The 54,120-nt window shown below is 70.8% G+C and carries 56 protein-coding genes and 2 tRNA genes (2 of these 58 only partly in view); 29 read left to right on the top strand and 29 right to left on the bottom strand.

Translation table 11 applies throughout. From position 1 onward, the window contains the following. The 7 genes from ELI80_RS11035 to ELI80_RS11005 form a co-directional block, all read right to left on the bottom strand. A protein-coding gene (locus tag ELI80_RS11035; RefSeq protein ID WP_136651967.1) for an MBL fold metallo-hydrolase crosses the window boundary here: on the bottom strand, positions 1-565 show its 5' portion. Its footprint begins 236 nt before the window's first position; only the first 565 of its 801 coding nucleotides appear in the window; its start codon is at positions 563-565; its stop codon lies beyond the left edge, outside the window. Continuing rightward, positions 562-1,443 (bottom strand): TatD family hydrolase, encoded by an 882-nt coding sequence (locus ELI80_RS11030; RefSeq protein ID WP_136651966.1) that lies wholly within the window; start codon positions 1,441-1,443, stop codon positions 562-564. The genes ELI80_RS11035 and ELI80_RS11030 overlap by 4 nt, the downstream gene beginning before the upstream one ends. 34 nt (positions 1,444-1,477) lie before the next feature. After that, positions 1,478-2,569, bottom strand: coding sequence for a DNA polymerase III subunit delta' (locus tag ELI80_RS11025; RefSeq protein WP_136651965.1), 1,092 nt, complete (start codon positions 2,567-2,569; stop codon positions 1,478-1,480). Next, the gene (gene tmk / locus ELI80_RS11020) at positions 2,566-3,186 is read right to left on the bottom strand and encodes a dTMP kinase (RefSeq protein WP_136651964.1); all 621 of its coding nucleotides are present in this window, start codon (positions 3,184-3,186) and stop codon (positions 2,566-2,568) included. Before tmk ends, ELI80_RS11025 begins: the two co-directional genes overlap by 4 nt. A 14-nt stretch (positions 3,187-3,200) precedes the next feature. After that, the gene (locus tag ELI80_RS11015; RefSeq protein WP_136651963.1) at positions 3,201-4,367 is read right to left on the bottom strand and encodes a D-alanyl-D-alanine carboxypeptidase family protein; all 1,167 of its coding nucleotides are present in this window, start codon (positions 4,365-4,367) and stop codon (positions 3,201-3,203) included. A gap of 108 nt (positions 4,368-4,475) precedes the next feature. Continuing rightward, a complete protein-coding gene (locus ELI80_RS11010; RefSeq protein WP_136651962.1) occupies positions 4,476-5,048 on the bottom strand; it encodes a thymidine kinase in 573 nt (190 codons plus the stop codon). Positions 5,049-5,140: 92 nt separating this feature from the next. After that, positions 5,141-6,382: a DEAD/DEAH box helicase gene (locus tag ELI80_RS11005; RefSeq protein ID WP_500048774.1), complete on the bottom strand. Its 1,242-nt coding sequence runs from the start codon at positions 6,380-6,382 to the stop codon at positions 5,141-5,143. A gap of 680 nt (positions 6,383-7,062) precedes the next feature. Between ELI80_RS11005 and ELI80_RS16535 the strand changes: the two genes are divergently transcribed. From ELI80_RS16535 to ELI80_RS10970, 6 genes are all read left to right on the top strand, one after another. Further along, positions 7,063-8,355, top strand: coding sequence for a BON domain-containing protein (locus tag ELI80_RS16535; protein ID WP_268939874.1), 1,293 nt, complete (start codon positions 7,063-7,065; stop codon positions 8,353-8,355). Between the two features lie 189 nt (positions 8,356-8,544). After that, positions 8,545-9,435, top strand: a complete 891-nt coding sequence (osmF, locus tag ELI80_RS10990) for a glycine betaine ABC transporter substrate-binding protein OsmF (RefSeq protein ID WP_236641455.1) — start codon at positions 8,545-8,547, stop codon at positions 9,433-9,435. 7 nt (positions 9,436-9,442) lie between these two features. Continuing rightward, positions 9,443-10,588 (top strand): ABC transporter permease, encoded by a 1,146-nt coding sequence (locus ELI80_RS10985; protein WP_136651960.1) that lies wholly within the window; start codon positions 9,443-9,445, stop codon positions 10,586-10,588. Next, positions 10,585-11,532, top strand: coding sequence for an ABC transporter ATP-binding protein (locus ELI80_RS10980; protein WP_136651959.1), 948 nt, complete (start codon positions 10,585-10,587; stop codon positions 11,530-11,532). The genes ELI80_RS10985 and ELI80_RS10980 overlap by 4 nt, the downstream gene beginning before the upstream one ends. After that, a complete protein-coding gene (locus ELI80_RS10975; protein ID WP_136651958.1) occupies positions 11,529-12,275 on the top strand; it encodes an ABC transporter permease in 747 nt (248 codons plus the stop codon). The genes ELI80_RS10980 and ELI80_RS10975 overlap by 4 nt, the downstream gene beginning before the upstream one ends. A gap of 93 nt (positions 12,276-12,368) precedes the next feature. Then, complete coding sequence (locus tag ELI80_RS10970; RefSeq protein WP_136651957.1) at positions 12,369-12,941, top strand: lipocalin family protein; 573 nt, start codon at positions 12,369-12,371, stop codon at positions 12,939-12,941. 17 nt (positions 12,942-12,958) lie between these two features. On the opposite strand, the gene dtd is transcribed toward ELI80_RS10970, so the two are convergent. After that, a complete protein-coding gene (dtd, locus tag ELI80_RS10965) occupies positions 12,959-13,408 on the bottom strand; it encodes a D-aminoacyl-tRNA deacylase (protein WP_136651956.1) in 450 nt (149 codons plus the stop codon). 1 nt (position 13,409) lies between these two features. Next, on the bottom strand, positions 13,410-13,649 hold the full coding sequence (locus ELI80_RS10960; RefSeq protein ID WP_136651955.1) for a hypothetical protein: 240 nt from the start codon (positions 13,647-13,649) through the stop codon (positions 13,410-13,412). A gap of 140 nt (positions 13,650-13,789) precedes the next feature. On the opposite strand from ELI80_RS10960, the gene ELI80_RS10955 reads away from it, so the two are divergent. Continuing rightward, on the top strand, positions 13,790-14,041 hold the full coding sequence (locus ELI80_RS10955; protein ID WP_131673586.1) for a DUF2312 domain-containing protein: 252 nt from the start codon (positions 13,790-13,792) through the stop codon (positions 14,039-14,041). Between the two features lie 101 nt (positions 14,042-14,142). Here the strand turns inward: ELI80_RS10955 and ELI80_RS10950 are convergent, their stop codons facing one another. After that, complete coding sequence (locus ELI80_RS10950; RefSeq protein WP_136651954.1) at positions 14,143-15,018, bottom strand: hypothetical protein; 876 nt, start codon at positions 15,016-15,018, stop codon at positions 14,143-14,145. A gap of 111 nt (positions 15,019-15,129) precedes the next feature. On the opposite strand from ELI80_RS10950, the gene ELI80_RS10945 reads away from it, so the two are divergent. Further along, positions 15,130-15,204 (top strand) — tRNA-Thr (locus tag ELI80_RS10945). Positions 15,205-15,453: 249 nt separating this feature from the next. On the opposite strand, the gene kce is transcribed toward ELI80_RS10945, so the two are convergent. The 4 genes from kce to ELI80_RS10925 are packed head-to-tail and all read right to left on the bottom strand — an operon-like array spanning position 15,454 to position 18,830. Beyond that, positions 15,454-16,401 (bottom strand): 3,5-dioxohexanoate:acetyl-CoA acetone transferase, encoded by a 948-nt coding sequence (gene kce / locus ELI80_RS10940; RefSeq protein WP_136651953.1) that lies wholly within the window; start codon positions 16,399-16,401, stop codon positions 15,454-15,456. 26 nt (positions 16,402-16,427) lie between these two features. Then, positions 16,428-17,375 (bottom strand): 5-oxoprolinase subunit C family protein, encoded by a 948-nt coding sequence (locus tag ELI80_RS10935; protein WP_136651952.1) that lies wholly within the window; start codon positions 17,373-17,375, stop codon positions 16,428-16,430. Continuing rightward, a complete protein-coding gene (locus tag ELI80_RS10930) occupies positions 17,372-18,061 on the bottom strand; it encodes a 5-oxoprolinase subunit B family protein (protein WP_201740618.1) in 690 nt (229 codons plus the stop codon). Before ELI80_RS10930 ends, ELI80_RS10935 begins: the two co-directional genes overlap by 4 nt. 4 nt (positions 18,062-18,065) lie before the next feature. Then, positions 18,066-18,830 carry a LamB/YcsF family protein gene (locus ELI80_RS10925; RefSeq protein WP_136651951.1) on the bottom strand — a complete coding sequence of 255 codons (765 nt, stop codon included), beginning with the start codon at positions 18,828-18,830 and terminating at the stop codon, positions 18,066-18,068. Positions 18,831-18,947: 117 nt separating this feature from the next. Here ELI80_RS10925 and ELI80_RS10920 point away from each other — a divergent pair, with 117 nt between their 5' ends. Beyond that, entirely contained in the window at positions 18,948-19,175 is a 228-nt protein-coding gene (locus ELI80_RS10920) for a hypothetical protein (RefSeq protein ID WP_136651950.1), read from the top strand. 165 nt (positions 19,176-19,340) lie between these two features. Here ELI80_RS10920 and ELI80_RS10915 read toward each other — a convergent pair whose 3' ends face one another. After that, complete coding sequence (locus ELI80_RS10915; protein ID WP_136651949.1) at positions 19,341-20,147, bottom strand: 2-keto-4-pentenoate hydratase; 807 nt, start codon at positions 20,145-20,147, stop codon at positions 19,341-19,343. Between the two features lie 190 nt (positions 20,148-20,337). Beyond that, positions 20,338-20,413, bottom strand: a tRNA-Ile gene (locus ELI80_RS10910). A gap of 111 nt (positions 20,414-20,524) precedes the next feature. Here ELI80_RS10910 and purM point away from each other — a divergent pair. Both purM and purN read left to right on the top strand, forming a co-directional pair. Then, positions 20,525-21,556 carry a phosphoribosylformylglycinamidine cyclo-ligase gene (gene purM, locus ELI80_RS10905; RefSeq protein ID WP_136651948.1) on the top strand — a complete coding sequence of 344 codons (1,032 nt, stop codon included), beginning with the start codon at positions 20,525-20,527 and terminating at the stop codon, positions 21,554-21,556. After that, positions 21,553-22,140, top strand: coding sequence for a phosphoribosylglycinamide formyltransferase (gene purN / locus ELI80_RS10900; RefSeq protein WP_136651947.1), 588 nt, complete (start codon positions 21,553-21,555; stop codon positions 22,138-22,140). The genes purM and purN overlap by 4 nt, the downstream gene beginning before the upstream one ends. A 15-nt stretch (positions 22,141-22,155) precedes the next feature. On the opposite strand, the gene ELI80_RS10895 is transcribed toward purN, so the two are convergent. The 5 genes from ELI80_RS10895 to ELI80_RS10875 form a co-directional block, all read right to left on the bottom strand. Continuing rightward, positions 22,156-23,496, bottom strand: a complete 1,341-nt coding sequence (locus ELI80_RS10895; protein WP_136651946.1) for a branched-chain amino acid ABC transporter permease — start codon at positions 23,494-23,496, stop codon at positions 22,156-22,158. A gap of 11 nt (positions 23,497-23,507) precedes the next feature. Next, the gene (locus tag ELI80_RS10890) at positions 23,508-24,515 is read right to left on the bottom strand and encodes a branched-chain amino acid ABC transporter permease (RefSeq protein ID WP_136651945.1); all 1,008 of its coding nucleotides are present in this window, start codon (positions 24,513-24,515) and stop codon (positions 23,508-23,510) included. A 93-nt stretch (positions 24,516-24,608) separates the two neighbouring features. Further along, positions 24,609-25,442: an ABC transporter ATP-binding protein gene (locus ELI80_RS10885; RefSeq protein WP_201740617.1), complete on the bottom strand. Its 834-nt coding sequence runs from the start codon at positions 25,440-25,442 to the stop codon at positions 24,609-24,611. Beyond that, positions 25,439-26,221 carry an ABC transporter ATP-binding protein gene (locus tag ELI80_RS10880; RefSeq protein ID WP_136651944.1) on the bottom strand — a complete coding sequence of 261 codons (783 nt, stop codon included), beginning with the start codon at positions 26,219-26,221 and terminating at the stop codon, positions 25,439-25,441. The genes ELI80_RS10885 and ELI80_RS10880 overlap by 4 nt, the downstream gene beginning before the upstream one ends. A gap of 146 nt (positions 26,222-26,367) precedes the next feature. Continuing rightward, the gene (locus ELI80_RS10875) at positions 26,368-27,555 is read right to left on the bottom strand and encodes an ABC transporter substrate-binding protein (RefSeq protein WP_136651943.1); all 1,188 of its coding nucleotides are present in this window, start codon (positions 27,553-27,555) and stop codon (positions 26,368-26,370) included. A 189-nt stretch (positions 27,556-27,744) separates the two neighbouring features. Between ELI80_RS10875 and ELI80_RS10870 the strand changes: the two genes are divergently transcribed. After that, a complete protein-coding gene (locus tag ELI80_RS10870; protein ID WP_136651942.1) occupies positions 27,745-29,178 on the top strand; it encodes a class II 3-deoxy-7-phosphoheptulonate synthase in 1,434 nt (477 codons plus the stop codon). 68 nt (positions 29,179-29,246) lie between these two features. On the opposite strand, the gene ELI80_RS10865 is transcribed toward ELI80_RS10870, so the two are convergent. Next, the gene (locus tag ELI80_RS10865) at positions 29,247-30,020 is read right to left on the bottom strand and encodes a PAS domain-containing protein (protein ID WP_136651941.1); all 774 of its coding nucleotides are present in this window, start codon (positions 30,018-30,020) and stop codon (positions 29,247-29,249) included. 190 nt (positions 30,021-30,210) lie between these two features. On the opposite strand from ELI80_RS10865, the gene gmk reads away from it, so the two are divergent. The 3 genes from gmk to ELI80_RS10850 all read left to right on the top strand — a co-directional run bounded on the left by gmk (position 30,211) and on the right by ELI80_RS10850 (position 32,475). Next, positions 30,211-30,840, top strand: coding sequence for a guanylate kinase (gene gmk / locus ELI80_RS10860; protein ID WP_136651940.1), 630 nt, complete (start codon positions 30,211-30,213; stop codon positions 30,838-30,840). After that, the gene (locus ELI80_RS10855) at positions 30,837-31,358 is read left to right on the top strand and encodes a gamma carbonic anhydrase family protein (protein ID WP_136651939.1); all 522 of its coding nucleotides are present in this window, start codon (positions 30,837-30,839) and stop codon (positions 31,356-31,358) included. The genes gmk and ELI80_RS10855 overlap by 4 nt, the downstream gene beginning before the upstream one ends. A 67-nt stretch (positions 31,359-31,425) precedes the next feature. Further along, positions 31,426-32,475: a sensor histidine kinase gene (locus tag ELI80_RS10850; RefSeq protein WP_136651988.1), complete on the top strand. Its 1,050-nt coding sequence runs from the start codon at positions 31,426-31,428 to the stop codon at positions 32,473-32,475. Positions 32,476-32,506: 31 nt separating this feature from the next. On the opposite strand, the gene purL is transcribed toward ELI80_RS10850, so the two are convergent. From purL to ELI80_RS10835, 3 genes are all read right to left on the bottom strand, one after another. Further along, positions 32,507-34,684 carry a phosphoribosylformylglycinamidine synthase subunit PurL gene (gene purL / locus ELI80_RS10845; protein WP_136651938.1) on the bottom strand — a complete coding sequence of 726 codons (2,178 nt, stop codon included), beginning with the start codon at positions 34,682-34,684 and terminating at the stop codon, positions 32,507-32,509. A gap of 89 nt (positions 34,685-34,773) precedes the next feature. After that, positions 34,774-35,499, bottom strand: coding sequence for a hypothetical protein (locus tag ELI80_RS10840; protein ID WP_136651937.1), 726 nt, complete (start codon positions 35,497-35,499; stop codon positions 34,774-34,776). Between the two features lie 312 nt (positions 35,500-35,811). Then, on the bottom strand, positions 35,812-36,708 hold the full coding sequence (locus ELI80_RS10835) for a LysR family transcriptional regulator (protein ID WP_136651936.1): 897 nt from the start codon (positions 36,706-36,708) through the stop codon (positions 35,812-35,814). Positions 36,709-36,846: 138 nt separating this feature from the next. On the opposite strand from ELI80_RS10835, the gene ELI80_RS10830 reads away from it, so the two are divergent. The 7 genes from ELI80_RS10830 (at position 36,847) to ELI80_RS10800 (ending at position 45,319) form a co-directional block, all read left to right on the top strand. Then, positions 36,847-40,248 carry an indolepyruvate ferredoxin oxidoreductase family protein gene (locus ELI80_RS10830; protein ID WP_136651935.1) on the top strand — a complete coding sequence of 1,134 codons (3,402 nt, stop codon included), beginning with the start codon at positions 36,847-36,849 and terminating at the stop codon, positions 40,246-40,248. Positions 40,249-40,335: 87 nt separating this feature from the next. Further along, positions 40,336-41,148: a glutamate racemase gene (locus ELI80_RS10825; RefSeq protein ID WP_136651934.1), complete on the top strand. Its 813-nt coding sequence runs from the start codon at positions 40,336-40,338 to the stop codon at positions 41,146-41,148. Between the two features lie 18 nt (positions 41,149-41,166). Beyond that, positions 41,167-41,616 (top strand): cytochrome c maturation protein CcmE, encoded by a 450-nt coding sequence (ccmE, locus tag ELI80_RS10820; RefSeq protein WP_136651933.1) that lies wholly within the window; start codon positions 41,167-41,169, stop codon positions 41,614-41,616. Positions 41,617-41,701: 85 nt separating this feature from the next. Further along, positions 41,702-42,313: a holin-associated N-acetylmuramidase gene (locus ELI80_RS10815; RefSeq protein ID WP_136651932.1), complete on the top strand. Its 612-nt coding sequence runs from the start codon at positions 41,702-41,704 to the stop codon at positions 42,311-42,313. Continuing rightward, positions 42,304-42,798 (top strand): holin family protein, encoded by a 495-nt coding sequence (locus ELI80_RS10810; RefSeq protein ID WP_236641449.1) that lies wholly within the window; start codon positions 42,304-42,306, stop codon positions 42,796-42,798. The genes ELI80_RS10815 and ELI80_RS10810 overlap by 10 nt, the downstream gene beginning before the upstream one ends. A gap of 104 nt (positions 42,799-42,902) precedes the next feature. Beyond that, positions 42,903-44,861 carry a heme lyase CcmF/NrfE family subunit gene (locus ELI80_RS10805; RefSeq protein WP_136651931.1) on the top strand — a complete coding sequence of 653 codons (1,959 nt, stop codon included), beginning with the start codon at positions 42,903-42,905 and terminating at the stop codon, positions 44,859-44,861. Continuing rightward, a complete protein-coding gene (locus ELI80_RS10800; RefSeq protein WP_136651930.1) occupies positions 44,858-45,319 on the top strand; it encodes a cytochrome c-type biogenesis protein in 462 nt (153 codons plus the stop codon). Before ELI80_RS10805 ends, ELI80_RS10800 begins: the two co-directional genes overlap by 4 nt. Positions 45,320-45,337: 18 nt before the next feature. On the opposite strand, the gene ELI80_RS10795 is transcribed toward ELI80_RS10800, so the two are convergent. The 3 genes from ELI80_RS10795 to ELI80_RS10785 all read right to left on the bottom strand — a co-directional run bounded on the left by ELI80_RS10795 (position 45,338) and on the right by ELI80_RS10785 (position 48,169). After that, on the bottom strand, positions 45,338-46,048 hold the full coding sequence (locus ELI80_RS10795; RefSeq protein WP_136651929.1) for an NUDIX hydrolase: 711 nt from the start codon (positions 46,046-46,048) through the stop codon (positions 45,338-45,340). After that, positions 46,045-46,539 carry a DUF983 domain-containing protein gene (locus ELI80_RS10790; protein WP_136651928.1) on the bottom strand — a complete coding sequence of 165 codons (495 nt, stop codon included), beginning with the start codon at positions 46,537-46,539 and terminating at the stop codon, positions 46,045-46,047. Before ELI80_RS10790 ends, ELI80_RS10795 begins: the two co-directional genes overlap by 4 nt. 196 nt (positions 46,540-46,735) lie before the next feature. Further along, the gene (locus ELI80_RS10785) at positions 46,736-48,169 is read right to left on the bottom strand and encodes a diguanylate cyclase (RefSeq protein WP_161596459.1); all 1,434 of its coding nucleotides are present in this window, start codon (positions 48,167-48,169) and stop codon (positions 46,736-46,738) included. Here ELI80_RS10785 and ELI80_RS10780 point away from each other — a divergent pair. The 7 genes from ELI80_RS10780 to ELI80_RS10750 all read left to right on the top strand — a co-directional run bounded on the left by ELI80_RS10780 (position 48,168) and on the right by ELI80_RS10750 (position 54,057). Then, positions 48,168-48,542, top strand: coding sequence for a DUF3572 family protein (locus ELI80_RS10780; protein ID WP_236641448.1), 375 nt, complete (start codon positions 48,168-48,170; stop codon positions 48,540-48,542). The two genes, ELI80_RS10785 and ELI80_RS10780, sit on opposite strands and share 2 nt — an antisense overlap. Positions 48,543-48,618: 76 nt before the next feature. Continuing rightward, positions 48,619-49,200 (top strand): heme NO-binding domain-containing protein, encoded by a 582-nt coding sequence (locus tag ELI80_RS10775; protein ID WP_161596458.1) that lies wholly within the window; start codon positions 48,619-48,621, stop codon positions 49,198-49,200. After that, positions 49,197-50,255 (top strand): GGDEF domain-containing protein, encoded by a 1,059-nt coding sequence (locus ELI80_RS10770; RefSeq protein ID WP_136651924.1) that lies wholly within the window; start codon positions 49,197-49,199, stop codon positions 50,253-50,255. Before ELI80_RS10775 ends, ELI80_RS10770 begins: the two co-directional genes overlap by 4 nt. 348 nt (positions 50,256-50,603) lie before the next feature. After that, on the top strand, positions 50,604-52,427 hold the full coding sequence (locus ELI80_RS10765) for an ABC-F family ATP-binding cassette domain-containing protein (RefSeq protein ID WP_136651923.1): 1,824 nt from the start codon (positions 50,604-50,606) through the stop codon (positions 52,425-52,427). Positions 52,428-52,651: 224 nt separating this feature from the next. Continuing rightward, positions 52,652-53,065, top strand: coding sequence for a 50S ribosomal protein L21 (gene rplU, locus ELI80_RS10760; protein WP_136651922.1), 414 nt, complete (start codon positions 52,652-52,654; stop codon positions 53,063-53,065). Between the two features lie 12 nt (positions 53,066-53,077). Next, positions 53,078-53,347, top strand: coding sequence for a 50S ribosomal protein L27 (rpmA, locus tag ELI80_RS10755; RefSeq protein ID WP_136651921.1), 270 nt, complete (start codon positions 53,078-53,080; stop codon positions 53,345-53,347). A gap of 122 nt (positions 53,348-53,469) precedes the next feature. After that, the gene (locus ELI80_RS10750; RefSeq protein ID WP_438943066.1) at positions 53,470-54,057 is read left to right on the top strand and encodes a GNAT family N-acetyltransferase; all 588 of its coding nucleotides are present in this window, start codon (positions 53,470-53,472) and stop codon (positions 54,055-54,057) included. A gap of 42 nt (positions 54,058-54,099) precedes the next feature. On the opposite strand, the gene ELI80_RS10745 is transcribed toward ELI80_RS10750, so the two are convergent. Continuing rightward, positions 54,100-54,120, bottom strand: partial view of a hypothetical protein gene (locus tag ELI80_RS10745; RefSeq protein WP_136651919.1) — the final stretch only. 537 nt of this gene lie beyond the right edge of the window; only the last 21 of its 558 coding nucleotides appear in the window; the start codon falls outside the window, past its right edge — the gene reads right to left on this strand; the stop codon is at positions 54,100-54,102.

Here is a 54,120-nt window from a genome sequence, read left to right as displayed (position 1 = left end):
GGATGTCGTTCACGTCGGGCAGGTAGACGAGCGCGCGGCCGTCCTCGCCCGTGATCCGCAGCCCCAGGGCGGTGATGCTGCCGTGCTGCACCTCGATCGGCAGCACCTTGATCGGGCCGCCGGCGCCGGCCACGGCGAATGCGCCCTCGATCAGGTTCAGCGCGACGATCGGCGGATAGGGCGAGCCCGGCGGCGTGCGGAAGATGTAGCCAAAGCGGGTCTGAAGCGCGCGGGTCGTCGCGGCATCCGCCCAGCCCGGCAGCACGCCGCCGGTGTTGTGGGTGATCTGGCGCAGGTCGTCGATGCCGTGGATGTGGTCGGCGTGGGGGTGGGTCCAGACGACCGCATCCAGCACGCCCACGCCCGCGTCGGTCAGCTGCGGGACGAGGTCGGGACCAGTGTCCACCAGCAGCCGCGTGGTCCCGCCGGGGCCCTCGCGCTCGACCAGCAGCGAGCAGCGGCGGCGGCGGTTCCGCGGGTTCGCGGGATCGCAGGCGCCCCAGCGGCCGCCGAGCCGCGGCACGCCGCCCGACGATCCGCAGCCGAGGATCGTCGCGCGGATCATCCTTGCGCGCCCGGCACGGGATGCGCGGCCGCCTTCGCGAACAGGCGGTCGAAGTTGGCGCTGGTCCGGGCAGCGAACTCGGCCTCGGTCATGCCGAACAGGGCCGCGCCCGCGCGGGCGGTGTGGACGACGTGGGCGGGCTCGTTGCGCTTGCCGCGAAAGGGCGGCGGGGCGAGGAACGGCGCGTCGGTTTCCACGAGGATGCGGTCGATCGGGGCGGCGGCGAAGATGTCGCGCAGTTCGGTCGAGCGCGGGAAGGCCGCGATCCCCGACATCGACAGGTAGAAGCCGAGGCCGAGCGCGGTCTCGGCGAGCGCGGGCCCCGAGCTGTAGCAGTGCATGACGCAGGAAAACGCGCCCGCGGCGTGTTCGGACGACAGCATCCGCGCCATGTCGTCGTCCGCGTCGCGCGAATGGATGATGAGCGGCAGCCCGGTGCGGCGGGCGGCTTCAATGTGGATCGACAGGCTCTCGGCCTGCACCGCGGCGCTTTCGGCGGTGTAGTGGTAGTCGAGGCCCGTCTCGCCGATCGCCACGAACTTGGGGTGCGCGGACAGCGCGACCAGCTCCTCCACTGTCGCCATCGGCTCCTCGGCGGCCTGCATCGGGTGGGTGCCGGCGGCGTAGAAGACGCCGTCATGCGCCTCGGCGATGACGCGGACCGAAGCTTCCAGCCTCAGCCGGGTGCAGATCGTAACCATGCGCGTCACCCCCGAGGCGCGGGCGCGCGCGACAAGCTGGTCCTGCTCGCCCGCGAAGTCGGGGAAATCGAGGTGGCAGTGGCTGTCGACGAGCGCAGGCGGGCGCCCGGGTGGCGGCGCGGATGGGGGCGCAGGCGGGGCGTCCGTCGCAGCGGGGGCGGTCTGCGGATCGGTCATGTGGGCCTTCGATGGAAATCCGGTCGGGCGGGCGTCAGGCGTCGGCGTTGCCGGGCACCTGCGCCAGCGTCAGGAGCATATCCATGACCAGCGCGGAAGGGTCAAGGTTGACCGCCCGGCCGCGCCGCGCCCGCGCCGACAGGTCGGCCTGCGCCGCGGCCCAGCCCCGCGCGGCGCGCTCGTCGGGAGAGATGCGGGCCATGACCTCGGCCTCGCCTTCCGCGGCCTGCACCAGCGGCGCGCCCATCAGCCCCGCCCGCGCGGTCCGTGTCAGGAAGCGGTCGAGCAGCGTGACCACCAGGTCGAACGGATCGCCGTCGGCGCCGGCCCGCGCGCCCGCGACCTCGGCCAGCGCGGCGGCGCGGGCGCGGTCGAAGCGGGGCAGGGTGGCGAACAGGTCCACGATCGACTGATACACCGCCAGCCCGTCCTGCCCGGCGAGCCGCAGCGCCTCGCCCACCGATCCATCCGCCAGCGCCCCGAGCCGGACCGGATCGCCCCCGACCTCCAGCGGCGCCATGGCCTGCGCCATCGCGTCGGGATCGAGAGGAGGAAGCCGCAGGGTGCGGCAGCGCGACCGGATCGTCGGCAGCAGACGTGCCGGCTGGTGCGCGACCAGCAGGATCAGCGCGTCGGCCGGCGGCTCTTCCAGCATCTTCAGAAGCGCGTTCGCGGCGGCGGTGTTCAGCTCGTCCGCGGCATCGACAATGGCGACGCGTCGCCCGCCCTCGGCCGCGCTCATATGGAAGAACGACAGGAGCTTGCGGATCTCGTCCACCGTGATTTCGGACCGCAGGCGGTTGGTCTTGTCGTCTACCGGGCGGCGGACGAGGTGCAGGCGCGGCTCGGACAGGGCGGCGATGCGGCGTGCGACGGGGTGGTCGGGCGGCACCGAGAGGTCGTCGCTTCCGGCGCCGGACAGAAGCCACCGGGCGATCGCCCAGGCGAGGGTCGCCTTGCCGGTTCCGCGCGGGCCGGTCAGGAGCCAGGCGTGGTGCAGCCGGTTGGACCGGGCGGCGGCGACGAACTCGGCCACGGCGGCGTCGTGCCCGATCACGCGCGGGGTGTCGCGCGGGTGGGGCGCGCCGGGGACGCGGTCGGCCTCGGGGGCTGGGGCGTCGGTCATGTCGCCGCTGCCAGCGCGGCCCCCACGGCCGCGCGGACGCGGGCGGCCACGTCTTCGGCGCTGCCGCTGCCATCGACCACGCGGACGCGGTCCGGGGCCTCGGCCGCGAGCGCGAGGAACCCGGCCCGAAGCCGCGCCTGGAACGGCAGGCCCATGTTCTCGAACCGGTCCTCGCCCGCGCCGCGCGCCTTGCCGCGGCCGAGCGCGACCGCCGGGTCCGCGTCGATCACCAGCGTGAGATCGGGCTCGACGCCGATCATCAGGTCGTGCAGGCGGTCCACGGTGGCGCGCAGGTCGGCGCGCGCGGCGCCCTGGTAGACGCGGGTGGAATCGGCGAAGCGGTCGCTGACGACGACCGCCCCGCGCGCGAGGGCGGGGCGGATCGTCCGTTCCAGATGATCGCGCCGGGCGGCGGTGAACAGCAGAAGCTCGGTCCCGGGGGACCAGCGTTCGCCCGCGCCCTCGACCAGCAGGCGGCGGATTTCCTCGGCCCCCGGCGATCCGCCGGGCTCGCGGGTCAGGACGACCTCGCGCCCGCTTGCGCGCAGGTGGTCGGCAAGCAGGCGGGCCTGCGTGGACTTGCCCGATCCGTCGATGCCTTCCAGGCTGATGAACATGCGCGCCGGCAGGGTCAGCCGCCGGCCGCGTCGATCGCGCGGCGGCCAAGACGCATTGCTGCGCCCTGCATCCGTCCCAGCACGCCCGCGCGCGGCACGTCGGTCGCCGCGAGAAGCGGCAGGCGCGCGCCTGCGGTGCCGGGGATGGTCACGACCAGCTCGCCCAGCTTCTGGCCCGCGCGGACCGGCGCCTCGATCGGGCCCTGGAACACCGCCTCGGCCGTCACCCCGCGCTCGGCGCCGGCCGGGATCAGCACGTTGACCCCTTCGGGCGTGGTCAGGTTCACCCGGGACGTCTCGCCCAGCCAGACCGGCGCGGTCGCCACCGTCTCGCCCCCGGGCACCAGCGTCTTCATGGTGAACTGCCGGAAGGCCCAGTTGACGATCCGCTCGGATTCCTCGGCCCGCGCCGTCTCGGACGGCAGGCCCCCGATGGCGAAGACGATCCGGCGCCCGTCCTGCACGGCCGACCCGACCAGCCCGTAGCCCGCCTCGGCGGTGTGCCCGGTCTTCAGCCCGTCGGCCCCGATGCCGAGACCCAGGAGCGGGTTGCGGTTGAAGCGGTTCGCCGGCGCGCGGTTGTCATAGGGGTATTCGGTCACCGCGAAGTTCTTGTACAGTTCGGGGAAGTCCTGCACGAGGTGCAGCCCCAGCATCCCGAGGTCGTGCGCCGACATCTCGTGACCCGGCGCCGGCCACCCCGAGGCGTTCACGAAATGCGAGTTCGTCAGCCCCAGCGCGCGCGCGCGGTCGTTCATCAGCCGCGCGAAGGCCTGTTCCGTCCCCGCCAGCCCTTCGGCCACGACGACGCAGGCGTCGTTGCCCGACAGCACGATGATGCCCTTGATCAGTTCCTCGACCGTCGGCCGGTCGCGTTCGTTGAGGAACATCGTCGATCCCTGCATCTCGCGGGCCCTGGTCGACACGGGAAAGCGCGTGTCCATCGACACGCGGCCTTCGTGAACCGCCTCGAACAGCATGTAGACGGTCATCAGCTTGGACATCGAGGCGGGCGGGCGGGCCACGTCCGCGTCCTTTTCCATCAGCACGGTGCCGGTGGCGACGTCATAGACCCACGCCTCGCGCGCGCTGGTATCAAACGCATGCGCGGCAGGGGCCATAGCCAGCAGCAACGCCAGGACGGGGGCGGCGGCGAGGAGGCGTGACGGGAACGCGCGCATGGTGATGTCCTTTGCCAGTTTGTGGTCAGGGTTAACGCAGCCCGGCCCTGGTCGCAATCGACGGGCGAGTTGTCGCATGCCGGTCGTGAAGATTTCCTGAACCGATCCTCACATCCCCATCGCTTCGCGCCAGTGCCGGCGGCAAAGGGAATCGTAGGTCTCGTTCCCGCCGATCTGGATCTGCGCGCCTTCGCGGATGACGCGCCCGCATTCGCCGCGGCGGACGACCATGGTGGCCTTGCGCCCGCAATGGCAGATGGTGCGCACCTCGCGCAGATCGTCGGCGAGCGCCAGTAGCTCGGCCGAGCCGGGGAAGAGCTGCCCCCTGAAGTCCACCCTCAGCCCGTAGGCCATGACCGGGATCCGCAGGTCGTCGGCCACGCGGGCCAGCTGCCAGACCTGCGCGGGGGTGAGGAACTGCGCCTCGTCCACGAAGATGCAGGCGCAGCCGCGGCCCTCGGCCTCGATCAGCGCGAACAGGTCGGTGTCGGGCCAGAACGAGGTCGCGTCGGCGGCGATGCCGATGCGGCTGCCGATCCGGCCCGGACCCGCGCGGGTGTCGACCGCCGCCGTCAGCAGCAGCGTCGCCATGCCCCGTTCGCGGTAGTTGTGCGAGGCCTGCAGCAAGAGCGTGCTCTTGCCCGCGTTCATGGTGGAGTAGTGGAAATACAGCTTGGCCATGGCGCGGGTTAGCGCGGGCGGGCCGCGGCTGGCAAGCCTGCTGCCGGGACGGGAAGGGGCCGCGCGAACGCGGCCCCTGATGGGTCTTCCGATCAGCCGCGGCTCGCGGACCGCGGCGCGCGCGAGGGGCGGCGGGCGGGGCGCTTGCGGGCGTCGCCCTCGGGCTTGGCGCCGAACTTGCGCGCGGCGGGGACGGGCCCGGTCGGCGCCTCGCCCCCGATCACGGGGATCGGGGACTTCATCGCCTTCTCGATCGCGCGCAGCTCGCCCACCTCGGCCGGGGCGCAGAACGCGACCGCGCGGCCATCGCGGCCGGCGCGCGCGGTGCGGCCGATGCGGTGGACATAGTTTTCCGGCACGTTCGGCAGGTCGAAGTTGTAGACATGCGCGACTTCCGGGATGTCGAGCCCGCGTGCCGCGACATCCGTCGCGACCAGCACATGCGTGTCGCCGGCGCGGAACGAGGCGAGCGCCCGCTCACGCTGGCCCTGGCTCTTGTTGCCGTGGATCGCGGCGACCTTGTGGCCCCACTTGTCCAGCAGCACCGCCAGCTTTTCCGACCCGTGCTTGGTGCGCCCGAAGACGATGGCCAGTTCTCCCGGGTGCCTGGCGAGATAGTCCGCCAGCAGCGTCGCCTTGTCGCCCTGGTTCACGAAGTGGACGCCCTGCGCGATCTTCTCGGCAGCCTTGCCGGGCGGGTTCACCGCCACGCGGACCGGATCGGTCAGGTAGCTCTCGGCAAGCTCCTCCATCAGCTTCGGCATGGTGGCCGAGAACAGCATCGTCGTGCGTTCCGCCGGTAGCAGCCGCGCGATGCGGCGCAGCGCGTGGATGAAGCCGATGTCGAGCATCTGGTCGGCCTCGTCCAGCACCAGGTAGCGGGTCTGGTCGAAGCGGATCGCCCGCCGCTCGATCAGGTCGATCAGGCGGCCCGGCGTCGCGATCAGCACGTCGACCCCGCGGGCGAGCCGGTCGATCTGCACGTTGATCGAGGCGCCGCCCACCACGCGGAAGGCCCGGATGCCGGTGCCCTGGGCGAAGCCCTCGACGTTCTGGGCGATCTGGGTCGCGAGTTCGCGCGTCGGCGCAAGGATCAGCGCCCGGCAGGTGCCGGGTTCGGGGCGCCGGCCCTCGGCCAGAAGGCGGGTCAGCATCGGCAGGCTGAAGGCCGCCGTCTTGCCGGTGCCGGTCTGGGCAAGGCCCATGACGTCGCGCCCGTCGATCAGGGCGGGGATGGCCTGCGCCTGGATCGGGGTCGGCTCGGTCAGGCCGAGGTCGGGCAGGTTGACGGCCACGCGCGGGTCGATGCCCATGCGGGTGAAGGGCGTATCCATGTCGGGAATGGCGCGGCGGATGAAGGGCTCGGCCTCGGCCCGTTCCTTCTTGGCGCGGCCGGGGCCGCGTCGGGCGCTGAAGCCTTCGGACCGGGTCTTGGGCGCGCCGTCGGGGCGAGGTCCGCGATCGGGCCGGGGACCGGCGTTGCCGCTGGACTCGCCGCGGCGGGGGCCGCCCGAACGGTTGCCAGCGTTGGTGACGCGGGGCGGACGCGCCCCGTTGATATTGTCAGTCATGTCTTTTCCTGGCGCGGACCCCCGTATCGGGCGGCGCGGGACCGCGCGCCCGGACAACGGGGCGCGGCGAACGTAAGGGTGCGGGTCAGATACGAAACCCGCCGGCAGCCCTTGCGTGACATGGGAACCTGAGATGGTGCCGGGCCCTTCGCAACGGACTGCGGCTGCTCACGCGGCAGCAGGCTTCGACCCGACCCATGTGGAGGGGCGGCAAGGGAAAGTCAAGGTCGCAGACATCCGTGCTGCAGCCGCCCGGTGGGATCGTTCCCGCAGCGACCATCATCATATGTTAAGCATCCAGCGGGCGAGTTCTGCGTTCTGGAACCATCGGCGCGGCTGAAGGCTGAACGCCCTCACGGCACCGACCGCATCGGCGACGGCCCTCTTATCCGCGCCGGTATCGCAGAACGTTCGCAGAAGCGATCAATCGGGAGCGACAACAGATGCAAGACGATTGGAATTCGAACAACCGGCGTGGTGGCGGGTCCGACTGGGACCGGCGCGGCAACCGGCCGGGCTTCGTCGACCGCGACGACTGGCGCGAGGATCGCTATGCCTCGCGCGGGCAGAACGACTATTCCGGTGGATCGGGCAGCGACCGTGACTACGGCGGTGGCCGCGGCAGTTATGGCGGCGGTTCCGGCGACTACGGCCGCGGCGGCGGCTATGGCGGCAGCAGCTACGGCGGCGACGACTATGGCCGCAATTATTCGGGCAGCGGCAGCTACGGCGGCGGCGCGCGCGGCAACTACGGCACGGGCTACGGCGGCGCCAATTACGGCGGCGGCACCTACGGCTCTGGCGGCTATGGTGGCAGCTACGGCGGCGACTATGGCGGCGGCGCCGGTGGCCGGTCGATGCGCGGCTCGCAGGGGCGCGGTTGGGACGACGACTACGGCTCGGGCCGGTCTTCCGCTTCGGATTTCGGCCGGTCGTGGGATGATTACGGCCAGTCCGGGGGAATGTCCGGCGGCGGCTATGGCGGCGGGCAGTCCGGTGGCGGCCAGTACGGCCGCCAGTATGGGGGCATGTCCCGTGGTGGCTACGGCTCCTACGGATCCGGCGGCATGGGCTCGGGCGGTCGCGGCATGGGCGGCGGAATGAGTGGCGGCATGGGCGGCGGCTCGTCCGCATGGTCGTCCTGGGACGACGGGATGATGTCCGGCGGCTCGCAGGACTACGGCCAGGGCTACAGCCAGGGCGTGGGATCGCGTTCCATGGGCGGGATGAGCGGCTACGCCGGCGGCATGTCCCAGGGCGAACGCTCCAGCGACGGCTGGACCAAGACGCACCACAGCGGCAAGGGCCCGAAGGGCTATTCCCGTTCGGACGACCGCGTCCGCGAGGACGTGTCGGACCGGCTGAGCGACGATCCGTCCGTTGACGCCTCGAACATCGAGGTGAGCGTGTCAGGCGGCGAGGTGACGCTGAGCGGCACGGTCGAGCGCCGCGAGGACAAGCGCCGCGCGGAAGACTGCGCAGAAAGCGTCAGCGGCGTGACACATGTGCAGAACAATCTGCGCGTCTCGTCGTCGGGATCGTCGGGAATGTCGTCCGGGTCTTCGGGCATGTCCTCGGGTTCGGGCAGCAGCTCGGCCACGGGCAGCAGCTTGGGAGCCACGGGCAGCGGCTCGGGTGCCAGCGGCAGCAGCGCCGGCGCCGATTCGACCGGGTCCAGCGGGTCGAGCAGCACCACCGACACCTCGTCGGGCTCGTCCGGCAAGGGCAGCCGCTGACGCGCATGCCGTAGCAATCAAGCAGAAGGCCCCGGCATCGCCGGGGCCTTCGTGCGTTCCGGCGGGGTCCGGTTGGAACCCGCGCGCGAAATCGTGAACCTTCGGCCGCGCCGCGCGTTCACGTAGTCCGGCACGCAAGCCGCCACCCTGATGCACCCTGAAGGAGATCGCCCCGTGTTCCGAACCCTCATGCTCTCGGCGGCCGTCACGGCATCTTTCGCAGGCGCAGCCTCGGCCCAGGTGGTCGTTTCGTCCAAGATCGACACCGAGGGGGGCGTGCTGGGCAACCTGATCCTCGCCGTGCTCGATCATGCCGGGATCGAGACCGAGAACCGCGTGCAGCTGGGCGCCACCCCGGTGGTGCGGCAGGCGCTGGTCGCGGGCGAGATCGACATCTATCCCGAATACACCGGCAACGCCGCTTATTTCTTCAACCGCGCCGAGGAGCCGATATGGAGAAACGCCGCCGATGCCTACGCCGAGGCGAAGAAGCTCGACGCAGAGCAAAACGACCTCGTCTGGCTGACGCCCGCCCCCGCCAACAACACCTGGGGCGTGGCCGTGCGCCGCGACGTGGCAGAGCCTGCGGGCGTCACGACCTTCTCGCAGTTCGGGCAATGGGTCGCGGGCGGCGGCAACGTCAAGCTGGCGGCCTCGTCCGAGTTCGTGAACTCCGCCCCCGCGCTGCCGGCGTTCCAGGCGGCCTACGGCTTCACGCTGTCCCCCGAACAGCTGATCGTCCTGTCGGGCGGCGATACCGCCGCCACGATCCAGGCCGCGAGCAACCAGACCAGCGGCGCGAACGCCGCCATGGTCTACGGCACCGACGGGCAGATCGCGGTGTCGAACCTCGTCGTGCTGGAAGACGACAAGAACGTGCAGCCGGTCTACCAGCCCGCGCCCGTGATCCGCGCCGAGACGCTGGCCGAGCACCCCCAGATCGAGGAGCTGCTGAAGCCCGTTTTCGAAAGCCTCACACTGGAAACGCTGCAGGAGCTCAACGGCAAGGTGCAGGTCGACGGTCTGCCCGCGGCCGACGTCGCGCAGGAATACCTGACCGCGAACGGGCTGCTCAAGTGACCTGCTGATGAGCCCCATGCGCGGCGGGATCCGCCTGCTGTTTCTGCCGCTGGCGCTGTCGCCGCTGCTGCCGTTCGCCGTCTTCCGCGCCAACCGGATCGCGCAGGGCGAACCGCGCAGCCTGGTCGAGACGCTGGGCGCCGGACCGGCCGCGCTGGCCGTCGCCGCGCTGGCGGGGGGCATCGCCGCGCTTGCGTTCGCGCGCAGGCCCGCGTGGGGCGCTGCGATCGCGGCGGCGCTGATCCTCGGCATCGTTCTTGCGGCGGGGTGGGGCGCATCCAGTCTCATGGCCGGGGTTCCGACGCAGGCGCGGGTCTCGCCCGGCGCGGGGTTCTGGGTCGCGCTGGTCGCGGCGGCGCTGCTGCTGATCGACGCGCTCGCCCGCATGCGCCCCCGGCCCGCGCTGCGGCTGGCGCTGGTCGGGTTCGCGGTCGCGGCAGGGGCGCTGCTTCTGTCCTCGGGTGCGCTGTCGCAGCTGTCGGTCATGCAGGAATACCGCAACCGCAGCGCGGCGTTCTGGCGCGAGGGGGCCAGCCACCTGTGGCTCGCCTTCGGGTCGTTCGCCGCGGCGATGCTGGCGGGGGTGCCGCTCGGCATCGCGCTGACCCGCCGGGCGGGCGCGCGGGGCTCCGTCCTGGGGCTGCTGACGATGCTGCAGACGATCCCGTCGATGGCGCTTTTCGGAATGCTGATCGTGCCCTTGGGGTGGCTGGCCGCGAACCTGCCCGCAGCCCACGCGCTGGGGATCCGGGGGATCGGCGCGGCGCCCGCCTTCGTCGCGCTGTTCCTGTATTCGCTGCTGCCGATCGTCGCCAACACCGTCGCGGGGATCACCGGCGTCCCCCGCAGCGTGACGGAGGCCGCCGACGGCATGGGCCTGACCCGGCGCCAGCGCCTGTTCCATGTGGACGTGCCGCTGGCGCTGCCGGTCATCATCACGGCGGCCCGGATCGTGCTGGTGCAGAACATCGGCATGGCGACGGTTGGCGCGCTGATCGGGGCGGGGGGCTTCGGCACCTTCGTCTTCCAGGGGATCGGCCAGACCGCGACCGACCTCATCCTGCTGGGTGCGCTGCCGACCGTGGCGCTGGCCTCCGCCACGTCGGCCGTGATGGACGCGCTGATCGGCATGCTGCCGGGGGGCGCGCGATGATCGAGCTTCGGTCCGTGTCCAAGGTCTATGACGGCGTCGCGGTCGTGGACGACGTGACGCTGACGCTGGAACGCGGAACGCTGACGGCGGTGGTGGGCACCTCCGGTTCGGGCAAGTCCACGCTTCTGCGGATGGTGAACCGCCTGGTGGAGCCGACCTCGGGCCAAGTCCTGATCGACGGGGCGTACACCGCCGTCATCGCGGCGCCCGAGCTTCGGCGCAAGATCGGCTACGTGATCCAGGATCACGGCCTGTTCCCCCACTGGACCGCCGCGCGCAACATCGGGACCGTGCCGGTCCTGCTGGGGTGGCGCCGCGCGGACGTGCGAAGCCGCGTGCGCGAGCTGATGGAGATGCTGCAGCTCGACCCCGACGTGATCGGCCCGCGCTTCCCGCACGAGCTGTCGGGCGGGCAGGCGCAGCGGGTGGGCGTCGCGCGCGCCCTGGCCGCCCGGCCCGAGCTTCTGCTGATGGACGAGCCCTTCGGCGCCCTGGACCCGGTCATCCGCGCGCAGGCGCAGGCCGACCTGCACCGCGTGCAGCGGCGGCTGGGGACGACCGTGATCCTCGTCACCCACGACATGGCCGAGGCGATCCGCCTGGCCGACCGCATCGCCGTCATGCGCGCAGGTCGGATCGAGCAGTTCGCGCCCCCCGCCGACATCATCGCGAAGCCCGCGACCCCGTTCGTGGCCGAGCTTCTGGGCGAGGGCGACCGCGCCTTCCGCTATCTGTCGCTGAAACCCGCGGCGGATGTCGCGCGGCCGGACGGGGCTGCGGAGGGGGCTGCGGACGGGCCGGTGCTGCCGGGCCACGCGACGATGGCCGAGGCATTGTCCGAGATGATCTGGACCGGCCGCGACCGCGTCCGCATCGCGAACCCGGACGGCGACCCCGGCATCGTCACGCGCGAGGCGCTGATCCGCGCGGGCCGCCCGGAATGAAGGCCGCGCCATTCGTCCGGCTGGCGCTCTGGACGCTGGTTGCGGCCTTCGTGCTGTGGCCGGACCTGTTCGCGCCCCTTCTGCGTCCGCTTGCGCCGGACGGGATGCCGGTGATCTACGACCGCGCGCGCCTTGCCGACCTGACGCTGTGGCACCTGGGGCTGGTGGTCGCGGCGATCATCCCGTCGGCGCTGCTGGCGACCGCGCTCGCGATCCTCGTCACGCGCCCGAGCGGGGCGGAGTTCCTGCCGCTCGCCCGCGCGCTCGGCGGCTTCGGGCAGACCTTCCCGCCGGTCGCGGTGCTGGCGCTGGCGGTGCCGGTGGTGGGCTTCGGCGCCTGGCCCACGCTGATCGCGCTGTTCCTCTATGGCCTTCTGCCCGTTCTGGAAAACGCGCTCGCGGGGCTGTCGGGCGTGCCGCGGGCGGTGATGCTGGCCGCGGACGGCATGGGCATGACCCCGCGCCAGCGCCTGTGGCGGGTGGAGCTGCCGCTCGCCGCGCCGCTGATGGTCGAGGGGGTGCGGATCTCGACCGTGATCGCGATCTCGACGGCCGCGATCGGATCGACCGTCGCCGCGCCGGGTCTGGGAGAGGTGATCATCGCCGGGCTGAACGCCAACAACCTCGCGTTCGTGGTGCAGGGAGGGTTGCTGACGGCGGCGCTGGCGCTGATCGTGCACGACGCGCTGGGGCTCGCCGCGCATGCGCTCAAGGCGCACCGCAGGGTGACGGTGGCCGGGTGACGGTGGCGGCGGCCGGATGGCGGTGGCGGCGGCCCGAGGAACCCTTGCGGCGCCTGCCCGTTGACCCCTGCAAATCAACGAAGGGCGATACCCATGAAACTGCGTCTCAGCCTCCCCGCGCTCCTGCTGCTCGCCGCGCCGCTGGCCGCGCAGGAAGCGGGCACCGTCACGCAGAACGAGATCGAGCCGCAGGCCTATGCCGGCGTCTGGTACGAGATCGCGAGCGTTCCCGCACCTTTTCAGGCCATGTGCGAGGGCGGCACGACCGCGCGCTACGACCTCGTCGATGCCGGGACGCTGCGCGTCCTGAACCGCTGCGACATGCACGACGGCAAGACGGCCGCGGTCGAGGGCACGGCCGAGGTCGTCGGCGGCAACCTCAACACCTTCGACGTGTCGTTCCCGCAGGCGCCGGACGAGGCGGGCGTGAACTACGTCGTGGTCGCGGTGGGCGAGATGGAAGACGACAGCTACCCCTGGGCCGCCGTGCGCTCGCCCGAGCCGGGCTTCGCCTGGATCCTGTCGCGCACGCCCGAGCTTGGCGCCGATGACCGGCAGGCCGCCGAGGCGGCGCTGACCGAGGCGGGCACCGACGTCTCGACGCTCGTCGACACGGCGCAGCCGCCGAAGACCTACGATCCCGCGCAGGACCAGCATGCGGACTGACGCCGCCCGCGGGGCGATCAGGCCCGGTCGGCGCTGTCCATCCAGATCGTGACCGGGCCGTCGTTCAGCAGCGACACCTTCATGTCGCCCCCGAACTCTCCGGTCTGGACCGGCACGCCCTGCGCGCTCAGGTCACGGGCGAAACACTCGTAGAGCCGCCGCCCATCTTCGGGCGGGGCGGCCGCGGAAAACCCGGGGCGGTTGCCGGTGCGGGTGTCGGCGGCGAGCGTGAACTGGCTCACGACCAGCGCCTCGCCCGCGATGTCGAGGACCGAGCGGTTCATCTTGTCCGCGTCGTCCTTGAAGATCCTGAGCTTCGCGACCCGTGCCGCCAGCTTCGCCGCCGCGGCTTCGTCGTCGCCCTGCATCGCGCAGACGAGGACCAGCAGCCCCGGCCCGATCCCGCCGATCTCGCGGCCGTCCACCTCGACCGCGGCGTGGGTCACGCGCTGGATCAGGGCGCGCATCTCAGCGCCCCAGCAGGACGCCGACGACCACGGCCATCAGCCCCAGCATCGACGACGCCAGCGCCGCCATGTTGATGGCGACGGTCCGCTGCATCTCGGCCCGAAGCCCCGCCTCGTCCAGCTTGCCCGACGCGCGGTCGCGGCGCGCCCGGACGACGCGCAGGATGCACCACAGGATCGCGCAAAGCCCCAGCGCGGTCAGCAGCGCGCCGCCCCAGATCAGCAGGTCGAAAGCGGTCATGGATCGTTCCCTCCAAGCGGCGTGGCAGGCGTTTTCCCGGGCCTAGCGGCGATTGCGCCAGCGGGCAAGACGGCCTAAGGGTGCCGCCCTGACAAGATCGCCGCCGCGGCAACGGCCGGCTTCAACGAACGGGGACACCGATGCAGGACGATACCAGCTACGGCGTCGCGGCTGGAGAGCTGCGGCAGTTCATCGAACAGTACGAGCAGCTCGACGCCGAAAAGAAGGACGTGGCCGAGCGCCAGAAGGAGCTGATGGCCGAGGCGAAGGCGCGCGGCTACGACACCAAGGTGATGCGCAAGGTCATCGCGCTGCGAAAGCGCGACAAGGACGACATCGCCGAGGAAGAGGCGATCCTGGAGATGTACAAGGCCGCGCTGGGCATGGCGTGACGGGCATGACGTGGCGGGCGTGGCGTGACGGGGCATGGCGTGCCGGGGGCATCGCGCGCCCGGCATCGCGTGACGGTGGACACCGGGTCGTCCGCCCCGGCTCAGGGGGCGATGAACTCCACCCCCGGCAGCGCCGCGATCTGGGCCACGTCGTCGTCGTAGGCGGCGGTCATCCGGTCCACGCGGTCCTGCGTCCAGCCGGGCGTGGTGATCGTCGCGTCGATCGCTTCAGGTCGGGCGTGGCGGTGCAGCATGTCGGAAAAGATGTCGCGGCGTGAATCGATCGTCAGCTTGGGCGCGTTCTTCAGCGCCGCGCGCAGTTCCACCATGCCCTCTTCGGTCAGCACGTCCGCCAGCGCCGACAGCCCCGCCCGCAGCGGCACGTCGGCGGGGATGCCGGCCAGGCGGCGCAGCACCTCGGGCCAGATCAGCGGGGTATCCTCGTGGCACCACAAGACCAGCCGCCGGCGGCCGATGGACTGCAGGATCTGCCGGATCGCGGGGGCCCAGCGCATCTCCTCGGGGTTGCGGCCCGACATCAGCTGGTCGGCCCGCTTCGGATCCATCCTGTCCAGCAGGAACGGGATCAGCGTGGCAGGGTTGCGCAGCGCCATGAAGAACTCGGCCTCGGCGCTGGGGAACAGGTTCGCGGCCGCGACCATCTTGGGACCGGCCGCCGCGAAGAAGCCCGGCTCGGCAAGGCAGCGCGCGGGCACCCCGATCAACGCGGGCTGGGAGATGATGATGCGCCGCGGCTCGTCGCCGTCGAGAATGGAATCGAGCAGCACATCTTCCATCTCGGGGGTGGCGGGGCCGCCCGACAGGGCCGCCAGCGCCTCTTCCAGCAGGCCGCGGTGGCGCGAGGGGGGGATCGGTTCGATGCCGTTGTCCAGCATCCAGGCGCGGTTATCCATCAGGGCGCGGACGGTGCGCTCGGGCTCGGTCCCGTGTGTCCCCAGATAGAATGCTGCCTTCATCGTCCGTCCTTCATGCGCAAGGTCGCCGCGCACACTAGCGTCGGCGGCGCGACAGTCAAACCGAACGGAAATCTTGCGCGCGGGCGTGGCCGCGGCTAGGGATCGCAGAGGGCCGGTTTAGCTCAGCGGTAGAGCAGCGGTTTTGTAAACCGAAGGTCGGGGGTTCAATCCCCTCAACCGGCACCATGCCCCGCCATCACTGCGCGGACGCCCGGTTTTTCCGGTATCTTGCGCCCCCGCCGCACCGCCCGCGCACCAAATCCGCAGACCTGTCCCAATGGACAACTAAACAGTGAGTGCGACTTCCGGTAATCCCGTCGCAGTTGACGAGTTGGCCGGTTGTTTTGGTGAGTAAGCGCTGTATGTCGGGGGTGGCGAACGCCTCCCCCGACTGCCCCGGGCCCGGGATTTTACTCCGCCAGGCATCTACCTGCGTCAGAACCCGACTTCGTCGCCGCCCTTCAGGGCGAGGATTTCGCGCGCCTCGGCGGGCGTGGCGATCCCGAGGCCCAGTTCCTCGAGGATCCGGCGGATCTTGCTCACCTGCTCCGCGTTCGACTTCGCAAGCTGGCCGGGGCCGATGTACAGGCTGTCTTCCAGCCCCACGCGGACGTTGCCGCCCATCATCGCGGCCTGCGTGATCAGGGGCATCTGGTGGCGCCCGGCGCCCAGCACCGACCAGCGGTAGTCGTCGCCGAACAGCTTGTCGGCGGTTTCCTTCATGAAGATCAGGTTCTCGGGCGCGGCGCCGATGCCGCCCAGGATGCCGAAGATCATCTGGATGAAGAACGGCGGCTTCAACAGGCCCCGGTCCACGAAATGGGCGACGTTGTAGAGATGGCCCACGTCGTAGCATTCATGCTCGAACCGGGTGCCGTGGGCCTCGCCCAGGTTCCTCAGGATGTATTCGATGTCCTTGAACGTGTTGCGGAAGATGAAGTCGTCGGTGCCCAGCAGATAGGGCTTTTCCCAGTCGTGCTTCCACGCGCGGTCCTTGGCGGCCATCGGGAAGATGCCGAAGTTCATCGACCCCATGTTGAGCGATGCCATCTCGGGCCTGGCCGCCATCGCCCCTTCGAGCCGCTGTTCCATCGTCATCGTCAGCCCGCCGCCGGTGGTGATGTTCACGACCGCGTCGGTGGCCTGCTTGATCCGGGGCAGGAACTGCCCGAACACCTCGGCCGCGGGCGAGGGACGGCCGTCCTTCGGGTCGCGGGCGTGCAGGTGCAGGATCGCGGCACCGGCCTCGGCCGCCTCGATCGCGGACTGCGCGATCTCGTCGGGCGTGACCGGCAGCGCGTCCGACATGCTGGGCGTGTGGATGCTGCCGGTGATCGCGCAGCTGATGATGACCTTCGGGGTGCGATGGGGTGCTTTCGTCATGGGGTCGTCCTCCTTCTTGCGGAATGTCAGGGATGGCGTGCGAGCCTGTCCAGCCACATCGACCGGGCCCCCGCGGCCTGGCGCGCGATCTCGACCGCGCGGGCGGGCGTCACCGCCTTGAACGCGATCCGGGCGCGCGGGCGCAGCTGGACGATCCGGTCGAGGTCGGCGGCCAGCACCGTCGCGATCTTGGGATAGCCGCCGGTCGTCTGGTGGTCGCGCAGCAAGATCGTGGCGACCCCGTCGCCCGCGACCTGGATCGACCCCGCGACGATCGGCTCGGACGGGATCGACAGCGCCTCGCGGATCGCGAGTGCGGGCCCGCGCAGGCGGACACCCATCCGGTCATACGAATCCGACAGCGCATGGACCCCGTCCAGAAGGGCCGACAGCGCGTCGGGTTCCAGCCGGTGTTCCTGCGGCCCGATCACGACGCGGGCGTGCGAGGTCGGCCGGGCGAAGACGGGGCAGGGAAAGCTGCGCTCGCGGGCGGGATCGACGCGGCGTTCCTCGACCACGATCTCTTGGCCCGTGGCCAGCAGGCCGCCGCCGAAGCCCGAGGTCGCGAGCGTCGCGGTATGGCCCAGCCATTCTTTCGCCCGCACCCGCCCCGCAAGCGCGAGATAGGTCCAGCTGCCCCAGTGTCCGGGCATGATCCGCAGCGTCTCGCCCGCGCAAAGCGTCCGCGCTTCCCAGACGGCGCTGCGGCTGCCGGCGTGATCCATCAGGAACCCGCCCCCCGCCACCGCGAAGGTGACCGCTTCCCCGACGCATTCGACGGCAAGGCCTGCGGGCGACACCTCGATCGCCGTGGCATCGGCGGCGTTCCCGACCGAGAGGTTCGCGGCCGCGTGCGCCGTGCGGTCCATCGGACCGGATGCCGGGACGCCGAACCGCATCAGCCCGGGACGCCCGCCGTCCTGATAGGACACGTGGGGACCGGCATGGGTGATCCGAAGCCGCGCCGTGGTCATGCGGCGACCGCGCGCCTGGCCTTGCGTTCGAACTCGTCACGGCCGATCCGGCGCATGCCGACGGGGTCGCCCACGTCGAACAGGAACGGCCGGTCCTCGTCGCCGGTCAGGATGCGCGTGGGCGACCGGCCGAGCACCCACCAGCCCGTGGGCATCAGGAGCGTCGTCACGATGCATTGCGGCCCGGCGATGATGACGCTGCCGGCCGGAACGCCGCGAACCGCCGCGGGCTTGCGGGGCAGCCGGATCGCCGCCGGGGTGCCCGACATGTAGGCGTAGCCGGGCGTGAAGCCGTACATCCGCACCCGGTAGTCGCCGCCCAGATGCGCGGCGATGACCTCGTCCACGCTGAGGCCCGTCTGCCCGGCCACGGCGGAGAGGTCGGTCCCGAGATCGGGGTCGTAGCACACCTCGACCTCGCGTCGCGTGCCGGCGGCGGAAGCCGGGGCAGGGCGGCCGAGACAGTCGCGCACCGCCGCCTCGATCGCGGCGTGGTCGGTCACCAGCGGGTCGAAGTCCACGAGCAGGTTCACCATGCCGGGCACGACCTCGCGCAGACCCGCGGGCGGGGCGGCGGCGAGCGCGCGGTCAAGCGCCGCGATGCGCTCGCTGGTGGCGTCGTGGATGGTGTCGCCGAACTCCACCAGCAGGGCGTGCTCCGCCACGGGCGCAAGGCGCAGGGTCACCACGTCAGCCCTGCAGGAACGGCGCGACGGTGACGCCCGCCTCGTCCAGCCGGGCGCGCAGCAGCCGCGCCATCAGGGCCGCGCCGGGGGTGTCGCCGTGGACGCAGACGGAATCGGCCGCCAGTTCGATCGGCCTGCCGCCCTCGACCGGCATCCTGCGGTCCTGAAGGAAGCCGATCAGCCGCTGCGCGACCGCCTCGGCGTCGTGCAGGACCGCGCCGGGCCGGCCGCGGGGGACGAGCTGTCCGTCCGGCTGATAGGCGCGGTCGGCGAAGATTTCGGAAAAGACCTGCACGTCGGCCTGCCGGGCCGCCTGTTCCAGCGCGGTGCCGGAAATCGCGAGGATCGCGAGGTCGCGGTCGATGCCCCTGACCGCCGCCGTAATGGCGCGCGCCACGTCGGCGTCGGCCGCGGCGAGGTTCGCCAGCGCGCCATGCGGCTTGACGTAGCGGACGCGGGTCCCGGCGAGCGCCGCAAGCGCCGACAGCGCCCCGGTCTGCGCCGCGACCATGCGCCCGATCTCGTCTGGCCGCATCGGGATCACGCGGCGGCCGAAGCCCTCGCGGTCGGCGTAGCCCGGGTGCGCCCCCACCACCACGCCGCGCGCGGCGGCGAGCGACAGGGTCGCGAACATCGTGTCCGGGTCGCTCGCATGGCCGCCGGCGGCGACGTTCGCGCTGGTGACCAGCGACAGCATCGCGTCGTCGTCGCCCATCACCCAGGGGCCGAAACCCTCGCCCAGGTCCGAGTTCAGGTCGATCCGTGCCATGCCGCCCCCTCCCTTGCCGCCGGCATCTGACACCGCCGCGGCGGCGGCGTCCAGCCGGGGGGGGCGCTTGCACCCCGGCGAATGCCCGCTAGCCTGCATCGCAGGAGGCGGAAGGTCATGGAGCCCTATGGCGACGGCGATCACGGGTCCGGCGTGGTGGCGTTCCAGATCGGGCGCGCCCATATCGACGTCCGGTTCAGGAACGGGTCCGTCTACCGCTACACCGCGGCGTCGGTGGGGCAGGACAACCTCGACCGGATGGCGGCGCTGGCCTGCGCGGGCAGCGGCCTGTCCGGGTTCATCAGCCGAACGGTCAGCAACCGCTACGCGGCGCGGCTTGAATGACGGATCGGCGCGGGGCAGGGGGAAGCCGGAGTAACTGCGATCCTGGCGTCAAGCATCTGTTACGGCGCTTGTCTGTCCCAATGCGCCCTTGCGGCGACTTCCCCGGCAAGAGCGGCGTGGCCTTGTCGCACCAGCGCCGCGCTCGCCAGGGCCGACAGCCGATCCTTAGCGGAAGCTCACGCGCAATCCGCTCAGGTCGATGCCTTCGAACTCCGTGCTCCACGCTGCTCCGGGCGCGACAGGGTAGGCATCGGTCAGGGTTCCGGTGGAGACCACCTCGCCCGCACCCAGTGCCGCGCCCGGGGTATCGGACGCGATCGTCTCGACCAGGTTCCGAAGCGCTGTGAGCGGACCGCCAAGCACGTTCTGCGCATGGCCGACTTCGACTTCGGCGCCATCCTTGCGAAGGATAACGGTGAAGTCCTGCAGCCGGGCAAGCCAGTCGGCGCGGCCCCCGTCGACATCCCGCCATGGCCCGAGGATCAGAGCCCCGTGCAGGCCGAATGCGGCGGCAGCGTCAGGAGCCGTGAACCTCCAGCCCGGATAGACCGATTGCACGACTTCGAACCCGTGTGCCACGCGGTCGATGCAGCCCAGAAGCGCAGCCTCGTCCATGCCCGGCTCTGGTGCCCTGGCGAGATGGAACACGATCTCCGGCTCGATCCGCGGTTCGGCGAACGTGGCCAGGTCGATCGGCTCGTCCGCATCCGACCATGTGTGCAGCGTCGTGTCCCAGACATAGTTCCACAGCGGCCGGTCAACGCCGTAATTCGCCCAGATCGCTCGATTGGAGAAGCCGATCTTGCGCCCCACCGGACGCTCGCCCCGCGCTTCGCGGGCGGCGCGGATCAGGTCGGCAATCCGGCCAGCGGCGGCCATGTCGGGAATTGAAAGACTGCCGCACTGCCGCCCCGTTCCGAAAAGCTGAAGCAGATCACGCGCGGTCGCGTCCTCAAGTATGTCGTCCCTCAACTCTCGCTCCTCCGTCCTCGCCGTCCGGGAGATTGTCTTTCCTCCGCGCCGCAGGCAAGCAGCAAGCGCGGTACTCACGTCGTGGGATAAGGGAGATGCAGCGTCCTGACATAAATCCCGGGCCGCTGGCGAGGGTGTCCCACGATCCCGAAACGCGTCTGTGAACAACAATGGCCGGCGTTGCGGCGGGTGGTAGGCCCGGAGGGACTTGAACCCCCAACCAAGGCGTTATGAGCGCCCTGCTCTGACCATTGAGCTACAGGCCCGGCCGCCGGTGGCCGCATGGGCTCCCCGGTGGCCCCGCTGTCGCAAATGCGGGTTTGCGGGTCAAGTCAATCTGTCCTAAGGCAGCGAAAACCGGGGCAGTGGGGACGATCATGAGCATCAGCTATCGCGACGCGGGCGTCGACATCGACGCGGGCAATGCGCTCGTGGACCGGATCAAGCCGGCCGCCGCGGCGACCCGGCGCAGCGGCGTGATGGAGGGCCTGGGCGGCTTCGGGGCGCTGTTCGATCCCCGCGCGGCAGGCTACGACGACCCGGTGCTGGTCGCGGCGACCGACGGCGTGGGCACCAAGCTCAGGATCGCGATCGACACTGGCGCGCTGGACGGGGTGGGGATCGACCTAGTCGCGATGTGCGTGAACGACCTCGTCTGCCAGGGGGCCGAGCCCCTGTTCTTCCTCGACTATTTCGCCACCGGCAAGCTGAGCGTGGACGAAGCGGCCCGCGTCATCGACAGCATCGCCGAAGGGTGCCGGCGGTCGGGCTGCGCGCTGATCGGCGGCGAGACGGCCGAGATGCCGGGGATGTATGCGGCGGGCGACTTCGACCTTGCCGGCTTCGCGGTCGGCGCGATGCAGCGCGGGACGGCGCTGCCGCGGGACGTGGCGGCGGGCGACGTGCTTCTGGGGCTGCGGTCGGACGGGGTTCATTCCAACGGCTTTTCGCTGGTGCGCAAGGTGGCCGAGAGGGCGGAGCTTTCCTGGACCGACGCGAGCCCCTTCGGCGCCGGGTCGCTGGGCGAGGCGCTGCTGACGCCGACCCGTCTCTACGTCCGCCCGGTGCTGGCGGCGATCCGGCAGGGGGGCGTCCACGCCGCCGCCCACATCACCGGCGGCGGCCTGACCGAGAACCTGCCGCGCGTCCTTTCCGAAGGTCTCGGGGCCGAGATCGACCTTGACAGCTGGACCCTGCCGCCGGTCTTCAAGTGGCTGTCCGAGGCGGGCGGGATCGCCGAAAGCGAGATGCTCAAGACCTTCAACAGCGGCATCGGCATGGTGCTGGTCGTGGCCGAAGATGCCGCCCCGGCGATCGAGGACCTGCTGGTGGGACAGGGGGAATCCGTCGTGCGACTGGGGCACGTGCGGCCCGGCGCGGGGGTCGGGTATCGCGGCCAGCTGAAGTGAAGCGGGTCGCCATCCTGATTTCCGGGGGCGGGTCGAACATGGTCCGCCTCGTCGAAAGCATGACCGGCGATCACCCGGCGCGGCCGGTGCTGGTCGCGTCGAACGACCCCGCCGCCGGAGGGCTGGCCCGCGCCGCGGCTTTGAGCGTGCCGACCGCCGCCGTCGATCACAAGCCCTTCGGCCCCGACCGTGCCGCGTTCGAGACCGCGCTGCTTCAGCCCTTGCTTGCGGCCGAGCCGGACATCCTATGCCTCGCCGGTTTCATGCGGATCCTGACGCCCGCCTTCGTCGAGCGGTTCGAGGGGCGAATGCTGAACATCCACCCCTCGCTGCTGCCGGCCTATCCGGGGCTGCATACCCATGCCCGCGCGATCGCAGCTGGCGACGCTTTCGCGGGATGTTCGGTCCACCTCGTCACGCCGAAACTGGACGACGGTCCGATCCTGGGACAGGCGCGGGTGCCGGTGGAACCCGGCGACACTGCAGACAGCCTGGCCGCGCGGGTCCTGGCCTTGGAACACCGGCTCTACCCGGCCGTGCTGCGGCGCTTTGCAGTAGGTAAGACGGCGCGGATCGACCTCTGACCCGCGCCGCGCTTTTTACTTCTCGGGTACCAGCCCGCGGGGGGCGAAGCGCAGCACCAGCAGCAGGACCAGCCCCATCGCCACGAAGCGCATGTGCGGCGCGCTTTCCAGCAGGTGCGCCTTCAGCGGCCCCGGCTCCATCGCGGCGGTGACGACGCTCATGAAAGCGGGCCCCCAGACCTCGGCCTTGATCCAGAGGTACCAGATCAGGATCGCGCCCAGCACCGCGCCCCAGTTGTTCCCCGACCCGCCGACGATCACCATCACCCAGACGAGGAACGTGTAGCGCAGCGGCGCGTAGCCGCCGGGGTTGAGCAGCCCGTCCAGCGTCACCATCATCGCGCCCGCAAGGCCGATGACGGCGGCGCCGATGATGAACACCTGCAGGTGGCGGCGGGTGACGTGCTTGCCCATCGCCTCGGCCGCGGTCTCGTTGTCGCGGATGGCGCGCATCATGCGGCCCCAAGGCGAGCGCAGCGCCAGTTCCGACAGCAGCACCAGCGCCAGCAGGACCGCCACGAACAGGCCGGCATAGCACAGCTTCACCCAGATGCCCGACGCGGTCGCCACGTCCATGCCCCAGCCCGCGGCGCGCGCCTGGAAGCCGGGATCGGCCTGCAGGTTCAGCTCGTACGGGACCGGGCGGGGGATGCCGCTCATGTTGAGCACGCCGCGGGCAAGCCAGCCTTCGTTCCGCATGACGGCCACGATGATCTCTCCGATCCCCAGCGTGGCGATTGCGAGGTAGTCGGACCGCAGCCCCAGCGCGACCTTGCCCACGCCCCAGGCGGCGGCCGCCGCAAGAAGCCCGCCGACCGGCCAGCTAAGCAGCACCGGCAGGCCGAGCCCGCCGATGTTGCCGGCCTGCGCGGGGTTGTTCGCCTCGATCGCGGCGACGGCCGGGTCGAAGAGCTCGCGATAGATCACGAAGCCCGCCACGATCACGGCAAGCGCGGCCCAGAACCGCAGCGCGCCGGACAGCCAGCGCGCGACGACAGCGGCCAGCCCCAGCGTAGCCAGCCCGACGAGCAGCGCCAGCAGGACGCCGGTGCCGCCCGCGGCCCAGGCGCCGGGAACGGGCCGCGTGGACACCAGGACGGGGGCAAGGCCGCCCAGCGCCAGGAACCCCACGACGCCCGCGTTGAACAGGCCGCCGTAGCCCCAGGTGATGTTGACGCCCAGCGCCATGATCGCGGACAGAAGCCCCATGTTGAGGATGCCGAGCGCGCTGTTCCAGCTGCCAGAAAACAGGGCGTTTGACAGGCTGCCTTCCAGCACGAACAGGACGACCAGCACGGCCAGCAGGGCAGGCGCGCGCCACGGGCTTGCCGCATCGGATTGACGGGTGGTGGACATGGCGGGCCCTCTCAGAACGACTTGCCGCGGAACAGGCCCGTGGGCCGGAACAGCAGCACCACGATCAGGATCACGAAGCTGACGGCGAACTTGTATTCGGTGGACAGGAGCTGAAGCAGGCCTTCGGGCTGCCAGCCGGGCACGAGGTAGCCCGCGATCTTCTTCCAGGGGTAGGTCACGGCGACCTCGGAAAAGGCGATCACGAAGCCGCCCGCGACCGCGCCGGTGGGGCTGCCCAGGCCCCCCACGATGGCCGCCGCGAAGATCGGCAGCAGGATCTGGAAGTAGTTGAAGGCCTTGAACGACTTGTCGAGGCCGTAGAGCGTGCCGGCCATGACCGCCAGCGCGGTGGCGATGATCCAGGTCAGCCGGACGACCCGCTCCGGGTCGATGCCGGACAGAAGCGCGAGGTCCTCGTTGTCGGAATAGGCGCGCATCGCCTTGCCCGAACGGGTCCGGTTCAGGAACCGGAACAGCGCCCAGCAGGACAGGCCCGCCACGACCAGCGTGATGAACTGGCTCAGCCGCAGCGCAAGGCCCTCGGTCAGGCCGGTCCAGGCCTTGAACTGCTGGACCGAGATCAGGAACCGCGCGCCGTCGTCGAACCGGATCTCGTCCACGCCGATCAGCAGGCGGGTCAGGCCGTTCATCAGGAACATGACCCCGGTCGACGCCATGACGAGCACGATCGGGTCCGCCCGGACGCGGCGATAGTGGCGATAGACCAGCCGGTCGGTCAGCAGGACCAGCCCTGCGGTGATCGCGATCCCGATCGGCAGGGCGAGCAGCGCGATCGGCAGCGGGCCGAGGCTAACGCCCAGCGCCTGCAGGCCCCAGGTCAGCAGGATGACGATGGCGGTCCCGATCGCCATGGTGTCGCCGTGGGCGAAATTGGAAAAGCGCAGGATCCCGTAGATCAGCGTCACCCCCAGCGCGCCGAGCGCGAGCTGGCTGCCATAGGCGGCCGCCGGGATGACGACGAAGTTCAGGATCGCGACGAGCGCGTTGGCGATATCCATCAGCGGATCTCCTTGGCCGGGCCGCGCGCCTGGGCGCGGCGCCCGGATCCGCTGCGCGGGGCAGCGCTCGGAAGAAAGGCGGCGTGCATCGGCTCAGCCCCCCAGGAAGGTGCGGCGCACCTCGGGGTTGGCCAGCAGCGCGGCGCCGGTGTCGGTGTAGCGGTTGGCGCCCTGCACGAGGACGTAGCCGACGTCCGCGATCTCGAGCGCCTGGCGGGCGTTCTGTTCCACCATGAGGATGGAAATGCCGGTGCGCGCGATCTCGATGATGCGGTCGAACAGCTCGTCCATGACGATGGGCGACACGCCGGCGGTCGGCTCGTCCAGCATCAGAAGCTTGGGCCGCGTCATCAGCGCGCGGCCCACGGCGACCTGCTGGCGCTGCCCGCCCGACAGCTCGCCCGCCGCCTGCCTGCGCTTGGCGGCGACGGCCGGGAACAGGGCGTAGACCTGGTCCATCGTGTCGCGGAAATCATCCTCGCGGATGTAGGCGCCCATCTGCAGGTTCTCCTCGACCGTCATCGAGGGGAACACGTTCGACGTCTGCGGCACGAAGCCCATGCCCGCCCGCACCCGGTCCTGCGGGTTCAGGGCCGAGATGTCCTGCCCGTCCAGCTGCACCGAGCCCTCGCGCAGGTCCAGCATCCCGAAGATCGCCTTCATGGCCGTGGACTTCCCCGCGCCGTTCGGCCCGACGATCACGGCGATCTGGCCGCGATCGACGGTGATCGTGCAGCCGTTCAGGATATCTGCCTTGCCATAGCCGCCGCGCATGTCGCGCGCGGCCAGGAACGGCGCCGCCTCCGGGCCGGGCCGGACGGGTCCGCTGCGGCGGGTGCCGTCGATCGTGCCGCGCCCGGCCGTGTTGACGATGGAGGCATCGCGCATGCCGCGATTGCCGCCGAAGCCGTGATTCCCGTCGCTCATGCGCCGACCAGGTCCTTGTTCTTGAGCCCGCGGCCGAGATAGGCCTCGATCACCGCCTCGTTCTCCATGATGTGGTCGGCGGAGCCCTGCGCCAGCACCTTGCCCTCGGCCATGACGATGACCGGGTCGCACAGCTTGCCGATGAAATCCATGTCGTGCTCGATCACGCAGAAGGTGTAGCCACGCTCGCGGTTCAGCCGCACGATCGCGTCGCCGATGGTGGACAGAAGACTGCGGTTCACGCCCGCGCCGACCTCGTCGAGGAACACGACCTTCGCCTCGACCATCATGCAGCGGCCGAGCTCCAGAAGCTTCTTCTGCCCGCCCGACAGGTTGCCCGCCTTCTCGTCCGCGACGTGGGTGATGGTCAGGAAGTCCAGCACCTCGTCGGCGCGGCGGCGCAGCGCCGCTTCCTCGGCGCGGATGCGGCCGCGGTTGAACCAGGTGTTGAACAGCGTCTCGCCCGACTGTCCGCCCGGAACCATCATCAGGTTCTCGCGCACGGTCATGGAGCTGAATTCGTGCGCCATCTGGAAGGTGCGGAGCAGGCCGCGGTGGAACAGCTCGTGCGGCGGCAGCCCCGTGATGTCCTGCCCGTCCATCATGACCCGTCCCGAGGTGGGCGGCAGGACACCGGCGATGACGTTGAAGAGCGTGGACTTGCCGGCGCCGTTGGGCCCGATCAGCCCGGTGATCGAACCGGTCTCGATGGTCAGGCTGGCGCCGTCGACGGCCCGGAAGCCGCCGAAATGCCGGTGCAGGTCATGGACCTGGATCATGTATCCTCCCCCTTCGCGCCCGGTTCTCTGGCGGTCGCGAAGTCCCTGCATCGCCTTGTTGTTCCGGCGATTGCATCGGTTCGTCAGTTGTGCCTGCGCCGGCCCGGCGTCGAGCCAAGGGCCGGCGCATCAAGGTCCGTCCGCGATCAGTGCAGCTTGACGACGTTGATCTTGCCTTCCGGGAAGTCGACCTCACGGTAGACGCCCGCGCTTTCGCCCGGCCCGACCAGCTCGACCGAGGTGGCGCCGACGAAGTCGATGTCGGTGCCCGCGGCCAGCAGCTCGAGCGCCTTGCCCAGTTCACCCGGTCCGATCTTTTCGCCCGGCGCGTTCGCGACGTTCAGGACCTGGTCCTTGTAGACCTTGGGATCGGTGGACTTCGCGGCCTCCATCGCGAGCAGCAGCAGGGCTGCGGCGTCGTAGCTTTCACCGGCGAAGGCCGAGTTGCCGTCGAAGCCCGCGGCGGTCGTCATCTCGATGAACTTGTCGCGGGTCGGGCCTTCGGCCGAGGGGTTCTGGCCGAACGAGCTGGCCAGTTCCGTCCCGAAGCGGTCGACGAGCGCCTCGCTCATCATGCCGTCGGGGAAGACGAAGGTGTCGAACGCGCCGGTGTCGAGCGCGCCGCGCACGATGCCCGACCCGCCCTGGTCGACGTAGCCCGCCACGACGAGCGCGTCGCCCCCGGCGGCGGCCAGCGCCGCGACCTCGGCCGAGTAGTCGGCCTTGCCGTCGTCATGCGCGGCCATGATCGTGACCGTGCCGCCTGCTTCCTCGTAGAAGCGCTTGAACGCCTCGGCGAGACCCTTGCCGTAGTCGTTGTTGGTGTAGGTCACGGCCGCCGTCTTCACGCCGCGCTCGTTCATGATGTCGGACATGACTTCGCCCTGGCGCGCGTCGGACGGCGAGGTGCGGAAGAAGTAGCCCTGGTCGTCGATGTCGGTCAGCGCCGGCGACGTGGCCGAGGGAGAGATCATGACCATCCCGTTCGGCACCGCCACCCGTTCGAGGCTGGCGATCGTCTCGCCCGAGCACATGCCGCCCATGATCCCGTTCACCTTCTCCGAGGTGACGAGGCGCTCGACCGCGGCCACCGAGGCGGCGGCGTCGGTGCAGGTGTTGTCGACCTGGACGGAGGTGACGTTCGAGCCGCCCATGAACTTGCCCGAGTCGTTGACTTCCTTGATCGCCAGCTCGGCGCCCTGGGTCATCGCGGGCGCCATCGATTCCAGCGGGCCGGTGTAGCCGAGCGACAGGCCGATCTTGACGTCCTCGGCCGACGCGGCACCGGCGCCCAGCGCGGCGGTGGCGACAGTGGCGAGCAGAAGTTTCTTCATGAGGCAGCCTCCCTGGAGTTTGGTTCTGGACTGTTGTCCTTGGCCGGGACGTTAGAGGCGGCCCGCTTAAAAGAAAAGCGTCATGATGCGCCGCGCGAGCGCCGGAAAGCTGCACTTCCGGTCAGTCCCGGCAGGGTTTCAATCAACCCGGACACGACATATAAACGGCCGGCATCCGGAGGACACGACATGGCCCAGACCCCCCAGACCTCAGCCGCTGCACCGACCGAGCGCGACGGTTTCGACCGCGCGCCCTGGGACCGGGCCGGCTGGCGGGCGCTGCCGCGGGTGCAGATGCCGGACTATGTCGATGTGGCCGCGCTGCAATCCGTCGAGGCGCAGCTGCGCCGCTATCCCCCGCTCGTCTTCGCGGGCGAGGCGCGGCGGCTGAAGGCGGACCTTGCCAAGGTGGCCGCGGGACAGGCGTTCCTGCTGCAGGGCGGGGATTGCGCCGAAAGCTTCTCCGAGTTCAGCGCCGACAACATCCGCGACACCTTCAAGGTGATGCTGCAGATGGCGGTGGTGCTGACCTGGGGCGCGCAGCTGCCCGTGGTGAAGGTCGGGCGGATGGCCGGGCAGTTCGCCAAGCCGCGCAGCTCCGCCACCGAGATCGTCGGCGGGGTGGAGCTTCCGAGCTATCGCGGCGACATCGTCAACGGCTTCGACTTCACGCCCGAGGCGCGGGTCCCCGATCCGCAGCGCATGCTGCAGGCCTACACGCAGGCGGCGGCCTCGCTGAACCTTCTGCGCGCGTTCTCGACCGGCGGCTACGCCGACATCCACCGCGTCCAGAGCTGGATCGCCGACTTCACCGGCGGAGCCGAGGCGGCGCGCTATCGCGACATCGCCGACCGCATCAGCGACGCGATGGCGTTCATGCAGGCGGCGGGCGTCACCTCGGAAACCGCGCACGAACTGGGGCAGGTGAGCTTCTACACCAGCCACGAAGCGCTTCTGCTGGAATACGAAGAGGCGCTGGCGCGAATCGATTCGACCACGGGCCTGCCGGTCGCGGGGTCCGGGCACATGCTGTGGATCGGCGACCGGACCCGGCAGGTGGACGGCGCGCACGTGGAGTTCTGCCGTGGCGTCCAGAACCCGGTCGGGCTGAAATGCGGGCCGACGATCTCGACCGACGACCTGAAGCGGCTGATGGCGCGGCTGAACCCCGCGAACGAGGGCGGGCGGCTGACGCTGATCGCGCGGTTCGGCGCCGGCAGCGTGGGCGACCACCTGCCGCGGCTGGTCCGCACGGTGCAGGAGGAAGGGGCCAACGTCGTGTGGTCGTGCGATCCCATGCACGGCAACACGATCAAGTCGGCATCGGGCTACAAGACCCGGCCCTTCGACAGCGTCCTGCGCGAGGTGCGCGAATTCTTCCAGGTCCACCATGCCGAGGGCACGGTCCCGGGCGGCGTCCATTTCGAGATGACCGGCCAGGACGTCACCGAATGCACCGGCGGCGTGCGCGCAGTCACCGACGAGGACCTGCGCTCGCGCTATCACACCGCCTGCGACCCGCGCCTGAACGCGAGCCAGGCGCTGGAGCTTGCCTTCCTGGTGGCCGAGGAGCTGCGCGCGCGCCGGACCGGGACGCAGGGCGGGTTGCGGCACGCGGTCTGACGCGCAGGGACAAGGGCGAGCGTGGAACGCTGACTGGCCCCGGCCGCTTTCCGGGGCCGCCCGACCTCTCAGGCGGTCCGATCCGAGGTGATGACCCGGAACATGGCCCGCCGCGATTCGGGGGTCGTGCCGATCGCCGGCAGGTCCGGCAGCGGCATCTCGCGCGGGTCCCGCGCCTGCGCCTTGGCCGTGCCCGGCCTGCGCGACCGCCAGGGCTCGCCCGGCTCGGCAAGCTCGTCCCCCGACGGCGTGGGCGACAGGACGCAGGCGCCGGGGATCACCGGCTCCAGCTGTTCGTCGAGCAGGTCGAACCGGCGCGGCCCGCGCCCGCTCTCGCCCGCCGTCACCAGGCAGCCGAGCGCGCGGGTGACGTCGCCCAAGTCCGACTTCAGCGGCAGGATCAGCATGCGCCCGTGCAGCTGCGGGCGTCCGTAGCCAGCGGCGGAAAGAAGCGTCAGGTCTGCGATCTGCGGCCCCTTGAACACCGTTTCCAGCACGTCCGACAGCCGCCCGCGCGATCCCGCGTTCAGGACCGAACACAAGGGCATGCCCCGCACTTCCATCCCCATCAGGTCCACGAGGTGCCGCCCCGCCAGCCGGAACCGCGCCGCGCCCGGCGCGATCCGTTCCAGGATGAAGGCGTAGTCCAGGCCGTCCCCGATGCCCGCGGGCTGCACGTCGGCCCGCGTCGGCACTGCACGTCCCTGCCGCAGTTCGTCCCAGTAGGCCCGCAGGTCGGCAACGACCCGCGCCGGCTGGACGGCCGTTCGACCGGGGATACGGATAACGGGGCTGCCGCTGCCGTCGCTGCCGCCCGGGTTCAAGCTTTCTTTGTCCGCCATGTAGCTACCGTGGTGAATATCGGGCAGGTTAACGCGATCTTAAGGGTTCGGTTGCGTTTCGCTAAGGGGGTTTTCGTTCACTTAGTTAAGCCGCCACCCGGCCCTTGCCGGCGCCCGGCTGCTGCGCCATTGAAGGCACGCGCCGCGTTGCCGACGTCGCTGCCAGAACCCGCCCGCACAAGGACCAACGATGGACCGGACCGGCCTTCTCATCATCCTGTCGTCGCCTTCGGGCGCGGGCAAGTCGACCCTGGCGCGGCGGCTGATGGCATGGGATCCGACGCTGAAATTCTCGGTCTCGGCCACGACGCGCCCGCCCCGGCCGGGCGAAGTCGAGGGGCGGGACTACTATTTCACCGACCATGACAGCTTCAGAACCATGGTCGCCGACGCGCAGATGCTGGAACATGCCGAGGTGTTCGGGAACCTCTACGGCAGCCCCCGCGGCCCGGTCGAGCAGGCGATCGCGGCAGGGCGGGACACGCTCTTCGACGTGGACTGGCAGGGGGGGCAGCAGATCCGCGCCTCGGCGCTCGGCAGCCAGGTGGTGTCGATCTTCGTCCTGCCGCCGAGCCTGCACGAACTGGAACGCCGCCTGCACAGCCGCGGCCAGGACAGCGCCGAGGTGATCGCCGACCGGATGCTGAAGAGCCGGGGCGAGATCAGCCACTGGGCCGAATACGACTATGTCCTCGTGAACAACGACCTTGACGAAACCGAACGCGACCTGCGCGCGATCCTGACCGCCGAGCGGCTGCGCCGCGACCGGCAGCGGGGCCTGGGCGGGTTCGTGATGTCCTTGATGGAGCAACGGCCATGATCTGGGAACTGGACGGGGTGGTGCCGACGCTGGGCACGGATGCGTGGGTCGCGCCCGACGCACAGGTGATCGGGCGCGTGACGCTCGGGGATCGGGCCAGCGTCTGGTGGGGCGCGGTCCTGCGGGGCGACAGCGACGACATCCGGGTGGGCGCGGGCAGCAACGTGCAGGACCTGTGCGTCTTTCACGTCGATACCGGCCATCCCCTGGCCATCGGCGACGACGTGACCGTCGGCCACCGGGCGATCCTGCACGGCTGCACGGTCGGGGACGGGGCGCTGATCGGCATGGGCGCGACGGTCCTGAACGGCGCGGTGATCGGCGCCGGCGCGCTGATCGGGGCGGGGGCGCTGATCCCCGAAGGCAAGCAGATCCCACCCGGCGCGCTGGTCATGGGGGCGCCGGGCAAGGTCGTGAGGATGCTCGACGACGATCAGCGCGCACGGCTTCTCGCCTCGGCCGAGCTGTACCGCACCCGCGCGGCGCAGTATCGCCGCGGCCTGCGCGCCGCCGGTTGAAGGGACGGAGGCGCGCGGCTTGGACGTCAGGCACCTGCGGCAGCTGACCGACGCGGTCCCGGTCGCCATGCTGGTCGTGGACCGGCGGGCGCGGGTGACGGCCGCGAATCATGCGGCGCACGCCCTGTTCGGGCCGGGGCTGACCGACCGCCCCTTCGTCACCGTGGTGCGCCACCCATCCGTCAACCACGCGATCGACTGGGTGCTCGACCCCGATGCCGAGCCCGCGCCCGACGACGACCCCGACCTGCCGCCGCCGGCCCACGGCATCCTCAAGCTGCGGGCCACGCTGTCGGCGCAGGGGCGCGACCGCGCCTGCGTCGTGACCGTGGGTCCGGTGGTCATCGACGGAACCCGCGGCGCGGCAGTGTCGATCGAGGACAGCACCGGGATCGAACAGGCCGAACAGATGCGGCGCGACTTCGTGGCGAATGTCAGCCACGAACTGCGCACGCCCCTGACCGCGCTGATGGGCTTCATCGAGACGCTGCGCGGGCCCGCCCGCAACGACGCGGCGGCGCGCGACCGCTTTCTCGACATCATGGAACGCGAGGCGGGGCGGATGAACCGGCTGGTCGCGGATCTTCTCTCGCTGAGCCGGGTCGAGGGGGATGAACGGCGCAGGCCGGCGCAGAAGGTGGACCTTTCCAGCCTCGTCCGCAGCGTGGCGGCAACCGTCGCCCCCGCCGCTCGCACGGCCGGCGTCCGCTTCGAGCTGGACCTGCCCGACGAACCGGTGACCGTGCCGGGCGACGCCGACCAGATCGTTCAGGTGTTCCACAACTTGATCGAGAACGCGGTGAAATACGGCGGCTCCGGCGGCGTCGTCCGGCTGACGCTGACGCATCTGGACCACGAGCCCGTCCTGCGCGGCCCGGGCTGGGCCGTCGCGGTCGAGGACGAGGGCGAGGGGATCGACCCGTTGCACCTGCCGCGCCTGACGGAACGGTTCTATCGCGTGGACACCCACCGCTCGCGCGAAAAGGGCGGCACGGGGCTGGGGCTTGCCATCGTCAAGCACATCATCAACCGCCATCGCGGCCGGCTGCGGATCGAAAGCGAGAAGGGGCAGGGCAGCCGGTTCACGGTCATCCTGCCCGAACAGCAGCCCCGGTGAGGGCCGGGCCGAGGCTCCGCCCAGGCCGGGCTCAGGCGCCGATCGCCGCCGCGAAGGCGGAACGGTAAAGCGCCGACAGGTCGGCCAGCGGCGCCGCATCGCCCCCGAGCGTCACCTGGTCGCCTTCGAACCGGCCGACATTGACGATCGGCACGCCCGCGGCGTGCGCGGCGTCCATCAGCGCGGCGGCGTCATCTTCGGACGCGGCGACGAGGTAGCGCGCCTGGTCCTCGCCGAACAGCTGCCCGACGTCCGCTGCATCCAGCGTGACGCCGATGCCCGCGGCCTCGGCCATCTCGAACGCCGCGAGCGCAAGGCCCCCGTCCGACAGGTCGGCGCAGGCGCGGATGCGGGCGCGGTTCTGCAGGATGAAGCCGCCGTTGCGACGCTCGGCGTCGAGGTCCACCGGCGGGGCGTCGCCATCCTCGATCCCGAACGCCTCGTAGGCCAGCGCCGACTGCGCGAGGTGCCCGCGCGTCTTGCCCACGACCAGGATCACGTCGCCGTCCGACGGCAGGCCCGCGATCAGGTCGTCCAGCGTTTCCAGCAGCCCGACGCCGCCGATGGTGGGCGTGGGCAGGATCGGCTGGCCATCGGTTTCGTTGTAAAGCGACACGTTGCCGGACACGATCGGGAAGTCGAGCGCGCGGCACGCCTCGCCGATGCCTTTGATCGCGCCGACGAACTGGCCCATGATCTCGGGCTTTTCGGGGTTGCCGAAGTTGAGGTTGTCCGTCGCGGCCAGGGGCGTCGCGCCGCAGGCGACGAGGTTGCGCCACGCCTCGGCCACCGCCTGCCGGCCGCCCTGAACGGGGTTCGCGCGGACGTATCGGGGCGTCACGTCACTGGTGAACGCCAGCGCCTTGTCGGTGCCGTGGACCCGCACGACCCCGGCGCCAAGGCCGGGGCGGCGCACCGTGTCGGCGCCGACCTGGGTGTCGTACTGTTCCCAGACCCACGCCTTGTGGGCGTAGCTGGGCGAGCCGATCAGGGCCCGCAATGCCGCGATCGGCGCAATCGCCGGCAGCGCCACGTCGGCCGGGGCGGCGGGTGTCTCGACCCACGGGCGGTCGTATTCGGGGGCGCTCGACGACAGCTTGGACAGCGGCAAGTCCGCCTTCACCTGATTGCCGTGGAGGATGAGGAAGCGATCCTCGGCGATCGTCTCGCCCACCACGGCGAAGTCGAGGTCCCACTTCTCGAAGATCTCGCGGGCCACGGCTTCCTTTTCGGGGCGCAGGACCATGAGCATCCGCTCCTGGCTTTCCGACAGCATCATCTCGTAGGCGGTCATGGCGGTTTCCCGCACCGGCACCCGGTCGAGGTCGAGCCGGATGCCCAGCCCGCCCTTGTCGCCCATCTCGACCGCCGAGCAGGTCAGGCCCGCCGCGCCCATGTCCTGGATCGAGATGACCGCGTCGGTCTCCATCAGTTCCAGGCAGGCTTCGAGCAGGCATTTTTCGGTGAAGGGGTCGCCGACCTGCACGGTCGGGCGCTTTTCCTCGATCGTGTCGTCGAACTCGGCGCTGGCCATGGTCGCGCCGCCAACGCCGTCGCGGCCGGTCTTGGCGCCCAGATAGACGACCGGCATGCCGACGCCGGACGCGGCCGAGTAGAAGATGCGGTCCGCCCTGGCGATCCCCGCCGCGAAGGCGTTGACGAGGCAGTTGCCGTCATAGGCGCGGTGGAAGCGGACCTCGCCGCCCACGTTCGGCACGCCGAAGGCGTTGCCATAGGCGCCGATCCCCTCGACCACGCCCTTGACCAGATGCGGGGTGCGCGGATGCTCGGGCCGGCCGAAGGACAGCGCGTCCATCGCCGCCACGGGCCGCGCCCCCATGGTGAAGACGTCGCGCAGGATGCCGCCCACGCCGGTCGCCGCGCCCTGATGCGGCTCGATGTAGCTGGGATGGTTGTGGCTTTCCATCTTGAAGACGACCGCCAGTCTTTCGCCGTCCGGGCCGTCGCCGATGTCGGCCACGCCCGCGTTCTCGCCCGGGCCGCAGATCACCTGCGGGCCGGTGGTGTGCAGCGTCCTCAGCCATTTCTTCGACGACTTGTAGGAACAGTGCTCGTTCCACATCGCCGAGAAGATGCCGAGTTCCGTGAAGCTCGGCTCGCGCCCCAGAAGGTCGAGGATGCGGGCGTATTCGTCCGGTTTCAGCCCATGCGCCGCGATCAGGTCGGGGGTGATGGCGGGGTCCTGCATGGTGATCCTTTCGGGCACGGAAACGTGCCGCCTTGTAGGTCGGCAGGCCGCGCCGTTCAACGGCTTGCGCGCGCGCCCAGGCCTGCGCGTCAGTCCAGCCGGATCAGCAGGTCGAAGGGCAGGGGCGTCCGGCCCGGGACCTGGGGCGCGCGCAGGACGCGCAGCTCCTGCCGGCCCGGCGGCACCGGCAGCGGCTGGTCGGGGACAAGGTCGGTCGTGACGCGGGAATAAAGGACGACGCGGAGGTCCGGCAGCGCGGGCCCGGGACCGACCAGCGTCACCTGCGCCGCCGTCCCGTCGGGGATCAGCAGGCGGCAGATCGCGTCGCCCCGCACCTGTCCCGCGATGCGGTTGTCGCCGCGCGCGAGCACGTTGCCGGCGGGGCAGCCGTCCGGCACGGGAACCGACCATGACGCGAGCGGCGCGACCGGGCCTGCGGGACTGGAGGGCGCCGACGGGGCGGCGGAGGCTTGCGACGTCGCGGGAGTCGCGGGGGTGGCAGCGGGGGGCGCGGCGGGGCTGGCGGTGGCGGGCGTGGATCGCCTGGCCGGGCGGCCGGAAAGCGGGGCGGCGCTGTCCGGCGCGGGCGTCGCGGATGGATCCGGCGTCGCGGCCGGCATCTGCGCGGCACTTGGGCGCATCGCCGGGCGGCCCGGTGCGCCGCTGCTGCTCGCCTGCGCCATCCGCACGGCATCGCGCGGCGCGGCTGTCCCGGCGCAGACGCCTGCGTCCCCGGCGCATGTGGTTGCGGCGATCCCGACAACGGGGAACGCGATTGAGAAGGTCGCCAGCAGCATGAAGATCCGTCCCGACATCGCCCGTTCCCCTCTTGCGCGGTTCCGTGCGACTGAATGGCACAACTGGCGCGCGACCGCACCCCGCGCCCGTTCACATCCCGTCCAGCCGGCCCGGGCACCCGGCAGGCGGAATGCTCGAAGGCAAAAAAAAGCCGGGCACAAGGCCCGGCCAAGTCCAACAGGGAGGTGAAGAAAGACGGCAACCCGGATTGGGGCCATCATCTCTTCATGAACCGAATTATGGGCGTCACTGCCCATGCACAAGGCAGGCAGGCCCATCCCGTCAGCATAGCCGCGTTGCGCTTGGCGAATGTCTGCCGGTCGGCGCCGTCACTCGGCGGCGACCAGATGGCGCATCTGCTGGATCTCTTCCAGCACGAAATCGCGGAACGCCGCGACCCGGCGCGACCCGCGCAGTTCCTCGGGGAAGGCCAGGAACACCGGGACCTCGCCGCTTTCGACGTCGGGCAGGACGCGGACGAGATGCGGGAAATCGACGGTCAGGTAGTCGGGCAGGACGCCGATGCCCACGTGGTTGAGCACCCCCTGCAGCACGCCGAAATAGTTATTCACGAGGAGAGTGGAAGCGATGTTCTGCGCCAGCAGCGTCTGCACCAGCGCCGCACCCGACTGGACCTGCGGGGTGGCCGGGTTCTGGCAGATTAGCCGGTGCGGGCTCAGGTCCGACAGCTCGGTGGGCGTGCCCGCCTGGTCGAGATATGTCTGCGAGGCGTAAAGCCGCATCCTGATGTTCAGCAGCCGGCGGCGAATCAGGTCGGCCTGGCTGGGTTCCTTCATGCGGATGGCGACGTCGGCCTCGCGCATCGGCAGGTCCAGCACGCGTTCTTCCAGCATCAGGTCGATCTTGAGGTCGGGATAGCGCGCGAACAGCTTGGCCAGCCGCGGCACCAGCCACATCGTGCCGAACCCCACCGTCGTGGTGACGCGCAGCTCGCCGAAGACGTGCTCCTCGCTGTCGCGGATGCGGGCGGCGGTGGTGTCGAGCTTGCGCGAGATCGAGCGCGTCGCCTCGAACAGCATCTCGCCCTGCTCGGTCAGGATCAGGCCGCGGGCATGGCGGTGAAACAGGGTCGTGCCCAGCATCTCCTCGAGCGCGCGGACCTGGCGGCTGACGGCCGACTGCGACAGGTGCAGGACGTCGCCCGCATGGGTCAGGCTGCCCGCGTCGGCCACGGCGTGGAAAATCCGCAGCTTGTCCCAGTCCATGTCGTCCCCCCTTCGGCCCGGGTCGTTGATCTGCCCGATGAATGGCAGCGGTAGCCCAAAACGCCCGCTTCAGAAAATCCTTTATCGGTCAGTCAAGCTGACCTATACTCGTGTCGTCATCCAGCTGGGAGGAGCAAGATGAGCATCCAGGTTTCCCTGTCCGATCGCTTCGACCTGTCGCGGCGGCACGTTCTTCTGAACGGCACGCAGGCGCTGGTGCGCCTGATGCTGATGCAGGCCGCGCGCGACAGGGCGGCGGGGCTGAACACCGCAGGGCTCGTCACCGGCTATCGCGGGTCGCCGCTGGGCGGCGTCGACCTGCAGATGATGAAGTCGAAGAAGCTCCTCGATCCCGCCAACGTCCTGTTCCAGCCGGGCCTGAACGAGGACTTGGCCGCCACCGCGATCTGGGGCAGCCAGCAGGCCGAGCTGCGGGGCGAGGGGAAGTACGACGGCGTCTTCGCGCTGTGGTACGGCAAGGGGCCGGGCGTGGACCGGACCGGCGACGTGATGCGCCACGCGAACATGGCCGGCTCGTCGAAGCACGGCGGCGTGGTCATGGCGATGGGCGACGACCACACCGGCGAATCCTCGACCGTGCTGCACCAGTCCGACTGGGCGATGGTGGACGCCTATATCCCGGTGCTGTCGCCCGCGGGCGTGCAGGAGATCCTGGACTACGGTCTCTATGGCTGGGCGCTGTCGCGCTATGCGGGGGTCTGGACCGGGCTCAAGACCATGAAGGACACGGTCGAGGCGACGAGCGTCGTCGACGGCGACCCCTTCCGCATGTCGTTCGTCACCCCCGAAGATTTCCTGATGCCCGAGGGCGGGCTGAACATCCGGCTCGGCGACACGCCCGTGGTGCAGGAAGCGCGGATGATCGACTTCAAGCGCTTCGCGGCCGAGGCGTTCGCCCGCGCGAACCGCATCGACCGCCGCGTCTGGGGCAGGCCCGGCGCGAAGATCGGCATCGCTGCCGCCGGCAAGAACTGGCTCGACGTGGTCCATGCGCTGTCGCTGCTGGGGATCGACGAGGCCGGGGCCGAGCGGCTGGGGATCACGACCTACAAGATCGGCCAGACCTGGCCGCTGGACATGGTCAGCTTCCACGAATGGGCCGAGGGGCTCGACCTCGTCATCGTGGTCGAGGAAAAGCGCAAGCTGATCGAGGTGCAGGTCAAGGAAGCCATCTTCGACGACCGCCGCGGGCGCCGCGTCTATGGCTGGCACAAGGGCGACACGTGGGAACACGGCCGCCGGGTCGAGCTGTTCCCGACCCGCTACGCGCTCGATCCCGTGCTGGTCGCGCAGCGCCTGGGCGAGATCCTCATCGAGGAAGGGCGCCGCACCGACGCGCTGGAGGCGGCGCTTTCGCGCATTGCCGACACCCGCCGCGCCGACAACGCGGCCGAGATCGCGGTCCGCACGCCGTGGTTCTGCTCGGGCTGCCCGCACAACTCGTCGACCAAGGTGCCGGAGGGAAGCCGCGCCTATGCCGGGATCGGCTGTCACTACATGGTCCAGTGGATGGACCGCGAGACGACCGGCTTCACCCAGATGGGCGGCGAGGGCGTGAACTGGGTCGGCGAGGCGCCGTTCTCCACCCGCCCGCACGTGTTCCAGAACCTGGGCGACGGCACCTACAACCACTCCGGCAGCCTCGCGATCCGCGCCGCGAAGGCCGCGGGCACCAACATCACCTACAAGATCCTGTTCAACGACGCCGTCGCCATGACCGGCGGCCAGCCTAACGAGGGCGGGCTGACCGCGCCGCAGATCGTGCGCGAACTGCAGGCAATGGACGTGCCCGTGGTGCTGGTCCACGACGAGAAGGAAGAGATCGACCGCAGCATCTTCCCCGCCGGGCTGCGGTTCGAGGAACGCCAGAACCTGATGGCTGTCCAGCGCGAGCTGGAGAAGGTCGGGGGCGTCAGCGCCATCGTCTATGTCCAGACCTGCGCCGCCGAAAAGCGCCGTCGGCGCAAGAAGGGCGCGTTCCCCGACCCCGACCGCCGCGTCTTCATCAACACCGAAGTGTGCGAGGGCTGCGGCGACTGCTCGGTCCAGTCGAACTGCGTGTCGGTCGTGCCGGTCGACACCGAGCTCGGCCGCAAGCGCGCGATCGACCAGTCGTCGTGCAACAAGGACTTCAGCTGCGTGAAGGGCTTCTGCCCCAGCTTCGTGAGCGTCAACGGCGGCCGCCCGCGCCGCCCCAAGGCCGAGGCGTTCGAGCTGCCGCCGCTGCCCGCGCCCCGGCTGCCCGCGATCGACGGCACCCACAACATCGTCATCACCGGCGTCGGCGGGACTGGCGTCGTGACCATCGGCGCCGTGCTGGCGCAGGCCGCCCAGATCGACGGCAAGGGTGCCGGCATGATGGAGATGGCCGGTCTCGCCCAGAAGGGCGGCGCGGTCCACATCCACCTGCGCCTCGCGAAGCGGCCCGAGGACATCAGCGCGATCCGCGTCGCCGTGGGCGAGGCCGACTGCATCATCGGCGGCGACCTTGTCGTGACGGCGGGCGCCAGGACGATTGGCCTGATGACCTCCGGCCGCACCGGCGCTGTGGTGAACGACCACGAGATCATCACCGGCGAGTTCACCCGCAACCGCGACTTCCGCGTGCCGGCCGACCGGCTGAAGATGTCGCTGCAGGCGCGCCTGGGCGACCGGGCGGCGTTCTTCGACGCATCCAAGCTGGCCGAGCGGCTACTGGGCGACTCGATCTATTCCAACATGCTGGTCATGGGCGCGGCCTACCAGCAGGGGCTGATCCCCCTGGGCGAGGCCGCGATCCTGCAGGCGATCGAACTGAACGGCGCCAAGGTCGCGGAAAACCAGCGGGCGTTCCAGATCGGGCGCTGGGCGGTGCTGAACCCCGACAAGCTCGCCGCACCCGAGGCGCCGACGATGCTGCCCCGCGATCCCGTCGCCTACCGCGCCGCGCGGCTGGTGGACTACCAGGGCGAGGGGCTGAAGCGCCGGTTCCTGGATCTCGTGGCGCAGGCCCCGGCCGAGCTGCGCGAGAGCGTCGCCAAGGGCTACTACAAGCTGCTCGCCTACAAGGACGAATACGAGGTCGCGCGGCTGCACCTCGACACCGCCGACCGCGTCGCGCAGGCGTTCGAAGGCGACGTGCGCGTGACCTATCATCTCGCCCCGCCGGTCCTGATGGGCCGCGACAGCGAGGGGCGGCCGAGGAAGCGCGAGTTCGGGCCGTGGATGGGCCGGGCGTTCAAGGTGCTGGCCGGCATGAAGGGCTTGCGTGGAACGCCGTTCGACGTCTTCGGCTACATGCCGGAACGCCGCCGCGAGCGGGCGATGATCGCGCAGTTCGAGGCCGACATGCGCGAGGTCCTGCCGCGCGCCACCCCGGCCACGATGGACCTGATCCGCGAACTGGCGGAACTGCCGCTCGACGTGCGCGGCTACGGCTTCATCAAGGACCAGGCCGCCGAGGCTGCCGCTCCGCGCCGCGCCGCGCTGCTGGACGCGATCCGCGCGGGCGGCACCCCGATCCGCCACGCGGCCGAGTGACGCACACGCGGCCAAGCGTCGCGCAGACATGGATTTTCCCGCCGCCAGTCCCTAGACAGGCGGCGGATTTCTTTCGGGGACAATGCCATGGCAGTCGGCGTATTTGATTCGGGTCTGGGCGGTCTGACGGTGCACCAGGCCATCGCCGCCCGGATGCCCGGCCTGCCGCTGGTCTATCTGGGTGACAACGCCAACGCGCCCTACGGCACCCGCACCCCCGACGACATCTTCCGCCTGACCTGCGCCGCGACCGAGCGGCTGTGGGAGGAAGGGTGCGATCTCGTGATCCTCGCCTGCAACACCGCAAGCGCCGCCGCGCTGCGCCGGATGCAGGAAAGCTGGCTGCCCGAAGGCAAGCGCGTTCTTGGCGTGTTCGTCCCGCTGATCGAGGCGCTGACCGAACGGCAGTGGGGCGACAACAGCCCGCCGCGCGAGGTCGCGGTCAAGCACGTGGCCCTGTTCGCGACCCCCGCGACCGTCGCCAGCCGGGCATTCCAGCGCGAGCTGGCGTTCCGCGCCATCGGCGTCGATGTCGAGGCGCAGCCCTGCGGCGGGCTCGTCGACGCGATCGAGGACGGCGACGAGATCCTGGCCGAGGCGCTCGTCCGCAGCCATGTCGAGGCGTTGAAGCGCCGCATGCCGCATCCGCAGGCAGCGGTGCTGGGCTGCACCCATTATCCCCTGATGGCGCGCGTGTTCCAGGACGCGCTCGGCAAGGACGTGAAGGTTTTTTCGCAGGCCGATCTGGTCGCGGCGAGCCTTCAGGACTATCTCGCCCGCAGGCCCGCGTTCCGGGGGCCGGGCGAGCAATCGCTGTTCCTGACCAGCGGCGATCCGGTCCGCGTCGGGTCCAAGGCCACGCAGTTCCTGCGCGCGCCGATCACGTTCGAAGCTGCCTGAGGAAGGCTTGTCATCGCGATGAAGTCGCTCAAGAAAAAGCGCCGCATCCAGTTGGTCGTCGCAGCCGCGGTCATGCTGCTGCTGTCGGCCGTGCTGATCGGCTACGGCTTCCGCGACGGCATCAGCCTGTATCGTTCGCCCTCGCAGGTCATGGCGGAGGCGCCGGGCGAGGCCGAGTATTTCCAGCTGGGCGGGCTGGTGAAGGAAGGGTCGATCGTGGACCGCGCCGGGGTGGCGTTCGACTTCGTCGTGACCGACGGCGGACAGGAGATTCCGGTGCGGTACGAAGGCTCCGACCCGCGCCCGGACCTGTTCACGGAAAACTCCGGCACGATCGCCAAGGGTTACTTCCGCGATGGCGTGTTCCACGCTGATTCGCTTCTGGCTAAGCACGACGAGAACTACATGCCGCGCGAGGTCATCGACACGCTGAAGGCGCAGGGCGTGTACGAGGCGCCGACCTCCTGATCCCGACGCCGCAACGCACGCCTGGTTAACAGGGGGTTAACCGCCCCGCGCGAGCCTCTGCTGCGAACGTCATGCGGGGGCAAGGATGCAGACAGTGGACCAGATCGCGGCCGAGATCGTGGCGCGCGAGGGGGGATTCGTGAACGATCCCGACGATCCGGGCGGGGCCACGAAATACGGCGTCACCATCGGCACGCTGCGGCGGCTGGGGATCGACCTGAACGGCGACGGCCGGACCGGCACCGACGACCTGAAGCTGCTGACCCGCGCGCAGGCGGCGCGCATCTTCGTCGAGCATTTCTTCCGCGGCCCGAAGCTGGACCAGCTGCCTGCGGCGGTCCAGCCGTCCGTCTTCGACATGTACGTCAACTCGGGCGCGAACGCGGTGAAGATCATGCAGCGGCTCGTCGCGCGGATGGGCTTTCCCTGCGAGGACGACGGCATCGTCGGGCCGAAGACGGTCGCTGCCGTCCGCGCGGCGGCCGAGGCCGCGCCCCGCCACCTCGCCGATGCCTACGGGATCGCGCGGCGCAACTACTACTACGCCATCGCCGACGCGCGGCCCGCGAGCCGCAAGTACGCCCGCACCCGCGCGGGCGGGAAGGGGGGCTGGATCACCCGGGCCGAGGCCTTCATCGACCCCCGCTACCGCCTGACCGCGGCCGAGCACAAGAAAAGGACCGCCGCATGGGCATGATCGACCGCTTCATCGGGGCCGGCCCCGCCATCGCCGCGATGGGCAACGCCGCGGGCCAGCTGTCCGAGGTGTTCACCCCCAACGCCACCCGCCGGATGGAACTGGACGAGGAGGCCTACGCCCGCGCCATGGCCGAGCACGGGCAGGAGTTCGTGTCGGCCGGCGACAGCTACTTCGACGCCATGGTAAACGCGTTGAACCGCCTGCCGCGGCCGCTGCTGACCCTGGGGACGATCGGGCTGTTCATCTACGCGATGGTCGAGCCCGCGGGCTTTTCCCTCAGGATGGAGGGGCTGGCGCTGGTGCCCGAGCCGCTCTGGTGGCTGATGGGCGCGATCGTCAGCTTCTACTTCGGCGCGCGCGAGGCGCACTACTTCCGCGGCCGGGTCTGGCCGCGCGCCAAGGTGACGACCACGACCACCACCGGCGCGCAGGGCGACTTCGCCGACAATGCCGCGCTGCTTGACTGGAGCTCGGAACGCTAGGACCGGGCCACGGGGCCGTGACGATCTGACCGACGCGCGGGGCTGGTTCACACCGGCCCCGCGCCTTATTGTGCCAGCCTGCAACGTTTCCGCGGGGTCGCGCCATGATTGCCGAGCTGGGTCACTTCGCCCTCGTGCTGTCGCTCGGGGTGGCGCTGTTCCAGATGATCGTGCCGATGATCGGCGCGTCCCGCGACCGCGCCGCCTGGATGGACAGCGCGCGGCCCGCCGCGATGGCGCAGTTCGGGCTGCTCGGGATCGCCTTCGCCGCGCTGACGGTGGCGTTCGTCACTTCGGACTTTTCGGTCGCACTCGTCTACGAGAACAGCCATTCCGCCAAGCCGATGCTCTACAAGGTCAGCGGCGTCTGGGGGAACCACGAGGGGTCGATGCTGCTGTGGGTGCTGATCCTCGCGCTCTTCGGCGCGGCGGCAGCGGTCTTCGGCGACAACCTTCCGCCGCGGCTGCGCGCCCGCGTCCTGTCGGTGCAGGCGGCGATCGGGGCCGCCTTCCTGGCCTTCATCCTCCTGACCTCGAACCCGTTCCTGCGGTTGGACGTGCCGCCGTTCGACGGGCGCGACCTCAATCCGCTGCTGCAGGACCCCGGCCTCGCCTTCCATCCGCCCTTCCTCTATCTCGGCTATGTCGGCCTCAGCATGTCGTTCAGCTTCGCCGTCGCGGCCCTGATCGAGGGGCGGGTGGACGCCGCGTGGGCGCGCTGGGTCCGGCCCTGGACGCTGGCCGCGTGGATGTTCCTGACCATCGGCATCGCGCTGGGATCGTGGTGGGCCTATTACGAACTCGGCTGGGGCGGCTTCTGGTTCTGGGACCCGGTCGAGAACGCGTCCTTCATGCCGTGGTTGCTGGCGGGGGCCCTGCTGCACTCTGCCGTGGTGGTCGAGAAGCGCGAGACGCTGAAGGCCTGGACGATCCTTCTTGCGATCATGGCGTTCGGCCTGTCGCTGGTCGGCACGTTCATCGTCCGCTCGGGCGTCATCACCTCGGTCCACAGCTTCGCTTCCGACCCGACGCGGGGTGTGTTCATCCTCGGCATCCTGACGCTGTTCGTCGGGGGCGCGCTGACGCTGTTCGCCGCGCGCGCGGGCGCAATGACGACGCGGGCCGTCTTTTCGCCGGTGTCGCGAGAAGGGGCGCTGCTTCTCAACAACCTCCTGCTCGCGGTCGCGGCCTTCGTCGTGTTCGTGGGCACGCTGTGGCCGCTGGTGGCCGAGTTCGCGACCGGGCGGAAGCTGTCGGTGGGGCCGCCGTTCTTCGAGAAGGCGTTCACCCCGTTCATGATCGCGCTGGCGCTCGCGCTGCCCATCGGCTCGATCCTGCCCTGGAAGCGGGGGCGGGCCGGACGCGCGATGGCGGCGCTGCGGCCCGCGGCTTTCCTCGCGCTCGCGGTTGCGGGGCTGGTGTTCGCGGTGTCGACGGGACATTCCGCGCTGGCGGTCGTGGGCGCGGGCCTGGGCGCCTGGCTGGTCGCCGGGTCCGGCGTCGATCTCTGGCAGCGGGCGGGCGGCAGGGCGGCGCGCCTCACGCGGCTGCCCGGCGCCGACTGGGGCCGCGCGGTCGCCCACGCGGGCCTCGGCGTCACGTTCATCGGGATCAGCCTGCTGATGGCCTGGCAGGTCGAGGACATCCGCGTGGCGCAGGTCGGCGACCGGCTGCGGATCGCGGGCTATGATGTCACCCTGCAGGACGTGGCTGAGGTGCAGGGGCCGAACTACGTCTCGACCACCGCGACGATGCTGGTGGAACGCGCGGGCCGGCGGGTCGGCGTGCTGCATCCGGAAAAGCGCGTCTACCCGGTGCAGGCGATGCCCACGACCGAGGCCGCGATTTCGTCGGGCGTCTTCCGCGACATCTACCTCGTGATCGGCGACCGTCAGCAGGGCGGCGGCTGGGCGATCCGGTCCTACGTCAAGCCGTTCGCCGCATGGATCTGGGTGGGCTGCGGACTGATGGCCCTGGGCGGGCTGCTGAGCCTGACCGACCGCCGCTACCGTGTCGCCGCGACCGCGCGCAGGCGCGCGAGCGCTCCGGTTCCCGCCGAATGAGGGCGCTCGCGGTCGTGCTGCTGCTGGCGCTTTCGGCCGGCCCGTCCTTCGCCGTCCAGCCCGACGAGGTGCTGGCCGACGCGGGGCTGGAGGCGCGGGCGCGGGACATCTCGCGCGACCTGCGCTGCCCGGTCTGCCAGGGCGAGAACATCGACGAATCGAACGCGCCGATCAGCCGCGACCTGAGGCTTTACGTGCGCGAGCGGCTGGTCGCGGGTGACAGCGACGCCGAGGTGATCGAGGCCGTGACCGACCGCTTCGGCGAGTTCGTGCTGTTCGACCCGCCCGCGACCGGCAGCACGCTGGTCCTGTGGCTGGCCGGGCCCGTGATGGCGCTGCTGGGGCTGCTGGTCGCCTGGCGTTTCGTCAGGCAGCGCCCGGCGCTGGCCCGCGCCGAGGCGCTGAACGACGAGGAACAAGCGCGGCTTGACCGGATCATGCGCGACGACGCCCGCTGAGCGGCGCCGTGCGGCGCGTCAGGCGATGCGGCGGAAGCCCGAGGTCTCGCCCTCGTTGTCGAAGAACGGCACGCTTGCCGGCGCCTTCAGCGGACCATCGCCAGCGGCCGCCACCAGCGCCTGCACCTCGGCCAGCACGACCTCGGTGATGAAGGGCAGGTTCAGGCGCCGCGCCTCGGCCAGGGCGACCCAGTGGAGATGCGACAGCTCGTCCGATGCAAGCGAGAAGTCGTGCCGGTCGCCGTGCAGCTTCTCCGCGTCAATCATGAAGAAGCGCGCGTCGAACCGGCGCGAGCGGCCAGGCGGCGTGATCGCGCGGAAGACGTAGATCAGCGCGGACGGATCGGGGACGAGGCCTGCGCGTTCGTATTCGGGCCAGTTCCCGGCGGTCCGGCCGGGTTGCCCGATCATCAGCCCGGTTTCCTCGGCCAGCTCGCGCAGCGCCGCTGCCGCTATGGCGCGGCCGCGCACCGCGCCGCCCGCGCGCAGATGCGCGTCGAGGCGCGACAGGCAGGACGAGTCGGGCGCGCCGCATTCGATCAGCGCGTCGGCGGGGTCGACCGCGCCGCCGGGAAAGACGTATTTCGACGGCATGAACGCGGCCCCGGCGCCGCGCATTCCCATCAGGACCGACGGCCCCGACGGCGCGGTGCGGTCGATGACAAGGACGCTCGCCGCGTCGCGGATGGCGGCCGGATCGGGCGCAAGCGGGGTGCCGGCCGCGGTCACGGCCGCTGCGGCTCGGGGGCGTTGAAGGCGCGGCTGTCGAAGTCCGGCGCGGCCGGGTCGGTGTTGCCGAAGCCGTGCATGCGCTTGGCCCACTGGAAGCCGACCAGCCCCCCCTTGATCCGCGGCAGCATCAGCAGCGACAGGACGGTGGCGGCGACGCAGAACCCCGCCACCATCACCAGCGGATCGGGCTGCCAGGCCATGTAGACGGCGAGAAGCAGCGGCCCGACGAGGTGCGACACGATCAGGATGGTGAGATAGGCGGGCCCGTCATCGGCGCGCTGCGCGCTCAGATCCTCGCCGCAGGAGGGGCAGGCGGGGCTGACCTTGAGGTAGCTGCCAAACATGGCGCCGTCTCCGCAGGCCGGGCAGCGCCCACGCGCGCCGCGGATCATGCCCTGGCGCAGGTCGCGGCCGGGAAGGGCGGCGGGGGCGTGCGGGGCGTCGGGCGGGGGAGCCGTGACGGCCGGTTGCGGGTGGGTGGCGTCCATGGCGGGTCCTTCGAACCAATGCGGTCAGCCGATCTATAGATGCGCGGCCGCCCCGATGAAAGCGCCGTGACCGCGACCGAAGAGCGCGGCGCGGGTCTCTTGCGCAGCGGCCCTTGTGCTGCGGGCCGTGCCGCGCAGGCCCTGCGGTGCGGAGGTTGCGGCGTGCGCCCCGTGGCCCGCTGCGACGTCGCGGGTGCTAGGCGGCGACCGGCTGCCCGTGCCGTACCGAGCGGTCGCGTCCGGACCGCTTCGCCTGCCTCATGGCAGTGTCCGCGCGCGACAGCAGCAGTTCGATCCCTGTGGCGCTGGCGCAGAGCCCCTCGTCGTCGATCGCGATCCCGGCCGAGACGGTGACGGCGAGCGTTCCGCCCCCGGCGCAGTCCGGCAGCCGGACGGGCCGATCCGACACGACCCCGCGAAGCCGGTCGGCAAGATCGCATCCCGCCCGCGCGCCGCCGCCGGGCAGCACGGCCAGGAATTCCTCGCCGCCCACGCGCGCCAGCAACGCGCCGTCGGGCAGCGCCGCCAGCATCCGGCCCGCCACGGCGCGCAGCACCTCGTCGCCGGCGGCGTGGCCGTGCAGGTCGTTGACCAGCTTGAACCGGTCGATGTCGAGGGCGATCACCGCAAGGCTGCTCCGTGCGGTGCCGGCCGCCCCCAGCTCCTCCATCCGGGCAAGGAAGTGCCGGCGGTTCGGCAGGTCCGTCAGCGGGTCGGTCCAGGCCCAGCGGCGGTCGCGGGCGGCGGCCTGGCGGGACCGGTCGGCCGTCCGCTTGCGGCGCAGCTGCGCGGCGATCCGCAGCGCGATTTCCTCCTCGTGGTCGGGATCGGGCGGGTCCGACAGCACGTCGTTCGCGCCGAGATCCAGGGCGACCGAGGCGAGGTCGGTCCGGTCGGCGGGCAGAAGGACCACGATCGACGCCTCGCGCGACGCCGGCCGCGACCGCAGTTCGGACATGAGCTGCAGGCCCGCCGCCCCGCCCCCGCCGCCCCCGGCGATGAGGTAGAGATCGGCGGCCCGGCCCTGCGCCGCGTCCGACAGGGCCCGATCCGCTTCGCAGAACCGGACGGAAACGTTCAGGCGAGCCTGCACGGCGCGGCGCCACAGCAGCGACCCGGCGCCCGCCTGTCCGACCAGCACGATCTCGGCCCCTTGCAGGTCCGCGGCGCCCGCGCCCGGCCCCGCGAAGGCTGCCGCGGCCTCTGCCAGGCCGATCGGCTGGAACGCCCCCCCGCCGACGGGCAGGGGACCGGCGACCGGCAGCATCCCCTGGCCGTCGCGCACGAGGCCCCGGATCCGCGCGAGCAGGAGTGATTCGTCCACCGGCCGGTCCATCGCCGCGGACGCGCCCGCGCGCAGCGCCCGCACCCGGTCCTGCGGGTCCGTGATGGCGATGACCGGAACCGTTCCCATCGTCTCGGCCGCGAGCCGGGCGCAGCACAGGACGACCGAATTGTCGCCCGCCGCGCCGCCGACGAGGATCACCTGCGGGGTCGTGCGGCGCAGCGTGGCCAGCGCCTCGTCCAGCGAGGGCGCGGTCGCCACCTCGTAGCACGCCGAGGCCAAGCGCACCTTCATGGTGATCCGGCTGGTCGCCGCGCCGTCCACGACAAGGATGCAATCGCCCATGCGCTTCCCTTTACTTTCACGCCCCGCTTCCGCACTGTGCTTCACAAAGTTTAACAAACCGTTTCCACGCATTTGGGCGGTCACGATGATTTCTCACGCTGAACTGTCGGAAATGACCGACGCGGCGATCATGCATTTCGCGGCCGAGCCAGAGCTGATGTCGCAGTTGATGGCCGCAAGCGGGCTGCGGCCGGCCGATTTGCGCGACGCCGCCGCGCGCCCGGACTTCGCCGCCGCAATCCTCGATTTCCTGTGCGAAAGCGACGAGCGGCTGCTTCATTTCGCCCGGTCCGCGGGCTTTCGGCCGGAACGCATCGCCTATGTTCGCGCGGCGCTGGAAGCGGGTCAGGTCGGCCCGATGCGCCGGCACTGATAGCCGCGCAGGATCAGGCGGCATTGACGATTTCTTCAGGCTTTCCTGCGAGGAAGGCCATCGAGGGAGTCGCGTCATGCACGGTCTGGTCAATCGTTTCGCCGAGGAATTTCTGCGCGCCCGCTACGGCGAGGCGCTGTGGCGCGAGGTGGCCACGGGCTGCGGCGTCGACCCGCGGGGTTTCCTGTCGTGGCAGCCGCAGCCCGATGCGCTGACGTTGCAGCTTGCGCGGCGGGGCGCCGCGCTGATCGGGGTGCGGGTCACGGACCTTGCCGAGGACGCGGGCGCGTGGCTCGCGCAGATCGAGGCGATCCGCAGGCTTCTCCGCTTCGGCGGGCGTGACTATGCCGAGTTCCTGATGTCGCTCGACCAGCTTCCGGGACGGGCGGAGATGGTGGTGCCGGGGCTTGGCCTGCCTGCGCTCGGCGTGACCGAAGGGCCGGGTGACCGGTTCGTGATCCGGCTCGAGGGCGGCGATCCGCTCTGGATCCGCGCGACGGCCGGGGTGCTGCGGCAGATGGCCGACGACTATGGGGCGCTTGCGCTGATCACGCCGGGGCGCGGGTCCGATTCGATCGTGGTCGAGGTGCCGGACCGGCAGTTCACCCTGGGCCGCAGCTTCGCGCTGGTCGCCTCGTCGGGCGGGAGAGCCGCATGAGCGCGCCGGACCATGGCGCGGCGGCGCAACCGGCGGTGTCCGCGGCGGGGCCGGCGCTGCCGGTCGCGGGCGCCTTCGCGGCGCTGTCGCCGCTGCTGCCGATGGCCCTGCACCTGCGCCCGGACGGCCGCATCGCGGGGGCCGGCCCCACCATCCTGAAGCTGATCGGTGCCGAGACGACCTTCGCGGCCGCGTTCGAGCCCGTCCGCCCGTCCCGGCAGGGAGCCGGCGAAACCCTCCCGGACGAGGGGCGCATCTTCCTGCGGCTGCGGGCGCGGCCCGGCGTCACGCTCAGGGGCGACGCGCTGCGACTGGGCGACGGGTCCATGGTGCTGAACATGGGGTTCGGGATCGGGCTCGCCGACGCGGTGGGGCGTTTCGCGCTGACCGACCAGGACTTCGCAAGCGCCGAGCTGGCGATGGAGATGCTGTTCCTGCACGAGGCGAACGGCGCCATGCTGGCCGAACTGTCCCGGTCGAACCTGCGGCTGGAAGAGGCGCGGCAGGCGGCAGAGACGGAGGCGTTCACCGACCCGCTCACCGGCCTTCACAACCGGCGCGGGGCCGAGGTGGCGATCGGCCTTGCGAGCCGCGCGGCCGCGCGGGGGACCGCCCTTCCGCCGGTTCCGTTCAGCCTCGTCCAGCTCGACCTCGACCTGTTCAAGAACGTCAACGACGCCCACGGCCACGCCGCCGGCGACGACGTGCTTCGGGTCACGGCGCTCAAGCTCCGCCAGGTGACGCGGTCGGACGACAGCGTGGCGCGGATGGGCGGCGACGAGTTCCTTCTGGTGATGCCGGGCCTCGTCGACCGCGACGCGCTGCGCCGCTTGGGTCGCCGGATCGTGCAGCGGATCGAGGAGCCGGTGATGCTCGACGACCTGGCCTGCCACGTCTCGGCAAGCCTCGGGGTGGCGGTGTCGAGCTGGTACGATGTGCCCGACGTGGCACGGATGCTGGAGGACGCGGACCGGGCACTTTACGCGGCAAAGGCAGCAGGCCGGGGCAGGGTGGTCTTCGCGGACGAGATCGGCGCGCCGACAGGCAGCGGGTGAGTGTGGTTGGTCGGGAACTGCAGAAGGGAAATGGAAGGCAGGGGCAGCGAAGAATGTGAGGGTTGGTTGGCCTGAAGGCGCAGGATCCTGTGCCTCGCCGCGTGGTTCGTCCGTCGGGTGGCGCAGACGGTGCACGCGGCGGCGTGGGGCGGCGGTCTGACCCTCACGCTTGCTCGACCGCGCCCGGTCCCTCGCCGCATCTCACTGGCCCGAGCCGCGCCTCATCCGACAGCGCCGCCCGCCTGCCTGCCCTGCACCACCGCCACGGCACGTCGCGGCACCTCCCCAACACACACGCGCGCGCGCCCCGCGTTGACGACCCCCGCGCCGCGCGATAGGCGGCGCGTCATGGCGCGCGCACCCCTTCTGCAACTCTCCGACATTTCGCTCACCTTCGGCGGCAATCCCGTGTTCGACGGGCTGTCCCTTACCGTCCAGCAGGGCGACCGGCTCGCGCTCGTGGGGCGCAACGGCTCGGGGAAGTCCACGCTGATGAAGGTCATGGCGGGGCTGGTCGAGCCGGACCGCGGCGAGGTCGTGACCCCCGTTGGGACCAGCGTCGGCTACATGGAGCAGGACCCCGACCTGTCGGGGTTCGCGACCCTTGGCGAATTCGCCGCCGCGGGCCTGGGACCCGGCGAGGACTACCGTGTCGATGTCGCAGCCGAAGGGCTGAAGTTCGACCCGCACCGTCCGGTCGCCACCGCATCGGGCGGCGAGCGGCGGCGGGCGGCGCTGGCGCGGCTACTCGCGCAGGCGCCGGACCTCATGCTGCTGGACGAGCCGACCAACCACCTCGACATCCAGGCGATCGGCTGGCTGGAACGGCAGCTGGCCGAGACCCGCGCCGCCTTCGTCCTCATCAGCCACGACCGCGCCTTCCTGCGCGCGCTCGCGCGGTCCACCCTGTGGATCGACCGCGGCGAGGTGCGGCGGCAGGACAAGGGGTTCGAGGCCTTCGAGGACTGGCGTGAGGCGACCTGGGCCGCCGAGGACGAGGCGCGCCACAAGCTCGACCGCAAGATCAAGGCCGAGGCGCGCTGGGCCGTCGAAGGCATCAGCGCCCGGCGCAAGCGCAACCAGGGCCGCGTCCGCGCGCTGGCCGCGCTGCGGCAGGAACGATCCGCCCAGATCCGCCGGCAGGGCACCGCGGCAATGGCCTTCGACAGCGGCGCCCAGTCGGGCAAGCGGGTGATCGAGGCGAAGGGCATCTCCAAGACCTTCGGCGACCGGATGATCCTGCGCCCGTTCGACCTGCGCGTGCAGCGCGGCGACCGGATCGCCTTCGTGGGCCCGAACGGCGCGGGCAAGACGACGCTGATCCGGATGCTGACGGGCGAGATCGCGCCCGACACCGGCAGCGTGGTCCACGGCACCAACCTGCAGATTGCGGTGTTCGACCAGAACCGCGCGGCGCTGGACGAATCCGTCAGCCTGTGGGAATCGCTGACGGGCGACCCGGACATGCGCGTGGGCGGGCGCGCGGACCAGGTGATGGTGCGCGGCCAGCCGCGGCATGTCGTGGGCTACCTCAAGGACTTCCTGTTCGATGACGCGCAGGTGCGGGCGCCGGTCGGCAGCCTCTCGGGCGGCGAAAAGGCGCGGCTGCTGCTGGCGCGGATCATGGCCAGGCCGTCGAACCTGCTGGTGCTGGACGAGCCGACGAACGACCTCGACATCGAGACGCTGGACCTGCTGCAGGACATCCTGGGCGACTACGACGGCACCGTGCTGCTGGTCAGCCACGACCGCGACTTCATCGACCGCGTGGCCGACACGACGATCGCGATGGAAGGCGACGGCCGCGCCACGACCTATGCCGGCGGCTGGACCGACTATCTCGTCCAGCGGCAGGAAAGCGCGGGGCCCGAAGCGGCCGTCGCCGCGCGTCCCGCCACCGGATCGGCCGCCGCCCAAGCCGGCGCGCCTGCGAAACCCCGTGCCGCGAAGCTGTCCTTCACCGAGCGCCACCGGCTCGAGACGCTGCCGGGCGAACTGGCCCGGCTGGAAGCCGAAATCGCGAAACTGGGCGAGTTCCTGGCCGATCCGCAGCTCTACTCGACCCAGCCCGCCAGGTTCGCCAAGGCGAGCGAGGCGCTGGCCGAACGCCAGCAGGCGCTGTCGGCGGCCGAGGAGGAGTGGCTCGCGCTCGCGGAACGCGACGAGGCCTGAGGCTGGCCGACGCGATGATGGCCGCGCGGATCGCCCGTCGTTGCGATTGACTTGGGCACGGGACCGGGGCATAGAGGCGCAGTCCGGCCCGGGCTTCGCCCGTGGCCTGACTTTTGTTTCCACACATCCCGCACAAGGGGTGCGCTGTCCGAAGGCGGGTCTCGGCCCGGAACACCCGGTTTTCCACCGGGGGCCACAGGGCGCGGCAGATGAAAGAAGACACGATGTTCGCAGTCCTCAAGACGGGCGGCAAGCAGTACCGGGTTCAGGCCGGTGACGTGCTGCGCGTCGAGAAGCTGGACGCCCAAGCCGGCGACAAGGTCCAGTTCAACGATATCCTGATGATCGGCAGCACCATCGGCGCCCCGACGGTGTCCGGCGCCGGCGTGGTGGCCGAGGTCATCGACACCATCAAGGCCGACAAGGTCATCACCTACCACAAGCGCCGCCGCAAGCATTCCTCGCAGCGCACCCGCGGGCACCGCCAGCAGCTGACGCTGCTGCGCGTCACCGACCTGCTGGAATCGGGCGCCGATTCGTCCGACGTCAAGGCGGCGACGGGCGCCCGGATCGCGCGGCGCGCCTTCGCCGCGGGCGTGAACGGCGCGACCTCCGCCGAAGCCGTCACCACTGCATAAGGAGACCGAACCATGGCACACAAGAAAGCAGGCGGTTCATCCCGCAACGGTCGCGACTCGGCCGGTCGCCGCCTCGGCGTCAAGCTGTTCGGCGGCCAGGCCGCCATTGCCGGCAACATCATCGTCCGCCAGCGCGGCACGCAGTGGTGGCCGGGCGCGAATGTCGGCATGGGCAAGGACCACACGCTGTTCGCGCTGGTCGACGGCCGCGTGACCTTCAAGAAGGGCCTGAAGGGCCGCACGTTCATTTCCGTGCAGCCGGCAGTCGAGGCCGCCCAGTAAGCTGTTCGGCCAAGGACAGGGCAGGGGGATCGGCGCCGCCGGTCCCCCTTGCGCTTTTCCCGGGGGAAACCTCGCCTGCAGCCCTCGATCCATGCCGCAGGCCACAATCATCACCAACAGGAATGTCGATGGCTGATCTTGCGCTGGCTCGTCACGCTGCCCCGTTGATCCCCGCAGCCACGGGCGACCGTGACCAGCCCACCATCCCGGCGGGGCGCTTCACGCTGCGTCCGCTGCGGATGTCGGATGCGGGGCTGATCGCCCACTACACCGCCGACCGCCGGCTGGCCGAGGGCACGCGCGCGATCCCGCACCCGCTGCCGCCCGGCGCGGCGCAGGGCTATGTCGAGCGCGCGATGGCCGCGGGGCGGGTCGAGGACGTGTGGGCGATCGACGCCGCGGCATCCGACCAGTGCGAGATGGTGGGGGTCGTGTCGCTGACCCGGCTCGAGGACGAGCAGTCGGAGCTCGGCTTCTGGATCGGGGCGGGCTTCTGGAACACGGGCTTCGCGACCGAGGCCGTGCAGGCGCTGGTCGCCGCCAACCCGCACGATGCCCGCACCCTGTTCGCCGAGGCGTTTCAGGACAATCCCGGATCGGCCAAGGTGCTGACCAATTGCGGCTTCGCCTATCTGGGCGACGCCGAAAGCTGGTCGGTCGCGCGGAACGCGCGGGTTCCGACCTGGACCTACCTGCGCCGGATGCGCTGAGGCGACGCGGGGCGCGAAATCCTGCCGCCGTCGGGCAGCGGGTTATCGCTGGATCGTGACCGC

The sequence above is a fragment of the Paracoccus aeridis genome (assembly GCF_004923205.2).
Classification (GTDB): domain Bacteria; phylum Pseudomonadota; class Alphaproteobacteria; order Rhodobacterales; family Rhodobacteraceae; genus Paracoccus; species Paracoccus aeridis.
This window is presented reverse-complemented; position numbering and strand designations above follow the sequence as displayed.

Coding starts and splice junctions, on each gene's coding strand:
- ELI80_RS10850 (WP_136651988.1), top strand. CDS start 31,426: ATGCTGGTCGTGGACCGGCGGGCGCGGGTGACGGCCGCGAATCATGCG.
- ELI80_RS10765 (WP_136651923.1), top strand. CDS start 50,604: ATGGCGCGCGCACCCCTTCTGCAACTCTCCGACATTTCGCTCACCTTC.
- ELI80_RS11025 (WP_136651965.1), bottom strand. CDS start 2,569: ATGACCGACGCCCCAGCCCCCGAGGCCGACCGCGTCCCCGGCGCGCCC.
- ELI80_RS10920 (WP_136651950.1), top strand. CDS start 18,948: ATGGAGCCCTATGGCGACGGCGATCACGGGTCCGGCGTGGTGGCGTTC.
- ELI80_RS10935 (WP_136651952.1), bottom strand. CDS start 17,375: ATGACCACGGCGCGGCTTCGGATCACCCATGCCGGTCCCCACGTGTCC.
- rpmA (WP_136651921.1), top strand. CDS start 53,078: ATGGCACACAAGAAAGCAGGCGGTTCATCCCGCAACGGTCGCGACTCG.
- ELI80_RS10970 (WP_136651957.1), top strand. CDS start 12,369: ATGAAACTGCGTCTCAGCCTCCCCGCGCTCCTGCTGCTCGCCGCGCCG.
- ELI80_RS10780 (WP_236641448.1), top strand. CDS start 48,168: ATGCGCTTCCCTTTACTTTCACGCCCCGCTTCCGCACTGTGCTTCACA.
- ELI80_RS10975 (WP_136651958.1), top strand. CDS start 11,529: ATGAAGGCCGCGCCATTCGTCCGGCTGGCGCTCTGGACGCTGGTTGCG.
- ELI80_RS10775 (WP_161596458.1), top strand. CDS start 48,619: ATGCACGGTCTGGTCAATCGTTTCGCCGAGGAATTTCTGCGCGCCCGC.
- ELI80_RS10870 (WP_136651942.1), top strand. CDS start 27,745: ATGGCCCAGACCCCCCAGACCTCAGCCGCTGCACCGACCGAGCGCGAC.
- osmF (WP_236641455.1), top strand. CDS start 8,545: ATGCTCTCGGCGGCCGTCACGGCATCTTTCGCAGGCGCAGCCTCGGCC.
- ELI80_RS10955 (WP_131673586.1), top strand. CDS start 13,790: ATGCAGGACGATACCAGCTACGGCGTCGCGGCTGGAGAGCTGCGGCAG.
- ELI80_RS10805 (WP_136651931.1), top strand. CDS start 42,903: ATGATTGCCGAGCTGGGTCACTTCGCCCTCGTGCTGTCGCTCGGGGTG.
- ELI80_RS11030 (WP_136651966.1), bottom strand. CDS start 1,443: ATGACCGATCCGCAGACCGCCCCCGCTGCGACGGACGCCCCGCCTGCG.
- ELI80_RS10960 (WP_136651955.1), bottom strand. CDS start 13,649: ATGACCGCTTTCGACCTGCTGATCTGGGGCGGCGCGCTGCTGACCGCG.
- ELI80_RS10785 (WP_161596459.1), bottom strand. CDS start 48,169: ATGGGCGATTGCATCCTTGTCGTGGACGGCGCGGCGACCAGCCGGATC.
- ELI80_RS10825 (WP_136651934.1), top strand. CDS start 40,336: ATGGCAGTCGGCGTATTTGATTCGGGTCTGGGCGGTCTGACGGTGCAC.
- gmk (WP_136651940.1), top strand. CDS start 30,211: ATGGACCGGACCGGCCTTCTCATCATCCTGTCGTCGCCTTCGGGCGCG.
- ELI80_RS10980 (WP_136651959.1), top strand. CDS start 10,585: ATGATCGAGCTTCGGTCCGTGTCCAAGGTCTATGACGGCGTCGCGGTC.
- kce (WP_136651953.1), bottom strand. CDS start 16,401: ATGACGAAAGCACCCCATCGCACCCCGAAGGTCATCATCAGCTGCGCG.
- ELI80_RS10790 (WP_136651928.1), bottom strand. CDS start 46,539: ATGGACGCCACCCACCCGCAACCGGCCGTCACGGCTCCCCCGCCCGAC.
- ELI80_RS10800 (WP_136651930.1), top strand. CDS start 44,858: ATGAGGGCGCTCGCGGTCGTGCTGCTGCTGGCGCTTTCGGCCGGCCCG.
- ELI80_RS10840 (WP_136651937.1), bottom strand. CDS start 35,499: ATGTCGGGACGGATCTTCATGCTGCTGGCGACCTTCTCAATCGCGTTC.
- ELI80_RS11010 (WP_136651962.1), bottom strand. CDS start 5,048: ATGGCCAAGCTGTATTTCCACTACTCCACCATGAACGCGGGCAAGAGC.
- ELI80_RS10875 (WP_136651943.1), bottom strand. CDS start 27,555: ATGAAGAAACTTCTGCTCGCCACTGTCGCCACCGCCGCGCTGGGCGCC.
- ccmE (WP_136651933.1), top strand. CDS start 41,167: ATGAAGTCGCTCAAGAAAAAGCGCCGCATCCAGTTGGTCGTCGCAGCC.
- ELI80_RS10750 (WP_438943066.1), top strand. CDS start 53,470: ATGTCGATGGCTGATCTTGCGCTGGCTCGTCACGCTGCCCCGTTGATC.
- ELI80_RS11005 (WP_500048774.1), bottom strand. CDS start 6,382: ATGGATACGCCCTTCACCCGCATGGGCATCGACCCGCGCGTGGCCGTC.
- ELI80_RS10895 (WP_136651946.1), bottom strand. CDS start 23,496: ATGTCCACCACCCGTCAATCCGATGCGGCAAGCCCGTGGCGCGCGCCT.
- ELI80_RS16535 (WP_268939874.1), top strand. CDS start 7,063: ATGCAAGACGATTGGAATTCGAACAACCGGCGTGGTGGCGGGTCCGAC.
- ELI80_RS10950 (WP_136651954.1), bottom strand. CDS start 15,018: ATGAAGGCAGCATTCTATCTGGGGACACACGGGACCGAGCCCGAGCGC.
- rplU (WP_136651922.1), top strand. CDS start 52,652: ATGTTCGCAGTCCTCAAGACGGGCGGCAAGCAGTACCGGGTTCAGGCC.
- ELI80_RS10830 (WP_136651935.1), top strand. CDS start 36,847: ATGAGCATCCAGGTTTCCCTGTCCGATCGCTTCGACCTGTCGCGGCGG.
- tmk (WP_136651964.1), bottom strand. CDS start 3,186: ATGTTCATCAGCCTGGAAGGCATCGACGGATCGGGCAAGTCCACGCAG.
- ELI80_RS10855 (WP_136651939.1), top strand. CDS start 30,837: ATGATCTGGGAACTGGACGGGGTGGTGCCGACGCTGGGCACGGATGCG.
- ELI80_RS10815 (WP_136651932.1), top strand. CDS start 41,702: ATGCAGACAGTGGACCAGATCGCGGCCGAGATCGTGGCGCGCGAGGGG.
- ELI80_RS10985 (WP_136651960.1), top strand. CDS start 9,443: ATGAGCCCCATGCGCGGCGGGATCCGCCTGCTGTTTCTGCCGCTGGCG.
- ELI80_RS10925 (WP_136651951.1), bottom strand. CDS start 18,830: ATGGCACGGATCGACCTGAACTCGGACCTGGGCGAGGGTTTCGGCCCC.
- ELI80_RS11015 (WP_136651963.1), bottom strand. CDS start 4,367: ATGCGCGCGTTCCCGTCACGCCTCCTCGCCGCCGCCCCCGTCCTGGCG.
- ELI80_RS10770 (WP_136651924.1), top strand. CDS start 49,197: ATGAGCGCGCCGGACCATGGCGCGGCGGCGCAACCGGCGGTGTCCGCG.
- ELI80_RS10835 (WP_136651936.1), bottom strand. CDS start 36,708: ATGGACTGGGACAAGCTGCGGATTTTCCACGCCGTGGCCGACGCGGGC.
- ELI80_RS10885 (WP_201740617.1), bottom strand. CDS start 25,442: ATGAGCGACGGGAATCACGGCTTCGGCGGCAATCGCGGCATGCGCGAT.
- ELI80_RS10890 (WP_136651945.1), bottom strand. CDS start 24,515: ATGGATATCGCCAACGCGCTCGTCGCGATCCTGAACTTCGTCGTCATC.
- purM (WP_136651948.1), top strand. CDS start 20,525: ATGAGCATCAGCTATCGCGACGCGGGCGTCGACATCGACGCGGGCAAT.
- ELI80_RS10865 (WP_136651941.1), bottom strand. CDS start 30,020: ATGGCGGACAAAGAAAGCTTGAACCCGGGCGGCAGCGACGGCAGCGGC.
- ELI80_RS10880 (WP_136651944.1), bottom strand. CDS start 26,221: ATGATCCAGGTCCATGACCTGCACCGGCATTTCGGCGGCTTCCGGGCC.
- dtd (WP_136651956.1), bottom strand. CDS start 13,408: ATGCGCGCCCTGATCCAGCGCGTGACCCACGCCGCGGTCGAGGTGGAC.
- purL (WP_136651938.1), bottom strand. CDS start 34,684: ATGCAGGACCCCGCCATCACCCCCGACCTGATCGCGGCGCATGGGCTG.
- ELI80_RS10810 (WP_236641449.1), top strand. CDS start 42,304: ATGGGCATGATCGACCGCTTCATCGGGGCCGGCCCCGCCATCGCCGCG.